Annotated in this window: 51 protein-coding genes, 1 tRNA gene and 1 pseudogene (1 of these 53 running past the window's edge); 30 read left to right on the top strand and 23 right to left on the bottom strand. The window is 64.3% G+C overall.

Annotation, left to right across the window (positions count from 1 at the left end; translation table 11 throughout):
- A partial coding sequence (locus AC0L3U_RS18355) for a methyl-accepting chemotaxis protein (protein ID WP_473362650.1) occupies nucleotides 1–798 on the top strand: 798 nt, incomplete at its 5' end.
- 194 nt (nucleotides 799–992) lie between these two features.
- On the opposite strand, the gene AC0L3U_RS18350 is transcribed toward AC0L3U_RS18355, so the two are convergent.
- Nucleotides 993–1349, bottom strand: a complete 357-nt coding sequence (locus AC0L3U_RS18350) for a DUF3175 domain-containing protein (RefSeq protein WP_473362649.1) — start codon at nucleotides 1347–1349, stop codon at nucleotides 993–995.
- A 183-nt stretch (nucleotides 1350–1532) separates the two neighbouring features.
- Between AC0L3U_RS18350 and AC0L3U_RS18345 the strand changes: the two genes are divergently transcribed.
- The 3 genes from AC0L3U_RS18345 (at nucleotide 1533) to AC0L3U_RS18335 (ending at nucleotide 5559) form a co-directional block, all read left to right on the top strand.
- Nucleotides 1533–3032, top strand: coding sequence for an MFS transporter (locus tag AC0L3U_RS18345; protein ID WP_473362648.1), 1500 nt, complete (start codon nucleotides 1533–1535; stop codon nucleotides 3030–3032).
- Nucleotides 3033–3035: 3 nt separating this feature from the next.
- Complete coding sequence (otsB, locus tag AC0L3U_RS18340; protein WP_473362647.1) at nucleotides 3036–3857, top strand: trehalose-phosphatase; 822 nt, start codon at nucleotides 3036–3038, stop codon at nucleotides 3855–3857.
- 238 nt (nucleotides 3858–4095) lie between these two features.
- Nucleotides 4096–5559, top strand: coding sequence for a trehalose-6-phosphate synthase (locus AC0L3U_RS18335; RefSeq protein WP_473362646.1), 1464 nt, complete (start codon nucleotides 4096–4098; stop codon nucleotides 5557–5559).
- A 51-nt stretch (nucleotides 5560–5610) separates the two neighbouring features.
- On the opposite strand, the gene AC0L3U_RS18330 is transcribed toward AC0L3U_RS18335, so the two are convergent.
- The gene (locus AC0L3U_RS18330) at nucleotides 5611–5952 is read right to left on the bottom strand and encodes a hypothetical protein (RefSeq protein ID WP_456766693.1); all 342 of its coding nucleotides are present in this window, start codon (nucleotides 5950–5952) and stop codon (nucleotides 5611–5613) included.
- 196 nt (nucleotides 5953–6148) lie between these two features.
- Here AC0L3U_RS18330 and AC0L3U_RS18325 point away from each other — a divergent pair.
- From AC0L3U_RS18325 to recQ, 6 genes are all read left to right on the top strand, one after another.
- A tRNA-Ser gene (locus tag AC0L3U_RS18325) sits at nucleotides 6149–6238 on the top strand.
- A 332-nt stretch (nucleotides 6239–6570) separates the two neighbouring features.
- Nucleotides 6571–8145 carry an amidase family protein gene (locus tag AC0L3U_RS18320; RefSeq protein WP_473362645.1) on the top strand — a complete coding sequence of 525 codons (1575 nt, stop codon included), beginning with the start codon at nucleotides 6571–6573 and terminating at the stop codon, nucleotides 8143–8145.
- Nucleotides 8146–8524: 379 nt separating this feature from the next.
- Complete coding sequence (locus tag AC0L3U_RS18315) at nucleotides 8525–9826, top strand: O-acetylhomoserine aminocarboxypropyltransferase/cysteine synthase family protein (RefSeq protein WP_473362644.1); 1302 nt, start codon at nucleotides 8525–8527, stop codon at nucleotides 9824–9826.
- A 12-nt stretch (nucleotides 9827–9838) separates the two neighbouring features.
- On the top strand, nucleotides 9839–10840 hold the full coding sequence (gene metA / locus AC0L3U_RS18310; RefSeq protein ID WP_473362643.1) for a homoserine O-succinyltransferase MetA: 1002 nt from the start codon (nucleotides 9839–9841) through the stop codon (nucleotides 10838–10840).
- A gap of 103 nt (nucleotides 10841–10943) precedes the next feature.
- Nucleotides 10944–11687, top strand: a complete 744-nt coding sequence (locus AC0L3U_RS18305) for a polysaccharide deacetylase family protein (RefSeq protein ID WP_473362642.1) — start codon at nucleotides 10944–10946, stop codon at nucleotides 11685–11687.
- A 230-nt stretch (nucleotides 11688–11917) separates the two neighbouring features.
- Nucleotides 11918–13783 carry a DNA helicase RecQ gene (recQ, locus tag AC0L3U_RS18300; RefSeq protein WP_473362641.1) on the top strand — a complete coding sequence of 622 codons (1866 nt, stop codon included), beginning with the start codon at nucleotides 11918–11920 and terminating at the stop codon, nucleotides 13781–13783.
- A gap of 102 nt (nucleotides 13784–13885) precedes the next feature.
- On the opposite strand, the gene AC0L3U_RS18295 is transcribed toward recQ, so the two are convergent.
- Nucleotides 13886–14899, bottom strand: a complete 1014-nt coding sequence (locus AC0L3U_RS18295) for a 1-aminocyclopropane-1-carboxylate deaminase (RefSeq protein ID WP_473362640.1) — start codon at nucleotides 14897–14899, stop codon at nucleotides 13886–13888.
- Between the two features lie 163 nt (nucleotides 14900–15062).
- Here AC0L3U_RS18295 and AC0L3U_RS18290 point away from each other — a divergent pair, with 163 nt between their 5' ends.
- Nucleotides 15063–15527, top strand: coding sequence for an Lrp/AsnC family transcriptional regulator (locus AC0L3U_RS18290; protein ID WP_007599137.1), 465 nt, complete (start codon nucleotides 15063–15065; stop codon nucleotides 15525–15527).
- Nucleotides 15528–15552: 25 nt separating this feature from the next.
- On the opposite strand, the gene AC0L3U_RS18285 is transcribed toward AC0L3U_RS18290, so the two are convergent.
- Nucleotides 15553–17115 (bottom strand): serine hydrolase domain-containing protein, encoded by a 1563-nt coding sequence (locus tag AC0L3U_RS18285; protein ID WP_456766684.1) that lies wholly within the window; start codon nucleotides 17113–17115, stop codon nucleotides 15553–15555.
- Nucleotides 17116–17320: 205 nt separating this feature from the next.
- Between AC0L3U_RS18285 and AC0L3U_RS18280 the strand changes: the two are divergent.
- From AC0L3U_RS18280 to AC0L3U_RS18270, 3 genes and pseudogenes are all read left to right on the top strand, one after another.
- Nucleotides 17321–17401 (top strand): annotated as a pseudogene (locus tag AC0L3U_RS18280) (AsnC family transcriptional regulator); the annotation flags it as partial.
- 44 nt (nucleotides 17402–17445) lie between these two features.
- A complete protein-coding gene (locus AC0L3U_RS18275; protein ID WP_473362662.1) occupies nucleotides 17446–18606 on the top strand; it encodes a PLP-dependent cysteine synthase family protein in 1161 nt (386 codons plus the stop codon).
- 111 nt (nucleotides 18607–18717) lie between these two features.
- A complete protein-coding gene (locus AC0L3U_RS18270; RefSeq protein ID WP_473362639.1) occupies nucleotides 18718–19278 on the top strand; it encodes a carboxymuconolactone decarboxylase family protein in 561 nt (186 codons plus the stop codon).
- A gap of 13 nt (nucleotides 19279–19291) precedes the next feature.
- On the opposite strand, the gene AC0L3U_RS18265 is transcribed toward AC0L3U_RS18270, so the two are convergent.
- Nucleotides 19292–20875 (bottom strand): sensor domain-containing diguanylate cyclase, encoded by a 1584-nt coding sequence (locus AC0L3U_RS18265; protein WP_473362638.1) that lies wholly within the window; start codon nucleotides 20873–20875, stop codon nucleotides 19292–19294.
- Nucleotides 20876–21192: 317 nt separating this feature from the next.
- On the opposite strand from AC0L3U_RS18265, the gene AC0L3U_RS18260 reads away from it, so the two are divergent.
- The gene (locus AC0L3U_RS18260) at nucleotides 21193–21438 is read left to right on the top strand and encodes a hypothetical protein (RefSeq protein ID WP_473362637.1); all 246 of its coding nucleotides are present in this window, start codon (nucleotides 21193–21195) and stop codon (nucleotides 21436–21438) included.
- A 48-nt stretch (nucleotides 21439–21486) separates the two neighbouring features.
- On the opposite strand, the gene AC0L3U_RS18255 is transcribed toward AC0L3U_RS18260, so the two are convergent.
- On the bottom strand, nucleotides 21487–22422 hold the full coding sequence (locus tag AC0L3U_RS18255; protein WP_473362636.1) for an alpha/beta hydrolase: 936 nt from the start codon (nucleotides 22420–22422) through the stop codon (nucleotides 21487–21489).
- A 117-nt stretch (nucleotides 22423–22539) separates the two neighbouring features.
- Between AC0L3U_RS18255 and AC0L3U_RS18250 the strand changes: the two genes are divergently transcribed.
- Complete coding sequence (locus AC0L3U_RS18250) at nucleotides 22540–23427, top strand: branched-chain amino acid aminotransferase (protein WP_473362635.1); 888 nt, start codon at nucleotides 22540–22542, stop codon at nucleotides 23425–23427.
- An 11-nt stretch (nucleotides 23428–23438) separates the two neighbouring features.
- On the opposite strand, the gene AC0L3U_RS18245 is transcribed toward AC0L3U_RS18250, so the two are convergent.
- Nucleotides 23439–24056 (bottom strand): class I SAM-dependent methyltransferase, encoded by a 618-nt coding sequence (locus AC0L3U_RS18245; protein WP_473362634.1) that lies wholly within the window; start codon nucleotides 24054–24056, stop codon nucleotides 23439–23441.
- 42 nt (nucleotides 24057–24098) lie between these two features.
- A complete protein-coding gene (phaR, locus tag AC0L3U_RS18240; RefSeq protein ID WP_007604520.1) occupies nucleotides 24099–24695 on the bottom strand; it encodes a polyhydroxyalkanoate synthesis repressor PhaR in 597 nt (198 codons plus the stop codon).
- 304 nt (nucleotides 24696–24999) lie between these two features.
- Here phaR and AC0L3U_RS18235 point away from each other — a divergent pair, with 304 nt between their 5' ends.
- The 3 genes from AC0L3U_RS18235 to yddG all read left to right on the top strand — a co-directional run bounded on the left by AC0L3U_RS18235 (nucleotide 25000) and on the right by yddG (nucleotide 28142).
- Nucleotides 25000–26178: an acetyl-CoA C-acetyltransferase gene (locus tag AC0L3U_RS18235; protein WP_473362633.1), complete on the top strand. Its 1179-nt coding sequence runs from the start codon at nucleotides 25000–25002 to the stop codon at nucleotides 26176–26178.
- A 241-nt stretch (nucleotides 26179–26419) separates the two neighbouring features.
- Complete coding sequence (phbB, locus tag AC0L3U_RS18230) at nucleotides 26420–27145, top strand: acetoacetyl-CoA reductase (RefSeq protein ID WP_473362632.1); 726 nt, start codon at nucleotides 26420–26422, stop codon at nucleotides 27143–27145.
- Nucleotides 27146–27272: 127 nt separating this feature from the next.
- Nucleotides 27273–28142 carry an aromatic amino acid exporter YddG gene (gene yddG, locus AC0L3U_RS18225; protein WP_473362631.1) on the top strand — a complete coding sequence of 290 codons (870 nt, stop codon included), beginning with the start codon at nucleotides 27273–27275 and terminating at the stop codon, nucleotides 28140–28142.
- 34 nt (nucleotides 28143–28176) lie between these two features.
- Here yddG and AC0L3U_RS18220 read toward each other — a convergent pair whose 3' ends face one another.
- Nucleotides 28177–28599 carry a cupin domain-containing protein gene (locus tag AC0L3U_RS18220; RefSeq protein WP_473362630.1) on the bottom strand — a complete coding sequence of 141 codons (423 nt, stop codon included), beginning with the start codon at nucleotides 28597–28599 and terminating at the stop codon, nucleotides 28177–28179.
- Between the two features lie 37 nt (nucleotides 28600–28636).
- The gene (gene gloB, locus AC0L3U_RS18215; protein ID WP_456766675.1) at nucleotides 28637–29404 is read right to left on the bottom strand and encodes a hydroxyacylglutathione hydrolase; all 768 of its coding nucleotides are present in this window, start codon (nucleotides 29402–29404) and stop codon (nucleotides 28637–28639) included.
- Nucleotides 29405–29513: 109 nt separating this feature from the next.
- Here gloB and AC0L3U_RS18210 point away from each other — a divergent pair, with 109 nt between their 5' ends.
- Nucleotides 29514–30260, top strand: a complete 747-nt coding sequence (locus AC0L3U_RS18210) for a methyltransferase domain-containing protein (protein ID WP_456766674.1) — start codon at nucleotides 29514–29516, stop codon at nucleotides 30258–30260.
- A gap of 71 nt (nucleotides 30261–30331) precedes the next feature.
- On the opposite strand, the gene AC0L3U_RS18205 is transcribed toward AC0L3U_RS18210, so the two are convergent.
- From AC0L3U_RS18205 to AC0L3U_RS18185, 5 genes are all read right to left on the bottom strand, one after another.
- On the bottom strand, nucleotides 30332–31129 hold the full coding sequence (locus tag AC0L3U_RS18205) for a DUF4167 domain-containing protein (protein WP_456766673.1): 798 nt from the start codon (nucleotides 31127–31129) through the stop codon (nucleotides 30332–30334).
- Between the two features lie 462 nt (nucleotides 31130–31591).
- Complete coding sequence (prmC, locus tag AC0L3U_RS18200; protein ID WP_473362629.1) at nucleotides 31592–32473, bottom strand: peptide chain release factor N(5)-glutamine methyltransferase; 882 nt, start codon at nucleotides 32471–32473, stop codon at nucleotides 31592–31594.
- Nucleotides 32474–32480: 7 nt separating this feature from the next.
- Nucleotides 32481–33566, bottom strand: a complete 1086-nt coding sequence (gene prfA / locus AC0L3U_RS18195) for a peptide chain release factor 1 (protein ID WP_473362628.1) — start codon at nucleotides 33564–33566, stop codon at nucleotides 32481–32483.
- Between the two features lie 57 nt (nucleotides 33567–33623).
- Nucleotides 33624–35891, bottom strand: a complete 2268-nt coding sequence (ptsP, locus tag AC0L3U_RS18190) for a phosphoenolpyruvate--protein phosphotransferase (protein WP_247817943.1) — start codon at nucleotides 35889–35891, stop codon at nucleotides 33624–33626.
- 269 nt (nucleotides 35892–36160) lie between these two features.
- Nucleotides 36161–37417: an aspartate kinase gene (locus AC0L3U_RS18185; RefSeq protein ID WP_473362627.1), complete on the bottom strand. Its 1257-nt coding sequence runs from the start codon at nucleotides 37415–37417 to the stop codon at nucleotides 36161–36163.
- 149 nt (nucleotides 37418–37566) lie between these two features.
- On the opposite strand from AC0L3U_RS18185, the gene AC0L3U_RS18180 reads away from it, so the two are divergent.
- From AC0L3U_RS18180 to AC0L3U_RS18170, 3 genes are all read left to right on the top strand, one after another.
- Nucleotides 37567–38034, top strand: a complete 468-nt coding sequence (locus AC0L3U_RS18180; RefSeq protein WP_473362626.1) for a PH domain-containing protein — start codon at nucleotides 37567–37569, stop codon at nucleotides 38032–38034.
- A gap of 15 nt (nucleotides 38035–38049) precedes the next feature.
- On the top strand, nucleotides 38050–38823 hold the full coding sequence (gene ubiG, locus AC0L3U_RS18175; protein ID WP_354207422.1) for a bifunctional 2-polyprenyl-6-hydroxyphenol methylase/3-demethylubiquinol 3-O-methyltransferase UbiG: 774 nt from the start codon (nucleotides 38050–38052) through the stop codon (nucleotides 38821–38823).
- Nucleotides 38824–39110: 287 nt separating this feature from the next.
- Nucleotides 39111–40010, top strand: coding sequence for an EamA family transporter (locus AC0L3U_RS18170; protein ID WP_473362625.1), 900 nt, complete (start codon nucleotides 39111–39113; stop codon nucleotides 40008–40010).
- On the opposite strand, the gene AC0L3U_RS18165 is transcribed toward AC0L3U_RS18170, so the two are convergent.
- The 4 genes from AC0L3U_RS18165 to AC0L3U_RS18150 are packed head-to-tail and all read right to left on the bottom strand — an operon-like array spanning nucleotide 40007 to nucleotide 42484.
- Complete coding sequence (locus tag AC0L3U_RS18165; protein WP_247464461.1) at nucleotides 40007–40492, bottom strand: DUF1178 family protein; 486 nt, start codon at nucleotides 40490–40492, stop codon at nucleotides 40007–40009. The two genes, AC0L3U_RS18170 and AC0L3U_RS18165, sit on opposite strands and share 4 nt — an antisense overlap.
- Nucleotides 40489–41367 carry a carbon-nitrogen hydrolase family protein gene (locus tag AC0L3U_RS18160; RefSeq protein ID WP_473362624.1) on the bottom strand — a complete coding sequence of 293 codons (879 nt, stop codon included), beginning with the start codon at nucleotides 41365–41367 and terminating at the stop codon, nucleotides 40489–40491. Before AC0L3U_RS18160 ends, AC0L3U_RS18165 begins: the two co-directional genes overlap by 4 nt.
- Nucleotides 41364–41639, bottom strand: a complete 276-nt coding sequence (gene grxC / locus AC0L3U_RS18155; RefSeq protein WP_275172801.1) for a glutaredoxin 3 — start codon at nucleotides 41637–41639, stop codon at nucleotides 41364–41366. The genes AC0L3U_RS18160 and grxC overlap by 4 nt, the downstream gene beginning before the upstream one ends.
- Before the next feature lie 47 nt (nucleotides 41640–41686).
- Complete coding sequence (locus AC0L3U_RS18150) at nucleotides 41687–42484, bottom strand: ComF family protein (RefSeq protein WP_473362623.1); 798 nt, start codon at nucleotides 42482–42484, stop codon at nucleotides 41687–41689.
- A 64-nt stretch (nucleotides 42485–42548) separates the two neighbouring features.
- On the opposite strand from AC0L3U_RS18150, the gene AC0L3U_RS18145 reads away from it, so the two are divergent.
- Nucleotides 42549–43397, top strand: coding sequence for a methyltransferase domain-containing protein (locus tag AC0L3U_RS18145; RefSeq protein ID WP_473362661.1), 849 nt, complete (start codon nucleotides 42549–42551; stop codon nucleotides 43395–43397).
- 115 nt (nucleotides 43398–43512) lie between these two features.
- On the opposite strand, the gene mutT is transcribed toward AC0L3U_RS18145, so the two are convergent.
- Complete coding sequence (mutT, locus tag AC0L3U_RS18140) at nucleotides 43513–43923, bottom strand: 8-oxo-dGTP diphosphatase MutT (protein ID WP_473362622.1); 411 nt, start codon at nucleotides 43921–43923, stop codon at nucleotides 43513–43515.
- A 139-nt stretch (nucleotides 43924–44062) separates the two neighbouring features.
- On the opposite strand from mutT, the gene AC0L3U_RS18135 reads away from it, so the two are divergent.
- A complete protein-coding gene (locus AC0L3U_RS18135; RefSeq protein WP_473362660.1) occupies nucleotides 44063–45418 on the top strand; it encodes a TadE/TadG family type IV pilus assembly protein in 1356 nt (451 codons plus the stop codon).
- Nucleotides 45419–45432: 14 nt separating this feature from the next.
- On the opposite strand, the gene argJ is transcribed toward AC0L3U_RS18135, so the two are convergent.
- Together argJ and AC0L3U_RS18125 are read right to left on the bottom strand one after the other, a co-directional pair.
- A complete protein-coding gene (gene argJ / locus AC0L3U_RS18130; RefSeq protein ID WP_473362621.1) occupies nucleotides 45433–46674 on the bottom strand; it encodes a bifunctional glutamate N-acetyltransferase/amino-acid acetyltransferase ArgJ in 1242 nt (413 codons plus the stop codon).
- A 100-nt stretch (nucleotides 46675–46774) separates the two neighbouring features.
- Entirely contained in the window at nucleotides 46775–47737 is a 963-nt protein-coding gene (locus AC0L3U_RS18125) for a peptidylprolyl isomerase (RefSeq protein WP_473362620.1), read from the bottom strand.
- 361 nt (nucleotides 47738–48098) lie between these two features.
- Between AC0L3U_RS18125 and secA the strand changes: the two genes are divergently transcribed.
- Entirely contained in the window at nucleotides 48099–50939 is a 2841-nt protein-coding gene (gene secA / locus AC0L3U_RS18120; RefSeq protein ID WP_473362619.1) for a preprotein translocase subunit SecA, read from the top strand.
- 347 nt (nucleotides 50940–51286) lie between these two features.
- On the opposite strand, the gene AC0L3U_RS18115 is transcribed toward secA, so the two are convergent.
- Nucleotides 51287–51721: a MarR family winged helix-turn-helix transcriptional regulator gene (locus tag AC0L3U_RS18115; RefSeq protein ID WP_007599198.1), complete on the bottom strand. Its 435-nt coding sequence runs from the start codon at nucleotides 51719–51721 to the stop codon at nucleotides 51287–51289.
- A gap of 178 nt (nucleotides 51722–51899) precedes the next feature.
- Between AC0L3U_RS18115 and AC0L3U_RS18110 the strand changes: the two genes are divergently transcribed.
- The 4 genes from AC0L3U_RS18110 to AC0L3U_RS18095 form a co-directional block, all read left to right on the top strand.
- Entirely contained in the window at nucleotides 51900–53087 is a 1188-nt protein-coding gene (locus AC0L3U_RS18110; protein WP_473348387.1) for a substrate-binding domain-containing protein, read from the top strand.
- A gap of 160 nt (nucleotides 53088–53247) precedes the next feature.
- Nucleotides 53248–54762 (top strand): amidase, encoded by a 1515-nt coding sequence (locus AC0L3U_RS18105; protein ID WP_473362618.1) that lies wholly within the window; start codon nucleotides 53248–53250, stop codon nucleotides 54760–54762.
- A 108-nt stretch (nucleotides 54763–54870) separates the two neighbouring features.
- Entirely contained in the window at nucleotides 54871–55728 is an 858-nt protein-coding gene (locus AC0L3U_RS18100) for a branched-chain amino acid ABC transporter permease (RefSeq protein ID WP_063992465.1), read from the top strand.
- 4 nt (nucleotides 55729–55732) lie between these two features.
- A protein-coding gene (locus AC0L3U_RS18095) for a substrate-binding protein (protein WP_007599205.1) crosses the window boundary here: on the top strand, nucleotides 55733–55767 show its 5' end (the start). It continues 1183 nt past the right edge of the window; the window shows 35 of its 1218 coding nt (coding positions 1–35); it begins with the start codon at nucleotides 55733–55735; its stop codon lies beyond the right edge, outside the window.

The following is a 55767-nucleotide window of genomic DNA, read 5'->3' as shown; positions in this document are numbered from 1 at the left end:
GCCATCGTCTCCAACGTCTCGGCTTCCGCCGTGCAGCTGGAATCGGCGGCCTCGACGCTGACCCGCACCGCCGAGACGACGCAGAGCCTGTCGAGCCAGGTCGCCGATGTCTCCGAGCAGGCCTCCAGCAACATGCAGTCGGTCGCGACTGCGACCGAAGAGCTCTCGGCCTCGGTCGAGGAGATCGGCCGCCAGGTCCGCGATTCCAGCCGCATTGCCGAAGCTGCCGTGGTGCAGGCAAAGGAGACCGATAACCGCATCGGCAAGCTCTCGCATGCCGCCCAGCAGATCGGCGAAGTGGTCAAGCTCATCACGGCGATCGCCGAGCAGACCAATCTTCTGGCGCTCAACGCGACCATCGAGGCGGCGCGCGCCGGCGAAGCCGGCCGCGGCTTTGCAGTTGTCGCCAGCGAAGTGAAGTCGCTGGCGAGCCAGACGGCGAAGGCCACCGACGAGATCTCCTCGCACATCACGGGCATGCAGGGCGCGACAGCCGAGTCGGTTGCGGCGATCAAGGAGATCGGCGCCACTATCGGCCAGATCTCGTCGATCTCGACGTCGATCGCGAGCGCAGTGGAGCAGCAAGGCGCAGCGACCCAGGAAATCGCGCGCAGCGTCCAGACCGTCGCGCAGGGTACTCAGACCGCTGCCACCGACATCGGCCAGGTCAACCGCGGCGCCGCCGAAACCGGCTCGGCCTCGGAAGAGGTGCTGCATTCGGCCAAGACGCTGTCGTCCGAAAGCACCCGCCTGCGTGCCGAGCTCGACCGCTTCATGGGCAATATCCGGGCAGCGTAAGGCTCGAAGCGCGCCACTCTCCAATGTCGTCCCGGCGAAGGCCGGGACCCATACCGCGTGATCTATCGATCGTGGGAAGGTGGACGTATCGAACCACTAATCTTCGCCAAACCGCTCTTTGTGGTTATGGGTCCCGGCCCCCGTGCGCAATTGCGCACTAGGCCGGGACGACGGCGGAGTAAGAAGCGAAAAGCTCACTCCCTCCCGAATGCCCGCTTCAGCTCCAGCTTTGCCCGCTCCAGCCGCGTGCGCTGCGTCTGCGGCAGCGTCTTGCCGGCGCGGTTGATGTAGAACGTCAGCATCGACAGCGCCGAGCGGTAGGCGCCGGTCTTGCGGCGCGCGCTGTGCTCGGCCGAGCGCTTCAACGAAGTCGCGATCTTCTTCGCGCTGGTCAGCTTGAACACGCCTTGTTTGAGGTCGAGCGCGTCGCTCTCCTTCGTCACGCGCTGCGACCAGCGCTTCGGTGCCGCGCGTTTGGTGCTCTTGCGCGCCGCTGTTTTGCGAGCATGTGTCGTCTTTCTGAAATGTGTCGTCTTTCTGACATGAGCCATGCGTCAAATCCTTGCGGCTCCAGCGAAAACCAGCGGCGCGAACGGTCGTTCCACGGGGAACCTGCCCTCGCCGCAGACGTTGTCGCAGGTGGCAGGCGGAATGCCGCACCCCCTTGATCGGATCGCCCCTCGTCCACGCCATGTGAACCGGGGCCGTGTCCATTGGTCAGATGCAACAACGCGATGGAATTGCAGCGAAGCCCAGCGCCGAACGATGGACCTGTGGTCTCCAAGGCGGTCGCGAAGGCGGCCGCAGCCGATCGCATCATCGAAACCAGCATTCCCGCACGACTTGACGCGCTGCCGTGGAGCGGATTTCACACCCGCGTCGTGCTCGCGCTCGGCATCACCTGGATACTGGATGGCCTCGAGGTGACCTTGGCCGGCGCGCTCTCCGGCGCGCTGAAACAGAGTCCCACCCTGCATTTCTCCAATCTCGATCTCGGTATTGCCAATTCCGCCTATCTCGCGGGTGCTGTGCTCGGCGCGCTCGGTTTTGGCTGGCTGACCGACCGCATCGGCCGCAAGAAGCTGTTCTTCATCACGCTCGCGCTCTATCTCTCGGCGACGGCCGCGACCGCTCTGTCATGGAATGTCGCGAGCTACGCGCTGTTTCGCTTCCTCACCGGCGCCGGCATCGGCGGCGAATATACCGCGATCAATTCGACCATCCAGGAATTGGTGCCGGCGCGCTATCGCGGCTGGACCGATCTCGTCATCAACGGCAGCTTCTGGATCGGTGCCGCGATGGGCGCCGTGGCGGCCATCGTGCTGCTCGATCCCGCGGTGATCGGGCCCGATCTCGGCTGGCGCCTCGCTTATCTCATCGGCGCGACCATCGGCCTCGTCGTGCTCTTGATGCGGATGTGGATTCCGGAGAGTCCGCGCTGGCTGATGATCCACGGCCGTCCCGACCAGGCCCACGCCATCGTCGACGAGATCGAGCGCTCGGTGATTGGACACGAGCAGGACACGAGCGAGGCGCGCTTCGCCAAGATCCGCCTGAAAATGCGGAGCCACACGCCGATCCGCGAGGTGGTGCACACGCTGTTCTCGGTCTATCGCCAGCGGGCGATGGTCGGCCTCGTGCTGATGATCGCACAGGCTTTCTTCTACAACGCCATCTTCTTCACCTTTGCGCTGGTGTTGACCGATTTTTACGGCATCAGCGCCGATCATGTCGGCTGGTATCTGCTCCCCTTCGCCGCCGGCAATTTCCTCGGTCCGCTGCTGCTCGGCCGCCTGTTCGATACGCTCGGCCGCCGGACCATGATCATGTTCACCTATGGGACGTCGGGCTTGTTGCTGGCGCTGTCGGGTTATCTGTTCTCGATCGGCGCCTTGAGCGCGCAAGGGCAGACCATTGCCTGGATGGTGATCTTCTTCTTTGCCTCGCCGGCCGCGAGCGCCGCCTATCTCACTGTCAGCGAGACCTTTCCCTTGGAAGTCCGCGCGCTCGCGATCGCCGTGTTCTACGCGGTCGGCACCGGCATCGGCGGCGTGATCGGCCCCGCGTTGTTCGGGGCGCTGATCGACACGGGGTCACGCACGAGCGTATTCGCAGGCTATTTACTGGGGGCCTTCCTGATGATCGCAGCCGCGATCGTGGCGTGGCGCTATGCCGTCTCGGCGGAACGCAGATCGCTCGAAGAAATCGCGCGGCCGCTTGCTTCCATGGAGTAGACTATGAAATCGGAATTGGCTGAATTGGATCAGAAGCGCACCATGGTCGACGATGAAGCGCCCGACGCGGTGCCGGTGCCCCACGCACTCGTGCCGCATCTCAATGAAACGGCGATCCTGCTCGACATCGACGGGACGCTGCTCGACCTGATGCCGACGCCGCGTGAGGTGTGGGTGCCGCCAGGCCTGTCGGAAACGCTGAACCGGCTGACGGAGCGCACCTCGGGCGCGCTGGCGATGGTCAGCGGCCGTTCGCTCAACGACATCGACCTGATCTTTGCGCCGGATGTCTTTCGCGCCGTCGCCGGCCACGGCGCGGAGATGCGGCTTTCGATTGACAACGAAGCCGATGCAGTCGGTGCGCCGCCGCTGGACAAGGAGTTGAAGCGGCGGCTCGCGGCGGTCGCCAAGCTCAGTCCAGGCATTCTGCTCGAAGACAAGGGCTATTCGCTGGCGCTGCATTACCGCCTTGCGCCACATGCGGAGAAGGCGATCTATGAAGCCGTTTCGCTGATCCGTGCCGACCTGCCCAACGCGCCGATCGAGGTGCTGCCCGGCAAGTTCGTTTGCGAGATCAAGCATTCCGGTTTCACAAAGGCGACCGGCGTGCGCGAGCTGATGAAGCACGAGCCTTTCAAGGGACGCCGTCCGATTTTCATCGGCGACGACGTCACCGACGAGACCGTGTTCGCGATCATGCCCGACATGAACGGGCTCGCCTTCTCGGTCGGCCGCCGCGCCATGGGTGTCAACGGGCACTTCGATGCCCCGAATGATGTACGCACGTTCCTTGCGCGGCTGCTCGACGACTCAAGGTTGGAATAAGGCGCCGACATCTCGGGGCCACATATCGCGCGCGTAATTCCCCCGCGCGTCTGCTTCATGCTGCGCATGCCACGGTTCCAAAGCCGACTTTGTGTAGCGAAATCGTCGGGTTGCCTTGAGGTAAACCGGTTCCAACGCGCGTGCCTGATTTTGGTTTCAATTGGTGCAAAGGATGATCAGGAACCATATTGATGAACGGCAGTTAAATGGGGTGGAATGAAACAGGAGGGGACGACCTGTGAACTTAGTCGTCGTTTCGAATCGCGTCGCGCGCGGCAAGCCCAACGAGCCCATGACGGGCGGTCTCGCGGCGGCCTTGTTACCCGTCGTGGAACATTCGGGTGCGATCTGGGTGGGTTCCTCGGGCCGTGTGCGTGACGGTCATCAGAAGGAGCCGTTTGCGGAGATCGAAGCACTGGGTTCGGGCGCGATCGCGACGCTGGATCTGCCGGCGGCGCACTATGGCGGCTATTACGAAGGCTTTGCCAATTCGGCGCTATGGCCGGCGCTGCACTCGCGCAGCGATCTGATCCGCGTCTCGCGTGACGACTATGTCAGCTATCGCGAGGTCAACGCCTTCATGGCGCGCGCCTTGATGCGTTTCCGGAAAGCACAAACCGCGTTCTGGGTGCAGGATTACCATTTCCTCGCGCTCGGCGCCGAGCTGCGCGAGCTCGGCGTCGACGACCCGATCGGCTTCTTCCTCCATACGCCATGGCCTGTCGCCGCGGTGATGCAGGGCGTTCCCAATCATCGCGAGCTGATCACGGCGATGCTGGCCTACGATCTGATCGGCTTCCAGACCAATGACGATTGCCAGAATTTTCTCGGCTATGTCGCGGGCGAACTCGGCCTCGCCGTCGAAGACGGCGTCGCGATCTCGCAGCATGGCCGAACGCGCTGCGAGGTCTTTCCGATCGGCATCGATGCCGAGAAGTTCGCGCAGTACGCGGCGAAATCGGCGTCGCATCCGGACGTGTCGCGGCTGCGCCGCAGCCTCAATGGCGAGCGGCTCGCGATCGGCGTCGACCGGCTCGACTATTCCAAGGGCCTCGTCAATCGCATCAGCGCGTTCGACCGGCTCTGGACCGATCATCCGCACTTTGCGCGCAGCATTTCGCTGTTGCAGATCGCAAATCCCTCACGCGGTGCCATCGAAGCCTATGGCAATTTGCAGAACGAGGTCGCGCGGCTCGTGTCCGACGTCAACGGCCGCCACGGCGAGGCCGACTGGACCCCGATCCGCTATCTCAACAAGGGCTTTAGCCAGGCCGTGCTCGCGGGTCTCTACCGCACCGCGCAGATCGGCGTGGTGACGCCGCTGCACGACGGCATGAACCTGGTCGCCAAGGAATACGTCGCCGCCCAAAACCCGGCGGATCCCGGCGTGCTGGTGCTCTCGAAATTCGCCGGAGCGGCCAACGAACTCGACGCCGCGCTGCTGGTCAATCCGCATGACATCGACGGCATGGCGCGCGCGATCGCGGTCGCGGCGGCGATGCCGCTCACCGAGCGCAAGATGCGTTGGGATGCAATGATGAAGAAGCTGCGCGGCCACACCATCCAGCAATGGTCGGCGGATTTCGTCGCTGAGCTGGAGAACTGCCGGACGGAGAAGGCCGCGGTCGCTCCGCTCGCCAACCAGCCGCCGCAGGCGCTGCGCTGGCTGAAGTCGGCGATATCAGGCGTGCGGCTGATCTAGTCTTCTTCTCCCCCGTTCTTTACGGCGAGGGCAGGGGCGAAGACGAGAGCCTCAATAGCAGTACGACACGCCCTCCAGAATCGCGCACTGCCGCTTGTTCGGCGCGTTCGGATCGTCGAGCGGCACCATGCCCTTGCCCTGGCCGACGAACACGCCGGGCCCGACATGCACCGAGCTCTTGTTGCCGATGATGACGCTTTGATGTGGCGTCGCGCTCGAGCGCGTGCCGTCCGGCCAGAGGATGGTATCGCCCGAAAGCATCCCGCGCCGTCCGTCGTCACAGCTGACGTCGACCCCTTGTCGGGTGCAGACCTGTGCGGCGGCCGGTCCGGCGAAGGCGGCGGCAAGGGCCGAAATCAGGCTCAGCGCGGCGGTGATGTTGCGGATGGTCATGGGTCCCCCGGACGTGTTTGACGGTCTTGAGTGAATCGTCGCGTTAAACCGGCCGCCGGTTCAGCCGGCGGGCGGTTCCGAGCGCTGCCGTGGCGTTCGATATTGTCTATGAAATACAACATCTTACGGAAAAATCACCCGATTTCCCCGCGATCCCTTGCAAAATCATCGGCGCCCCTTCAAGAGAGTGCGCTCCGGAGAGATGGCCGAGTGGCTTAAGGCGCACGCTTGGAAAGCGTGTGTGCGGGAAACCGTACCGTGGGTTCGAATCCCACTCTCTCCGCCAGCAGCCCCGTCCGGCCAATCCATACCTCCCGTCCCTCGCGCCCGTTCGCGACACCCTTCCATCGGTGTCGCTGCCGCCATGGCGATGCGGCTGCAGGCAGATGCTCTAGTTTGTCGCTGTCCAAACAGCCGCGTCAAAAGCTAGTCGCGATGCGGAAATCTTGGCGCTAGTTCGCTACGTCATTCAATCAACATGTGGGTCATGGGAAGACCCAAAGGTGCATGAGCGCCTCTCCCGCGCCGTCGGCCGCGACAGCGCGGCATGCAGAAACGCGCCTGTACACGGTCATGGAACCTCCATAACTTCCGCGGCGCAATTTCAGGAGATGCGACGTGGCGAAGAAGACGGCGACCAGGAAGAAAACTGCTGCGAAGAAAGCAGCGAAGACCTCCGGCAAGAAAAACGCCGTGCGCAAGGGCAAGGTTGCGAAGGCTGCAACCAAGCCGGTCAAGCAGGCAGCTCCGCGCAAATCATCAGCACCACGCCGCCCCAAAGGGCCGGCCTGGCAATGGTCGGCGGTCGAGACCGCGGCCGCGATCCGCTCCGGCGCCATCTCCGCGGTCGAGACCGTCGAGGCGCATCTCGAGCGGATGCGTGCCGTCAATCCGAGGCTGAACGCCGTCGTCGTCGATCTCTCGGAGGAGGCGCTGGCTGCGGCCCATGCGGCCGACAAGCGGCGCGCGAAGGGCGGCGAACTCGGCCTTCTGCACGGCGTCCCGATCACGATCAAAGAGAATGTCGACTACGAGGGCCGTCCGAATTTCAACGGCGTTCCCGCCAACAAGGATCTCATCGCGCCATCGGATTCGCCCGTGGTGCGCAACCTGAAGAAGGCCGGCGCGATCGTCCTCGGCCTCACCAACACGCCGGAATTCTCATTCCGCGGCTTCACCGACAATCCCCTGCACGGGCTGACGCTCAATCCCTGGGATCCGGATATCACTTGCGGCGGCTCCTCGGGCGGTGCGGGTTCGGCGGTCGCCGCCGGCATCGGCACCATCGCGCACGGCAACGACATCGGCGGCTCGCTGCGTTGGCCGGCGCATTGCAACGGCGTTGCGACCATCAAGCCGACGCAGGGACGTATTCCCGCGTTCAACGCAAGCGCAACCGCCGAGCGGCCGATGCTGGCGCATCTGATGTCGGCGCAGGGACCGCTCGCCCGCCACGTCGCCGACGTCAGGCTCGCGCTGGAGGTGATGAGCCAGCGCGATCCGCGCGATCCCTGGTGGGTGCCGGCGCCGCTGGTCGGGCCGAAGCCGAAGGGGCCGATCAAGGTCGCGCTTGCCAGGATTCCTGAAGACATGGAGGTCGATCCGCACGTCGCGGCGGCGTTGCGTCAGGCCGCCGATCATCTGGAGCGTTCCGGCTATCGCGTCAGCGAGGTCGATGTGCCCGACATCGACGGGGTCTGGCAGACCTGGTGCGACATCATCACCAACGAGACGATGGTGTTGCAGGAAGCCGGCATGCTGAAGGTGACGTCCGAAGACTTCCACAAGGCGTGGGGCGGCATGAAAGCGAAGGCCAACTTGCTCGACCTCAAGGCCTGGATGCAGGCGACCGCCGCGCGCAACGGCCATATCCGCGCCTGGCAATTGTTCTTCGAGGAGTATCCGGTGGTGCTGGCACCGACCACGGTGAAGCCGATTCCGGGGCCGCGCGAGGACACGGTCAGCCCCGAGCGCGTGCGCGAGATTTTCTGGGGCGAGATCCGTTTCATCTCCGCGATCAACGTGCTGGGGCTTCCCGGCGCCGTGGTGCCGGTGACGGTGCACGATGGCAAGCCGATCGGCGTGCAGCTCATCGCCGGGCGCTATCGCGAGGACCTCGCGCTGGATGCGGCAGCCGCGATCGAGAAGCGGGCCGGCGTGCTCGCCCATCGGCTGTGGGAACAGATGGACTGACAGGGCGCGGAGGGTGTTTCCCTCTCCCCTTGTGGGAGAGGGTGGCTCGCCGAGCAGCGGCGAGACGGGTGAGGGGTCTCTCTCCCCTAACGCAAGCTTGGCCGTATGGATAGAGACCCCTCATCCGGCGCTTCGCGCCACCTTCCCCCACAAGGGGAGAAGGGAGTGCAGCGTGGTCGCTGCCGCGAACCGCAAAATTTCATTCATCCAAATTGACTCGAATTTTAGCCAATTCCCCAATAACCGTTAGGGTTACTTCCTCGATCTCTAGACGAATTATTGTCCGCTTTACCACCCGCCTCTAACAGAGGGACGGCGGACAACGCACATGCCTCATACAGGCCAATAAGTGCGGCCCGCTCCACGCGGAGGTGGCACGATGCGCAACGAGACGATCGCTATTCACGCCGGCTACGAGCCCGAAGCCACCACGCACGCGGTTGCCGTGCCGATCTACCAGACTGCGGCCTACGCCTTCGACAGCGCCGATCACGGCGCGGCGCTCTTCAATCTCGAGACCGAAGGCTATCGCTACAGCCGCATCGCCAATCCGACCAGCGCGGTGCTGGAGAAACGTATCGCCGAGCTCGAGGGCGGCGTCGGCGCGCTTGCGGTCGCGACCGGGCAGGCCGCGCTGCATTTCGCCTTCGTCAACGTCGCCGACCACGGCGGCAACATCGTTTCCGTGCCGCAGCTCTACGGCACCACGCATACGCTGCTCTCGCACATCCTGCCGCGGCAGGGCATCACCGGCCGCTTCGCCGAGAGCGACAAGCCCGAGGCGATCGAAAAGCTGATCGACGAGAACACCCGCGCCGTGTTCGCCGAAACCATCGGCAATCCCGCCGGCAATGTCTGCGACATCGAGGCGCTGGCGAAGATCGCCCATGCGCATGGCGTGCCGCTGATCGTCGACAATACCGTTGCAACGCCCATCCTGCTCAAGCCGTTCGATTACGGCGCCGACATCGCCGTGCATTCGCTGACGAAGTTTCTGGGCGGTCACGGCACCACGCTCGGCGGCGCCATCGTCGACTCCGGAAATTTCCCCTGGGCCAAGCACGCCGATCGCTTCCCCGGCTACAACAAGCCGGACGCCTCCTATCACGGCCTCGTCTATGCCGAGCGCTTCGGCAAGACGGCCTATATCGAGCGCGCGCGCAGCATCTATCAGCGCACCATGGGTTCGGTGCTGTCGCCGTTCAACGCCTTCCTGCTGCTCCAGGGCATCGAGACCGTCGCGCTGCGCATGGAGCGCCACTGCGAGAACGCCCGCAAGGTCGCCGAATTCCTGCGCAAGGATCCGCGCGTGGCCTGGGTCAATTACACCGGTTTCCCGGACAGTCCCTATTATCCGCTGGTCCAGAAATATCTCGACGGCAACGCGTCGTCGCTGTTCACCTTCGGCATCAAGGGCGGGATGGAAGCCGGCAAGTCCTTCTACGATGCGCTGAAGCTGATCACGCGCCTCGTCAATATCGGAGATGCCAAGTCGCTGGCCTGCCATCCGGCCTCGACCACGCACCGGCAGATGTCGGCGGAGCAGCAGCGGGTCGCCGGCGTTTTGCCGGAAACGATCCGCTTGTCGATCGGTATTGAGCATTGCCAGGACATCATCGAGGACCTCGACCAAGCCCTGGAAAAGGCCTGCCCGTCCGCGTGCCTCCAGGCCGCGGAGTAGGCGGCAGCGCCGATGACGATCCTGATCGACAGGGATCAAGCCATATCGAGCCCGGCGCTGGTGCCGGGAGCGGGCGATCTGGCGCGGGAGCACGGCGGCACCGAGCTCACCATCGGGTTGATCAACAACATGCCGGATCCGGCGCTGAAGGCGACCGAGCGGCAGTTCATGAAGCTGCTGCAAGCCGCTGCAGGTCCGCGCCGTATCCGCTTTCATTGCTTCTCGCTACCCTCGGTCAAGCGCTCGCCGGAAGCGAGATGGCATGTCGAGAGCGAATATTCGGAGCTCACCGAGCTCGGGCGCCACAGGTTCGACGGCCTGATCGTGACCGGGGCCGAACCGGTTGCGCCCGAGCTCGACCAGGAACCGTACTGGCGCGATCTCACCGAGCTGATCGACTGGGCCAAGGTCAACACGCGCTCGACGATCTGGTCGTGCCTCGCTGCGCATGCCGCGGTGCTGCATCTCGACCGCATCGAACGGCGGCCGCTGCCGGCCAAATGTCACGGCATATTCGACTGCGAAGCCGTGACCAGCGATCCGCTGACGCGGGCCGCACCTGCGCCGCTCAAGGTCTCGCATTCGCGCCTCAACGAGATCGCCGAGAGCGACCTCGCGCAGGCCGGCTATCAGGTGCTGACGCGTTCGGCAAAGGCCGGCGTCGACATCTTCGTCCGGCAATATGCCAGCCGCTTCGTGTTCTTCCAGGGCCATCCGGAATACGACGCGCTGTCGCTTCAACGTGAATATCTGCGCGACATCGGCCGTTACCTTGCGCGTGAGCGCGACCATTATCCGCATTTGCCCGTGAGCTATTTTGACGCTGCGACGGAAGAGAAGCTGGCGCGCTTCGAGAAGCAGGCAAGGCACCAGCGCCACCCCGCGCTCAGCAACGAACTGCCCGCGCTGACTTTGCGCACCGATATCGCCGCGGGCAGCGCCGCGGCGGCGTTGTTTCGGAATTGGCTGCAATATCTCGGCGCGGGGACCGACGCGTCGGTGCTTGCGCGTTAGGTCGGGACGACGGGCTCGACGTTAGGACTACGAAGTGTGAAGCTTGCCTCGAGTGGCGCACGAATGCTTCAGTGAGGGGCGGGGCAGACAGGAGATGCGAGTCGTGTGGTCGGCACTCCAGGGACGCGTGAGCAATCGGCTGGCCCGGCATTTCCGCGCCGCGCCGCACCGGCTGCCCGCGCATGCGCCCATGGTGAGCTTCACCTTCGACGATGCCCCCGATAGCGCCGCAGGCGAGGGCGCCGGGCTTCTGGAGCAACATGGCGGCCGCGGCACGTTCTATCTCGCCGGCAGCCTGGTCGACCGTCCCTCAGACCATTGGCACGGCCTGTCGAACGACGCCATCGTGCGGCTTCACCGGGCCGGACACGAGATTGCCTGCCACACTTTCTCGCACCAGAGTGCGGTCAATCTCGACGAGGCCGCCATGGCCTGCGAGATCGAGCGAAACCGCAGCCATTTTCGCGGCATCGATTCCTCGATCACCCTGGAAAATTTCGCTTACCCCTATGGCATCGCGTCGGTGTGGCGCAAGCCGCAGCTCGCCAAGACCTTTCGCTCGGCGCGCGGCATCCTTCCCGGCGTCAATCGCGACGTCATCGACCTCCAGTTCCTGCGCGCCTCGCCCCTGGTCGATCGCGAGATCAATACGACGGGTGTCGATCGCTATTTCGACGAGGCGGTCGAGAGCGGCGGATGGCTGATCTTCTACGGTCATGACGTCGCCGACGCGCCGAGCCCATATGGCTGCACGCCGCACCTGATGCGCCATGCGCTGCAGGCCGCCGGGAAACGCGACATGCCGATCGTCACGGTCGCGGAAGCGCTGCGAAGGATCGGGGCGTAGCTTTTTTACCTCGCCCCGCTTGCGGGGAGAGGTCGGATCGCTTTTGCGATCCGGGTGAGGGGGTACAGGCCTAGCAACAGTCTCATCTGTGGAGACAGGCCCCTCACCCAAACCCTCTCCCCGTAAGAATGGGGAGAGGGAGAAGAAGCCCGCGCAAACAGTCTTGCCACGCCTGCGCGGTCATGCGACTGGCCTTGTGACGAATCTCACAGCCTCACCCCGACATGCCCATGTCCTCTCCTTCCACCGCTCCGCTGCCTGCGCCGGCCCAGGGCCGCGATGCGCTGTCGGTGCTGCGTTCGGTGTTCGGCCTGCCCGGGTTCCGCGGCGCGCAGGGCGAGATCATCCGGCACGTCACCGAGGGCGGCAATTGCCTGGTGCTGATGCCGACCGGCGGCGGCAAGTCGCTGTGTTATCAATTGCCGGCGCTGCTGCGCGAAGGCTGCGGTGTCGTGGTTTCGCCCTTGATTGCGCTGATGCGCGACCAGGTCGCCGCCATGCTCGAAGCAGGCGTCAACGCCGCCGCGCTGAACTCGTCGCTGACCCCGCAGGAAGCCTCCGACATCGAGCGGCGCCTGATCGCGGGTGATCTCGACCTGCTCTATGTCGCGCCGGAACGGCTGGTGACGCCGCGCTGCCTGGCGCTGCTGGCGCGGGCGAAGGTGGCGCTGTTCGCGATCGACGAGGCGCATTGCGTCTCGCAATGGGGCCATGATTTCCGTCCCGAATATGTCGGCCTGTCGATCATCGCCGAGCGCTTTCCCGACGTGCCGCGCATCGCGCTGACCGCGACTGCCGACGAATTGACCCGCAAGGAAATCGTCGAGCGGCTTGCGCTTGCAGACAGTCCGCACTTCGTCTCCAGCTTCGATCGTCCCAACATCCGTTACGAGATCGTCGACAAGCGCAATGCGGTGTCGCAGCTCAAGGATTTCATCCGGGAGCGTCACGCAGGCGATGCGGGCGTCGTCTATTGCCTGTCCCGCAAACGGGTCGAGGAGGTCGCCGCCGCGCTCGACGACGCCGGCATTGCGGCGTTGCCCTATCACGCCGGGCTCGACAGCAGCGTGCGCTCGCGCAACCAGGACCGCTTCCTCAACGAGGACGGCATCGTCATCGTCGCGACCATTGCCTTCGGCATGGGCATCGACAAGCCGGACGTGCGATTCGTCGCGCATCTCGATCTGCCCAAGAGCATCGAGGCCTATTACCAGGAGACAGGCCGCGCCGGCCGTGACGGCAAGCCGTCGGCAGCCTGGATGGCCTACGGTCTCTCGGACATCGTGCAGCAGCGCCGCATGATCGACGAGTCGAGCGGCTCCGAGGAATTCAAGCGGGTCTCGATCGGCAAGCTCGATGCGCTCGTTGGCCTTGCCGAAACGCCGCACTGCCGGCGCCGGCGGCTGCTCGCCTATTTCGGCGAGATCGTGATGGGCGAGGGCTGCGGCAATTGCGACAATTGCCTGACACCGCCGAAAATGCGCGACGGCAAGGTGCTGGCGCAAAAGCTTCTGTCCTGCGCCTATCGCACCGGGCAGCGTTTCGGCGCGATGCATCTCATCGACGTGCTGATCGGACGCCTCACCGACAAGGTGACGCAGTTCGGCCACGACAAGCTCACGGTGTTCGGCATCGGACGCGAGCTCAACGAGAAGCAGTGGCGCACGGTGTTGCGACAGCTCGTGGCGATGGGACATTTGCTGAGTGACAGCGAAGCTTTCGGCGCGCTGAAGCTGACGGATTCGTCGCGCGGCGTGCTGCGGGGCGAAACGGAAGTGTTGCTGCGCGAGGAAGCGCCCGGCGCCCGGATCCGTTCGAGCCGCGCCAAGTCCCGGCGCGGTGATCTGGCGCCGGCGGTCGACGCGCCGCAGGGCGATGTCGATCCTGAATTGCGCGCGCGGCTACGAGCGTGGCGCTCGGACATTGCCCGTGAACGTGGCGTGCCGGCCTACGTCGTGCTGCACGATGCCACCATCGACGGCATCGTTCGCGCATGGCCGACCACGCTGGACGAGCTGCGCAACGTGCCCGGCATCGGCGACAAGAAGCTCGAGCATTACGGCGACGAGCTGCTGCAGATTGTCAGGACCCGGTAGGGGTTCGGTTCGTAGCCCGGATGGAGCGCAGCGCAATCCGGGGCAGTTTCGCGGTATTGTACGCTTCCCGGATTACGCTGCGCTCCATCCGGGCTACCGACCTCAGCCGTTCCGGAACGCATACCCGTAGCCGTTCAGCGCCGGCGCGCCGCCGAGATGGGCGTAGAGAATCTTTGCGCCCTTCTCGAAATAGCCCTTCTGCGTGAGATCGATCAGGCCCTGCATCGACTTGCCCTCGTAGACGGGGTCGGTGATCATGGCTTCGAGACGCGCGGTGAGGCGGATCGCCTCCTTGGTCTCTTCCGACGGCACGCCATAGGCGGGATAAGCGTAATCCTCGATCAGCACGACGTCGTCGGCGACGAGATCCTGGCCGAGCTCGACGAGCTTGGCCGTGTTCTGCGCGATCGAGAGCACCTGCGCCTTGGTCTGCGCCGGGGTGAAGGAGGCGTCGATGCCGATCACCTTTCGCGCGCGGCCATCGGCGGCGAAGCCGACCAGCATGCCGGCATGGGTCGAGCCGGTGACGGTGCAGACCACGATGTAGTCGAACTTGAAGCCGAGCTCGGCTTCCTGCTTGCGCACTTCTTCGGCGAAGCCGACATAGCCGAGCCCGCCGTATTTGTGCACGGAGGCGCCGGCGGGAATCGCATAGGGCTTGCCGCCCGCCGCCTTCACTTCCTCGATCGCCTCCTCCCAGCTCTTGCGGATGCCGATGTCGAAGCCGTCGTCGACCAGGCGCACGTCGGCGCCCATGATGCGCGACAGCATGATGTTGCCGACGCGGTCATAGACGGCATCCTCGTGCGGCACCCAGGCTTCCTGCACCAGGCGGCACTTCATGCCGATCTTGGCCGCGACCGCCGCGATCATGCGGGTGTGGTTGGACTGCACGCCGCCGATCGAGACCAGCGTGTCGGCGTTCGAGGCGATCGCGTCGGGGATGATGTATTCGAGCTTGCGCAGCTTGTTGCCGCCATAGGCGAGCCCGGAATTGCAGTCCTCGCGCTTGGCGTAGACCTCGACATTGCCGCCGAGATGCTTTGACAGCCGCTCCAGCTTCTCGATGGGCGTCGGACCAAAGGTCAGCGGATAGCGCGCAAATTTTTCGAGCATCGTCAGGTCATCCCGATTGGCGTTAATGTCTGCAAAAACGGTAGCATCGTCGCGCAAAAAGGTGCTTTCAAATATTGCGCCCCTATTGCGGCCAATCTTGCGGTATTGAGGCCAATACGTGCTATTCCTTTCGGAATAGGTGCCAATTACGGAAGTTGCTTCCATGTCCGCCCGCCTTGACCGTATCGACCTTAAGATGTTGCGATTGCTGCAAAATAACGGCCGGCTCAGCAACGCCGAGCTGGCCGAAACCGTCGCCATCAGTCCCGCCACTTGCCATCGCCGCACCCAGCGCCTGTTCGAGCATGGCTTCATCGCCGCCGTCCGCGCCATGGTCGCGCCGAAGAAGGTGGCCAAGGGCACGCTGGTGATGGTCGGGGTCGTGCTCGACCGCTCGACGCCGGAGAGCTTTGCGATCTTCGAGCAGGCGATCACCAGGCTGAAATTCGTGCTCGACTGTCACCTCGTCGCCGGCGACTTCGACTATTTCCTCAAGATCCGCGTCGGCGACATGGAGGATTTCAACCGCATCCATGGCGAACAGCTGATCGCGCTGCCCGGCGTGCGCCAGACCCGCACCTTCTTCGTGATGAAGGAAGTCGTCGACAACGCGCCACTGGAGTTTTGATGCCAGCGGCGCGCGAAACGAATTCTCAACCGCCTGTCGCCCCTTCCGCCACCGCCTCGCGTCCGTTTCGCGCACTGCTGCGCAGTGTCGCCTTGTCGCCGTCGAAGGTGAAAGCCCAGGTTGAGGCTTCGCCGAGCCCGACGTATTGGAAATCGACTACGAAGGTGTGCTCGTTCTGCCACGCGCCCTTGGCGGCGCGAACGCCCAGAAAGCCGGGCATGCTCTTGCGGTACAAGCCGTCGAGCCCGATCGGCCCGTCAAGCTGGCGCTGCGCAGGATCGCCCGCGGCCGTCTTCACAATGTAGCGCGGGTTCTCGTCGGTCAGGAACAGTGCGACTGATTTAATGCCGAGCGAATTGTCGGAGAACTTGTAAGTCTTGCCCGAGATCGCGGCGGCGATCGCCGGCGTGGCGCCGACCCCGGTCGGCTTCTCGGTCGAAACGTCGGCGATCGCCTCGGCGAGTTGATCGGCAGCGCTGGGGTTGGCTGGCAACGCAGAATCGGATTTGACCGCTCCGGTTATGTCGTCGGCCAGTCTGCCGAATGGACAAAAATCCCGCGCCGTCATCACCGCGACGATGTCCTGTTCCGGCAATACCATGATCGTCTGGCAGTGATATCCGACCGCCATGTAGACGTGCTTGCCGGGAATCGACCAGAACTGGTTGGCGTAGCGTAGCGCGGGTTCAGATCGCGCGTTCATGTTGATGTTGGCATGGCTGACGGAATGGAGAAAGTCTGCTGGCAGCAGTTGCTTGTCCACCCACTCGCCGTTGCGCAGATAGAGATAGCCGATCTTCGCCATGTCGCGCGGCCGCATCGCGAGGCCGAAGCCGCCAATCGGAAGCCGTTGCGGATCCCGGCGCCAGAACGGAGAAGCGATCCCGAGCGGGCCGAACAGCCGCTCGTTGGCGTAGTCCGCGATGTTCTTGCCGGTGAGCTTGCTGACGATCGCCGACAGCAGATGCGAGCCTCCGCTGTTGTAATAGAAGTTCTCGCCCGGTGCATGTGCCATCGGGCGGTCGAGAATGAACTTGACCCAATCGGAACTTGCGCCCATGTCCCGCAACGACTGCTCGCGGCCGCCTTCGAACCCCTCGTCCCAGTCGAGGCCACTTGTCATGTTGAGTAGGTGCTGGATGGTGATGGCTTTCTTGCGCTCATCGACGTCGGCAACGCTGCGATCGGTAAAGAAATCTAGCACCGGATGGTCGAGACGATCCAGCAGGCCCTGCTTGTAGGCCATTGCCATCAGCGTCGCGACCACCGCCTTGGTAGAGGAGTTGATTGCGTGCGGCATGTCGGCGGTAAACGGCGCGTAGTATGCATCGAGCACGATGCGGCCGTGGCGTGTCACCAGCAGGCTGTCGAAGCTGCGCGTTGTGCCGAACGCAACCAGTTTGGCTAACGCAGCCGAATCCATGCCCTGCTCTTCCGGCGTGGAGGTCTGCCATTGAGCGGTCGGCCAGACCACCTCGGTAGCCTGTGCGCTTGCGGTGCCGGAATAGACTGACGTGAGCAGGACAAGCGCGCCAAGCAGGGCAGTGGTTCGCGATGAAAGCCTGACGACGCAATCAGCCACCTGCATGCTCCTATCTTGAGTGTTGTCATTGCGCACAGGCATATACCGCAGGCGGCATCTGCTCAATGATACAATCTTCTGGAATGCCGGCGAGGAGCGGAGGTCATAAATCAGTGTCAAGCTTAAGACATTGCGATCGCAAGAAGAATTATGGCCAGTCCGGCAATCGAAAACTGCCGAGACGAGCGCAATCAGGACGTGCCCGGATCAGATCGCGTTGCCTGGAGTGCGCCAGACCGGCACGTTCTTGGTCGTGAGAGAAGTCGTCGATAATGCGCCGCTGGAGTTTTAGCGGGCGCACTTGATGCGCGATGCGCATCATGAGAGATTCAGGTGATGCAGCCATTCCCCTTCCGCCACCTCAATCCGGCCGGACCGGCCTATCGGCGCGGCTGGGTCGACGAAGCCGTGGCCGCGATCGAGGCCGACCAGTGCCGCACGGCCGACACGCATCTGATCCGGCTGATCGTGCCGGCGCTATCAGGCATCGACATCTATCTAAAAGATGAGTCGACGCATCCGACCGGCAGCCTGAAGCACCGGCTCGCGCGCTCGCTCTTCCTTTACGCGCTCTGCAACGGCCACATCCGCGAAGGCACGCCTGTCGTCGAGGCCTCGTCGGGATCGACCGCGGTGTCGGAAGCCTATTTCGCGCAGATGATCGGCGTGCCCTTCTATGCCGTGATGCCGCGCACGACCTCGGCGGAGAAGATCGCCGCGATCGAGCATTACGGCGGCAACTGCCATCTGATCGACGACGGCCGCGCGCTGTATGCGGAGGCCGGCGCGCTGGCCGCACGGCTGGGCGGCCACTACATGGACCAGTTCACCTTCGCCGAGCGTGCCACCGACTGGCGCGGCAACAACAACATCGCCGAATCCATCTTCACGCAATTGCAGGGCGAGCCGCGCCCGCTGCCGGACTGGATCGTGATGGGCGCGGGCACCGGCGGCACCTCGGCCACGATCGGACGCTATTTGCGCTATCGCCAATATCCGACGCGGCTGTGCGTCGCTGATGTCGAGCATTCCGCTTTCTTCGACTGCTTCAGCTCGCAGGACCGCTCCCATGTTTGCGACCGCCCCTCGCTGATCGAAGGTGTCGGGCGGCCGCGCTGCGAGCCCTCCTTCGTGCCGGGCGTGGTCGACCGCATGATGAAGATCCCGGATGCGGCGACGATCGCGGCGATGAACGTGCTGTCGCGCCGGCTGCGCCGCGCGGTGGGGGGCTCTACGGGCACCAATTTCCTGGCGCTGTGCCGGCTCGCCTCGGACATGCGAAAGGCGAATCAGACGGGATCGCTGGTGACGCTGATCTGCGATTCCGGCGAGCGCTACCGGCAGACCTATTATGAGCCCGCCTGGCTGAAAGCGCGCGGACTCGATCCAGCGCCGTTCGAGGCGGCCTTGTCGTCGTTCCTCGATACAGCGCAGCCACTGGCGCTTGAGTTCGAAGACGTAACGAATCCCCAGAACTTGCGAAATCCTGAGGCCTGATAGCTGGCGCTTCCCTGCCATTTGCAAGATTGCACGGCCGTCACGGCAACTTCACTTGCCTTGCGCACGTCTGCGGGCGAGCCTCGCTGCTTCTCAACGAGGAGACCTGCCGTGCGCCTTCCCATTCTCGATCCGAAAGACCTGAGCGCCGAACAGAAACCGCTCTATGACGACATGCGAGCGGGCATCAAGGACCACTTCAAGGGCTTTGTGAACATGCGCGACGATGGCGCGCTGCTCGGGCCCTGGAATCCCTGGATCCGCGAGCCGCGCTTCGGCAAGCCGGTGTGGGAGCTGGTCAAGGCGATCGCGTCGAACCCGCTGCTGCCGGCTCCGGTGCGCGAGGTCGCGATCCTCGTCACCGGCTCGCATTTCCGCTCCGGCTACGAGCTCTATGCGCATGTGCTGGTCGCCGAGCAGCGCGGCCTCTCCGACGAGAAGCTCGCGACCATCGTCGCCGGACAGCGGCCGGTCGATCTCACCAAGCAGGAAGCCGTCGCCTACGACGTGGCGTCCGCATTGGTCAGCGGCGGCGTGCTGCCGGAACTGACTTATCGGGCCGCGGTCAAGGAATTCGGCGAGCACGGTGCGGCCGAACTGTCCTATCTCGTCGGCGTTTACTGCATGGTGTCGGTCACGCTGAACACGTTCGACGTACCGGTGCCGGACTAGATCTGCGGTGCGATCACTCCGCCGCCTTGTTCATGGGCGGCGGAGGCGACCAGGCAATACAGCGATTGCGACCTTCGGCCTTCGCCTGGTAGAGCGCGTGATCGGCCGCGCTCATCAAGGCGTCGATGCCGGACATGCTGACGCTTGCTTCCGCAATGCCGATGCTCACGGTGACGCCGAACTGAATTTGGTCGGCGGCGATCTGTGCGCTCATCACGCGTTTGCGGATTCTCTCGGCGACGATTCTTGCACGCGACAGGCTGGTTTCGGGCAGCAGAATCGCGAACTCCTCGCCACCGAAGCGGCCCACGACGTCCGATTTGCGCTTGCCATCGAGGCATGCGGCCGCCACGGCCTTGATCGCCTCGTCTCCGACCGCGTGGCCATAGCGGTCGTTGACCGACTTGAAATGGTCGATGTCGAGCATCAGGACCGAAACGGAGCGGTAGTAGCGCTGGAAGCGGCTCCATTCGGCCTCGAGCGAGCCCAGCAGATGGCGGCGGTTATAGAGACCCGTGAGAGGGTCGGTGGTGGCCAGACGCTCCAGCATGTTGGCCTTGTTGGTGAGATCGGTAATATCGACATAGGTCAGCATGCGGCCGCCGTTCGACATCGTGGTGCAGTGGGCCCTGATCCGCCGCGCATCTGGCGTCTGGAGGTCGCGCACATGATCGCCCGCCTTGACTTCGGCGACGCGCTTGACGGGAAATTTCGCCAGTTCGTTCGCCGGCAGATCGGGCGCGCTTGCACGGTGCACCCGGCTCACCAACGATGCATAGGTCGGCCGGGCGGCGGCTTCATGTTCGCTCACCTCCCAGAACCGCCGCATGCGCCGGTTCATGAAGCTGGCGTTGAGATCGCGGTCGAGCAGCAGCACGCCGTCCTCGACGTTCTCGAGGGCGTCGCGCAGCAATTTCAGCTCGTCGGAGTAGCGCACGATGTCGGTGACCGGCGTATAGGTCAGCATCCGCCCGCCGTTGGGCAGAGGCGTGCATTGCATCCGAACGACGTCGCCGCTGGTACGGCGCAGGTCGCGCGGCGACGCATCGCCCATCTGTATTTGACGGACGCGCTCGGCGACATAGGCCTCCAGCTCGGCCGGCGGAATCTCGTAGGCGAGCGTATCGCGGCCATGATGCATCAGCGTCACGAATGACGGGTTGCTGTTGGCGACTTCGTCCGGCAACAGCCACATCTGCCGGAACGCCCGATTGATCAACTGCGCGCGGAGATTGGCGTCCAGCAGCACGATGCCCAGTGGGACGAAATCAAGCGCTGCGCGGAGCGCCAGCATCTGTCCGCGTATCAGCGAATCGGTCGGCCGCTCCTGCTCGTCCACGGCCTTCGGCTCGACATGGTCTTCCGCTCCGAGCGCAACCCCGACCTGACGGTCCGACCGCCAGAGCACACGGCAGGAGAGGATCTCCTGGCCCGCGAGCCGGAGCTGGAACCGATCGGGCACGCCGAGGCTGCTCTGCACCTCCAGCGTCGCGCCGTCTTCGGACATCCGGCGCACGACGCAATCGATCGTCGACTGACCGAAGTTGAAGAAGATCTGGCCGGCGAGGAACGTTCGTTCCGATACCAAGCGGGGCATTCCCAACCTCCCAGGCGAAAGCGGCCCAGTTTGCCCGAAGCTTACTTGCAGAAGGGTAAGCTGGTGCGCGATTTTGCGAGAGGGCTAATAATTGGTTCACGCATCCGGCCGTCGTCTACCTCAGCGATGAGGGGAGCGGCCGCTGTCGTGACAATCCGACGGGTCTGATGGCGGAACTGCCTGCTGGATTGTGATCGCCCATGTGGTCAAGCGCTGTCCGCAATCGGTGGACGGTGCGAATGCACGCGGGTAGGTTGCCGTGACCGCACTGACACATCCCCGCCAGAGTGCAGGCCGGACAATGGAGAACGATAGCCATGGACACGTCACGCCGCATCCTGCTCGCCGGACTGGCGGGACTCGCCGTTGCGCCGACCATCGCCGGAGCCGCGCCCTCGGCCGCGTCCGACGACGTGACGGTCGCCGAAGAGCGCTTTGCGCGCATGATCGCGGCTGCGCATGCGCCCGACGTCACCTGCGTGCGACAGGCCGAGCGCTATGCGGACGCGCATTGGCCGAACTACGTCGCGGCGGCGCGTTCCGTCATCGAGGCGAGAGCGTGAGGCATTCTCTTTCCTCTCCCGTCGCGGGAGACGGCAACACGAAGTGCTTCACGTCCCCACGGCCCGCCTGACCTGTTCACCGATCTGCGACAGCACGAGCTGCGCCTGCGGCAGAATTGCGCCCATGGCGTGGAAATTGTGGACCATGCCGTCGTGGCAGACGTGCTCGACCGTGACGCCCGCGGCGAGCAGCTTGCGGGCATAGGCATTGCCCTCGTCGCGCATCGGGTCGTACTCGGCGGTGTGGATGATGGCGGTCGGCAGGCCTGCAAGCCGTGTCGCGCGCAAGGGCGAGATGCGGGGATCGGCAGCGTCCAAGGCTTCGGGCAAATAATCGGCGAGATCGGCTTCGATCGTGACGCGGTCGATCAGGTGCCCCTCGGCGAATGCCTGCCGCGAAGGCGAGGCCTCCTCGAAATCCAGCACCGGACAGATCAGGCATTGCGCGACGATGGAGAGCCCAGCTGTCTGCGCCGCCTCCTGGCACACGATCGCAGCGAGCGTTGCACCGGCGGAATCGCCGCCGAGCACCAGACGCCCGGCGTTGATGCCGAGCGATGCGGCCTCGCGCGCCACCCATTCCGTCGCGGCGATCGCATCGTCCACGGCGGCGGGGAATTTGTGCTCGGGTGCCAGCCGGTAATCGACCGACACGAGACGGCAGCCGGTCGCATGTGCCAACGCCGCCGCGATGCGGTCATGCGTGGCAATGCTGCCGGCGACGAGTCCGCCGCCGTGAAAGAACACGAAGCCGGGCGCGCGATCATCGGCGCCTGCGGGTGAATAGAGACGATAGGGCAGCGCGCCGCCGGGACCAGGTAGTACGCCGTCGGACGTCGTCACGTCAGGCGCATCGGCGCGCGCGAACTGCATCAGCTTTGCCAATGACTGCCGCCGCGCCTCCACGCTAGGCCGGCTCCGCGCCTGCGGCGCAGCCGCAGCCATCATGGTCAACAAACGCTTTGCGAGCGGATCGAGCGGCATGGTGCTTCCTTTCCCCTTCCTGGAGGGTAACTCACCAGTTTCCCGCAGGGAATCATTTAGAAATTGCGCCCAATAGTGGAGCTATAATGCGGCACCACGCCAAGGGAGAGGCCGGTCATGGCCGAGATCAAAAAGCCCATCGCATATTCGCCGAGCTGGACCTTCTTCGAGGGCAAATGGCATGACGGCAATGTGCCGATCATGGGTCCGCGCACGCATGCCGCCTGGCTCGGCTCCGTCGTGTTCGACGGTGCGCGGGCGTTCGAAGGCGTCGCGCCCGATCTCGACCGTCACGTCGCCCGCGCCAATCAATCCGCGATCAGCTTTGGCCTGAAGCCGCTGGTCGATACCGGCACCTGGCTGACACTTGCAAACGAGGGCATCGCACGCTTCGCGCCGAATGCCGAGCTCTACGTCCGTCCGATGTACTGGGCGCGGAACGGCTCGGGCGGCGGCGTGCTGTTCGATCCCGAGACCACCGATTGGTGCCTGTGCATCTACGAGGCGCCGATGCCAAAGCCGGTCGGCAACGCGATCACGCTGTCGCCGTTCCGTAGGCCCACCGCCGAATGCGCCCCGGTCGACGCCAAGGCCGCCTGTCTCTATCCGAACAATTCGCGCGCGCTTGCCGAAGCCGCCTCGCGCGGCTTCCAGAACGCGCTGATGCTCGACATGCTCGGCAACGTCGCGGAGTTCGGCAATTCCAACGTGTTCATGGCCAAGGACGGCGTGGTCTACACGCCGGTGCCGAACGGCACCTTCCTCAACGGCATCACCCGCCAGCGCGTCATCAGCCTGCTTCGCGCCGACGGCGTCACCGTGGTCGAGAAGACGCTGCGCTATGCCGACTTCCTCGCCGCCGACGAGATCTTTTCCACGGGCAATTTCGCAAAAGTCGCGCCGGTGATCCGCATCGACGATCGCGAGCTGCAGCCGGGCCCGCTCTACATTCGCGCGCGCAAGCTCTATTGGGACTTTGCCCACGCTGTGAAGCTGGCGGCTTGATCCGCGCTGCCCTAGCTGTGTCGCTTGAACCGGCTGAACTGAAACGCCTGCATCGAATTCCACGGCGTCTGGTGCGCCTCGTTGCGCGTTTCGACCAGCTCGAATCCCGGCCCGAGCTCCGCCGCAAGGCTCGCGCTGTCATGACGCTGCACCGGCAGGCCGCTGCATTTCTCGGGGCCGTCGAGTGCAAACGTCGCAATGATGACGTGACCGCCGGGCGCAACCGCCGACCGCAGCCGCTCGATGTATGCGGTCCTGTCGCGGGAGTCGGTCAGGAAGTGAAACGCCGCCCGATCGTGCCATAGATCGTAGGTCTTTGCCGGGCGCCATGTCGTGGCGTCGGCAACGATCCAGTCGACCGTCGAAGCGGCTGGGCCGATTCGCTTCTTTGCAGCGTCAAGCGCATTGGCAGAGAGATCCAGCACGGCGACGTCGCGATATCCGTCCAGCAGGAGAGCATCGACAAGTCGCGATGCGCCGCCGCCGACGTCGAGGATGGCAGCCTCGCGGCCTAGATTAGCCGCTCTGATCATCGCGAGCGAAGTCGCTGGACTGTTCTGAAACCAGCTGACCTCGGCTTCGCCCTTGGTGGCGTAAACATTGTCCCAATGGGTGCTTCGGTCGGACATGCGCGTCCTCCGGCTTGCCGGGAGCCGGCGCAGAGGGACGATCTACTCGTCCTTCTTCGACATCCGCTCGAGGCGTTCCTGCATGTCCTTCATCTGCTGGCGCAGATCGTCGATGTTGCTGTCCTTCGGGGCTTCTGCGGTCGCCTCGGGCGCCGGCTCCGCGGAGCCCGCGGGGCGGCCTGCGCCGGGCGCGAAAGGCTTGAACATCGAGAAGGTCTGCTGGAACAGCTCCATGTTGCGGCGGACCTGTTCCTCCAGCGGCGCAAACGGGGTTCCGGACAACGAGGTGGCGATCTGCTTGCGGAACTTCTCCTGCTCCTGCGTGAGCGACGCGATGGCCTGCTCCAGATATTTCGGAACCACCATCTGCATGCTGTCGCCGTAGAAGCGGATGAGCTGGCGCAGGAAGGTGGTCGGAAGCAGGTTCTGGCCGGCCTTGTTCTCCTGCTCGAAGATGATCTGGGCAAGCACGGAGCGGGTGATGTCGTCGCCGGTCTTGGCGTCGTAGACCAGGAAATCTTCGCCGTCCTTGACCATGGAGGCGAGGTCTTCCAGCGTCACGTAAGTGCTCGTCCCGGTGTTATAGAGCCGGCGGTTCGCGTATTTCTTGATGGTGGTGGGTTGGTCTGATTTCGCCATGGGCTCTCACTTGCAAGACGCGGAGAACGGGAACCTGACGGGCTATGCCGCAGGGCGGGAAGAGTACGCAACGCAACAAAATAAGCATTTTCAAAGGGGTCACGCTACCGTTTTGTGCGCCACGGTTAATCGGGCAGCAAAAACGTGCTTGCGAAAGCGCCAAGAACGCTATTTTGAATGCGCTGCGGGATGAATTCGGCCGCCGGCCGATTGACATGCCTCAACGACGTTAACAGGATGCCGTCCGAGACTGGCGAGCCGTTTCCCCAGCCCCGTCTGCCCCCATACAACCCAGGAGATGCCCATGTCAGACGATGTCGTCATCGTCAGCGCCGCCCGCACCCCGGTCGGAAGCTTCAACGGAGCGTTCGCAACCCTTCCCGCCCATGATCTCGGCGCCATCGCCATCAAGGCCGCGCTGGAGCGCGGCGGCATCGAGCCCGGCCGGGTCTCCGAAGTCATCATGGGCCAGATCCTGACCGCCGCCCAAGGCCAGAACCCTGCCCGCCAGGCTTCGATCAATGCCGGCATTCCGGTCGAGAGCCCGGCCTGGGGCGTCAACCAGCTCTGCGGCTCGGGTCTGCGCACCGTTGCGCTCGGCTATCAGGCACTGCTCAACGGCGATTCCGAGATCGTGGTCGCCGGCGGCCAGGAATCCATGAGCATGGCTCCGCACGCCCAGTACCTGCGTGGCGGCGTCAAGATGGGTGCAGTCGAATTCATCGACACCATGATCAAGGACGGCCTGTGGGATGCCTTCAACGGCTATCACATGGGCAACACCGCCGAGAACGTCGCGCGGCAGTGGCAGATCACCCGCGCCCAGCAGGACGAGTTCGCAGTCGCCTCGCAGCAGAAGGCCGAAGCCGCGCAGAAGGCCGGTAGATTCAACGACGAAATCGTTCCCGTCACCATCAAGGGACGCAAGGGCGATGTCGTCGTCAGCGCCGACGAATATCCGCGCCATGGCGCAACGGTCGACGCGATGGCGAAGCTCCGTCCCGCCTTCGAGAAGGACGGCACGGTCACCGCGGGCTCTGCGTCGGGTATCAATGACGGCGCTGCCGTCGTGGTGCTGATGACCGCCAAGCAGGCCGCCAGGGAAGGCAAGAAGCCGCTCGCGCGCATCGTGTCCTGGGCGCAGGCGGGCGTCGATCCGAAGATCATGGGCTCGGGCCCGATCCCGGCCTCGCGTGCCGCGCTGAAGAAGGCCGGCTGGAATGTCGGCGATCTCGACCTGATCGAGGCCAACGAAGCCTTCGCGGCGCAGGCCTGTGCCGTCAACAAGGATCTCGGCTGGGATACTTCGAAGGTCAACGTCAATGGCGGCGCGATCGCGATCGGCCATCCGGTCGGTGCCTCCGGCGCGCGCGTGCTGGTGACGCTGCTCCACGAAATGCAGAAGCGGGATTCGAAGAAGGGTCTCGCCACGCTGTGCATCGGCGGCGGCATGGGTATCGCGATGTGTGTGGCGCGCGACTGAAGATAGTTGCCGCGTCATTTGCGCGTGCGCTGCACACGTGACTGAGTGCGTTGCACGCGATTAAAAAGGCGGCGGTTGCAAATCAAATATTCTTCGCAACCGTACAAGCCTCGACTAAAGAGAAACGCCCGGCTCGACGCCGGGCGTTTTGTTCTTGATGTCCGTCAAACGTCCCCCATAATCCGCACTTAAAAACGATCACTCAGAAACGTCCGAAGAGTCCAAGGGAAGGAAATACGATATGGCACGTGTTGCATTGGTGACGGGTGGTACGCGGGGCATCGGAGCTGCGATCAGCAAGGCGCTGAAGGCGGCCGGCTACAAGGTTGCGGCGAGCTATGCCGGCAACGACGCGGCGGCGGAGAAGTTCAAGGCCGAGACCGGCATCGCCGTCTACAAATGGGACGTCAGCAGTTTCGATGCCTGCGCCGAGGGCGTGAAGAAGGTGGAGGCCGAGGTCGGCCCGATCGACGTGCTCGTCAACAATGCCGGCATCACCCGCGACACCGCCTTCCACAAGATGACGCTTGAGCAGTGGAATGCCGTCATCAATACCAACCTCGGTTCGCTGTTCAACATGACGCGTCCAGTCATTGAAGGCATGCGTGCGCGCAAGTTCGGTCGCATCATCTCGATCTCGTCGATCAACGGCCAGAAGGGACAGTTCGGCCAGGTCAACTATTCCGCGGCGAAGGCCGGTGACATCGGCTTCACCAAGGCGCTCGCACTCGAGAACGCCAAGGGCGGCATCACCGTCAACGCGATCTGCCCGGGCTACATCAACACCGAAATGGTGCAGGCAGTGCCAAAGGACGTCCTGGAAAAGAACGTGATCCCGCAGATCCCGGTCAACCGGCTCGGCGAACCGGAAGAGATCGCGCGCGCGGTCGTGTTCCTGGCGGCCGACGAGGCCGGCTTCATGACCGGCTCGACGCTGACCATCAATGGCGGCCAATACCAGGCCTGATGACGCCAATTCTCTCCGCTGGACGTCGCTGAGCCAAATGCCTGTAGCTTCAGGCGCGACAAGGCGATAGTGAAGACGAAATGCCCGGCCTCGTGCCGGGCATAAACGTACTCAGAGCCTTTGATCGATGACTCCCCGCACTGCGACGCTGATTGGATTGACCGCGATCCTGATGTGGTCGCTGCTGTCGGTGATGACGGTGGCGACCGGAAAGATCCCGGCGTTCCAGCTGGCCGCGATGACGTTCGCGATCGGCGGTCTCGTCGGCCTGCTCACCTGGATCGGCCGCGGCGAGGCGGCGAAAAGTCTGCGTCAGCCGCTTGCCGTGTGGACCGTCGGTGTCGGCGGACTGTTCGGCTATCACGCGCTGTATTTCCTCGCGCTACGCTTTGCGCCGCCGGCTGAAGCCGGCCTGCTGAATTATCTGTGGCCGCTCCTGATCGTGCTGTTCTCATCGTTTCTGCCGGGCGAGCGGCTTGCCGTGCATCACGTCGTCGGCGCCGTCCTCGGCCTCGTCGGCACCGTGCTGCTGTTCGCCGGGAACACCTCCGGGTTCACGCAGGGGCAATTGCCGGGACTGGCCGCGGCCTTCATCGCAGCGTTCGTGTGGGCGACCTATTCGGTGTTGTCGCGGCGATTGAAGGCGGTGCCGACCGATGCGGTCGCGGGATTCTGTCTTGCCACCGCGGTGCTCGCCGCGCTGATGCATGGTCTGCTCGAAACCACGGTGTGGCCGGACACGACCTTGCAATGGCTCTCCGTGATCGCGCTCGGCATCGGTCCCGTCGGTGCTGCGTTCTACGCCTGGGACATCGGCATGAAGCGCGGCGACATCCGCGTGCTCGGCGCCGCGTCCTACGCGACGCCGCTGCTCTCGACCGGCTTCCTGATCGCCGCCGGGTTCGCCAATGCCAGCGCCAACATCGCGATCGCCGCGATCCTGATCGCCGGCGGCGGCCTGATCGCGGCCAAGGACATGGTGCTTCAGAAGCGATAGCCTCATTGCCGGCGCAAACTGGAACGACGGTGCCCTAAGGCTCCCAGCCCTTCGGCGCGAGCTCGAACTTCGCGAACTCGAATGCTGGCGCCACGGTGCAGCCGACCAAGGTCCACTCTCCGGTGGTCTCCGCCATCTGCCAGGCGTTCGCCGGCACGATTCCCTGCGGTCGTTCGCCGCTCACGAGATCCGTACCGAGCCGCACCTCGTGCTGGGAGCAGCCGTCATGGGCGATGCGCAGCGTCAGCGGGCTGCCGGCGTAATAGTGCCAGCTCTCGACGGCATCGATGCGATGCCAGTGCGAGCGCTCGCCGCGCGCCAGCAGGAAGTAGATCAGGGTCGAACGTGACCGGCCGTTGACGTCGGTGGTCTGGTCGCGAAACGTCTCGCGATAGTGCCCGCCTTCGGGATGCGGTCGGAGTTCGAGGCGCGCGATGATCTCGGCTGCGGTTGGCATCGATTCCCGTCAGGATTTGGTCTTCAGGACTTGCTCTTCAAGATTTATTCTTGCGCTCGCGCAGCTCGCCGAACACCGCGGTGGCATCCGCGCCCTTCATGTGCAGCCTGGCTGCGATCGACGGTTCATCGGCGCGCAGGAACACGTTTGTCCGCTTCTCGTCACCAAGCAGCGAGGGAATGGTCGGCTTGTTCTCGGCCCGCAGCCTCGCCACCTCCGCCGCGCGCGCCTGCAGCGCCACGTTGTCGGGGTCGACGGTCAGCGCGAATTTGACGTTGGACGCCGTGTATTCATGGCCGCAATAGAGCTTGAAGTCGTCGGGCAGGGCACGCAGCTTCAGAAGCGAATCCCACATCATCGGATAGGTGCCCTCGAACACGCGGCCGCAGCCGATCGAGAACAGCGTGTCGGCGGCGAACAGCGCTTTCTCGGTGTCGAACACGTAGGAGATGTGGTCGAGCGTGTGGCCGGGCGTCTCCAGTACGCGCCCCAGCAAGCTGCCGACCTTGACGATTTCGGCATTGGCGACGCGCAGGTCGACGTCAGCGATCTTAGTGGTCTTGTCGTGCGGCGCGACGACGCGGCAATTGTATTTCTGCTTGAGTTCGGCGACCCCGCCGACATGATCGCCATGATGATGGGTGATCAGGATGTCGGTGAGCTGCCAGCCCTCGCGCTCGAGCGCCTTCAGGATGGGGCCGGCCTCCGGCGCGTCGATCGACGCCGTCGCCTTGGTTTCCACATCGTGGATCAGGTAACCGAAATTGTCGTTTAAACAGGTGAAAGTACGAATTTCGGCGGCCATGTCATCTCCGATCGCGCTCAGCTCCGTCAGACAAATATGGCGTTAACGTTGCGCAGGCAATGCAATATTCCGCGCGCGGGGGCCGCCTCGTGCATGTTACATTGCGATCATGACCATTGATGTCGTCGACCTCCGCGAGTTCTATTCCCGTCGCCTCGGGATTGTGGCGCGGCAAATGATCAATCGCGGCATTCGGGAGCGCTGGCCGCGCGTCGACGGCCAGCGGGTGCTCGGCTTCGGCTATCCCACGCCCTATCTCGGGTTGTTCCGCGAGGACGCGGAGCGCTGCCTCGCCTTCATGCCGTCGGCCCAGGGCGTCCTGAAATGGCCGACGGGACGGCCGGCGCTCGCCTCGCTGGTGGACGAGTTCTCGCTGCCGCTTCCCGACGCCGCGGTCGATCGCATCCTGCTGGTCCACGCACTGGAAATGTCGGACGATCCGGCCGCGCTGCTGCGCGAGGCATGGCGGGTGCTGTCGCCGTCCGGTCGCGTGATTGCGGTGATCCCGAACCGGCGCGGGGTGTGGACCCGCACCGACAGCACGCCGTTCGGTCACGGCCGGCCCTATTCGCGCTCGCAGATCACTGACCTGTTGCGCCAGACCTGGTTCACGCCGACCGCTTGGGGCGAGGCGCTGTTCATGCCGCCCTATGCCGGCGGTTGGGTGCTGAAATCCGCACAGATGTGGGAGCGCGCCGGCGCGGCGCTGTCGCTGCCCTTTGCCGGCGTGCACATCGTCGAGGCGACCAAGCAGGTCTACCGCGCGATCCCCGCCAAGCGCGAGCGGGCGCGGCTGATTCCCTCACTGGCGAAGCCGGTGCTGGTACCATCCTCGACGACGGCGACGCGTAGCTAAAAACAAATCGTCCCGGACAGGCCGGGACGATTCAGGTCAGGGTATCTGGCGCACGATGTCCGGCGAAAGGCTTACTCGCCGGGGGCCACTTCGTCGCTCGAGGCGGCCGGAGCGGCTTCGCGCTCGGGGCGCGGGCCATTCGGCCGGCGGCGGCGCCGTGGAAAGCGCTCGCCACCACCAGCACCTTCGAAGCCGGCCTGGCCCGGCGCGCCACTGCTCACCTGCGGCTGCGGGCCGGTGATGAAGGAGGGCAGACGATCGACGCTGACGGCGTCGGCGACGACGGGCTGCGGCTGGTTCAGCGGCAGCGGTTGCGGCTGGGGTTGATATTGCGGCTGCGGACGATGGTCGCGTTCGCGATGTTCGCGCGGCTGCTGGTTGTCGCGCTGATAGTGGTTGTCGCGGGGCTGATGATCACGCGGCTGGTGATCGCGCGGGCCGTCGCGGTCGCGCGTGAAGGGCTGCGGTGGCGGCTGTGGGACAAAACCCGGCTCCTGGCCGAAATTCGAGAAATTTTCGCCGTCGTCCTCGCCGTCGTCGCCGCTGCTATTGCTGATGGGCTCGTCGCCGCGTGGCTGCTGGTTCTGCCGGAACTGTTCCTGAGCCGTCGCGATCAGGCGAAAATAATGCTCGGCATGCTGGTAGTAATTCTCGGCCGCAACGGGGTCTCCGGAGGAGCGCGCGTCGCGCGCGAGCTGGAGATATTTTTCAGCAATATGCGAAGCCGTGCCGCGGATCTTGATGTCGGGTCCGTTGGACTCGTAGACCCGGGTCATCGGGTTCTGGCCGCGCCGGTTATTATTGTTGTTATTGTTATTATTATTATTGTTGCGGTTGCGCATCCGCTGCTTGTTCTGACCGTTTCTCATGTCCTGCCTTTAATTCCAGCCCTAAAGGTTGCACGCATTACTGATTGCCGAGAGTGACCTGATGACAGCGGTTCACATCGCTTGCGCGCAACCGCACGCAAGAGCGGATTGATCCCTGCCGATGTTCGTCGACCGTCGCGTTCAACAAAAGACGCGTTCCCCACCGCCAGCATCCATCGCCAGCGAACCCATTCATATCGCCTGCCGAAACAAGCCCTGCTTTGTTGCGTAAGTCTTCAAGCGCAATATCAGGCTTTCGTTCACGTTGCGGTCGGTAAGCAGCGCAGCTCAAATGGCCATCGCGCTCAACAGGACCTGCGGCTTGGAACCTTTATCAGTAAGCTCTCGCCCGAGAGCCCGGCTTTCGCCCGTAAGTCTACGGGGCCGGCACCGATGTGTTGATCGGAAGGTAGTCGTTCCCAAGGGATATTCCAAGAGGTTTTTTGCAGCCCAATCCGGCTTTTATGGGGGCATTTTCCGGGCCGAAACCGCCCGCGGGATGCCCGCCAGATCGGCCTTGGGCGGCCTGTCCACCACCAACGCGGCAGCCGTCATCAAGGTTTCAATGTTTCCGGCCTGGCCCCGTCCGGCCTCGACGATCAGTGCTCCGCCGGGGGCGAGACGTTCAGCCGCCTGCGGGATCAGGGCGCGATAGGCGTCGTAACCGTCATTGCCGCCGTCGAGCGCCAGATGCGGATCGTGCTCGCGCACCTCGATGCTCAGTTTCGGAATTTCTGCCGACGGGATGTAGGGCGGGTTCGACACGACAAGGTCGAACGGGCCGCGGAGCGCCGTTGCGTAGGAGCAGGCGACGAAGCTGGCGCGGTCGGCGAGGCCCAGAACCGCGGCGTTGTCTCGGGCGGTGTTGAGTGCGGTCAGACTGAGATCGGTGCCGACGCCGACGGCGCCGGGAATTTCGTGCAGCAATGCGAGCAGGATGGCGCCGGAGCCGGTACCGATATCCGCGATGCGTATCTGATGGGAGGCTTGCCGCTCGCGAAAGAGTTCGAGCGCGCGTTCGACCACGGTCTCGGTATCGGGGCGCGGCACCAGCGTCGCTTCCGACAGACGAAACGGCAGGCCCCAGAATTCACGTGTGCCGAGAATGCGGGCGACCGGCTCGCCGGCGATGCGGCGCCCGGCATATTGCGCGAGCCGCGACGTCTCGGCTTCCGCGAGCAGGCGGGCGGCCTGCGCAACGAGGCCTGTGAGATCAAGCCCGAGTGCCGCGCCGAGCAGGATACGCGCGTCGAGCTCGGCTTCTTCGAGCTGCGCCGATCTCAGTTGCGCGGCCAGCGCGCGCCGCGCGCTCTCAACGGATAATCCGGTGAAGGGATTGCTCACGCGCCGGTCACGCCGCCGCGCCCTGGGCGGCGAGCTGTGCGGCCTGGTGCTCGGTGGTCAGCGCGTCGGTCAGTTCGCCCAGCGCTTCGCCCGCGATCACCTGCGGCAGCTTGTAGAGCGTCAAATTGATGCGGTGATCGGTGACGCGTCCTTGCGGGAAATTATAGGTGCGGATGCGCTCGCTGCGGTCGCCGGAGCCGACCTTCTCCTTGCGCTCGGCGGAGCGCGCCGCGTCGAGGCGTTGCTGCTCGGCGTCGTAGATGCGCGAACGCAGGATGTTCATGGCGGAAGCGCGATTCTTGTGCTGCGAGCGGCTGTCCTGCATCATCACCACGATGCCGGTCGGGATGTGGGTGATGCGGATCGCCGATTCGGTCTTGTTGACGTGCTGGCCGCCGGCGCCTCCGGCGCGCATGGTCTCGATGCGCAAATCATCGTTCCGGATCTCGACATCGACCTCCTCGACCTCGGGCATCACGGCGACGGTGGCGGCGGATGTGTGGATGCGCCCCTGCGTCTCGGTGTCCGGCACGCGCTGCACCCGGTGCACGCCGGACTCGAACTTCAGCTTCGAGAACGCGCCGCGGCCCTGCACCTCCGCGATAATTTCTTTATAACCGCCGACGCTGCCCTCGCTGGCCGAGATCACCTCGACCTTCCAGCCCTGCAGGGCCGCGAAGCGTTCGTACATCCGGAACAAATCGCCGGCGAACAGCGACGCCTCGTCGCCGCCGGTGCCGGCGCGGATTTCCAGCACCACGTTGCGATCGTCCATCGCATCCTTCGGCAGCAGCGCGACGCGGATCTTCTGGACCAGCTCCTCGATCCTTGGCGTCAGCTCGTCGCGCTCGGCTTCCGCCATGGCGCGCATCTCCGCATCGGTCGCGGGATCGGCGATCAGTGCCTCGGTGTCGGCGAGCTCCTTGACGGCCGATCGATAGGTCTTGACCGCTTCGATCAATGGCGTGAGCTCGGCGAGTTCACGTGTGATCTGCACATAGCGTTCGGAAGCGAGCTGACCGAGCGATTCGGCCTCCAGCGAGGCGTGATGCGCGAGCAGGACGTCCAGTTTGGCTTCGGGGAGTGACGACATCGGTTCAGTCTCAAAATGCGGAAAAGGGCGAGGCGGCGGGAAGGGGCGACAGGCCCGCTACAACGCCAGGCCTTCGGCCTCGGCAAATTCCGTCAGCTTCTGCCGGATCGAGACGCTGCCGGCGGGCGCGTCCAGCAACGGGCCGAGCATCGCTTCGGCCTTCTTGGCGTCGAGATCGATCACCATCGCCTTGACCGGGCCGAGCGCGGTCGCGGAAAGCGACAGCGAGCGATAGCCCATCGCGATCAGGGCCAGAGCGCCGATCGGCTTCGACGCCATCTCGCCGCAGAGCGACAGCGATTTCTTCGCGGCTTGCGTCTTGCGTGCGATGTCGCGAAGCGCGCGCAGGATCGGCGCCGACATGGTGTCGAAGCGCTCGGAGACCTTTGCGTTGCCGCGGTCGACCGCGAACAGGAACTGGAACAGATCGTTGGAGCCGACCGAGATGAAGTCGACCTTCTTGAGGAGCTCGTCGAGCTGATAGAGCAGCGCCGGCACCTCGACCATGGTGCCGATGTCGATTCTTTCAGGCAGCGTGTGGCCGTGCTGGCGCAGATAGGTCAGCTCGCGCTCGACCAGCGCCTTCGCCGAATCGAATTCGGCGACCTCCGAGATCATCGGGAACATGATGCGCAGCGCGCGTCCGCCGCCGGCGCGCAGCAGTGCGCGGATCTGGCCGCGCAACAGGCCGGGCCGGTCGAGCCCGAGCCGGATCGCGCGCCATCCGAGCGCTGGATTCTCCTCGATCACCGCTTCCATGTAAGGCAGCGCCTTGTCGCCGCCGATGTCGAGGGTGCGGAAGGTGACGGGCTTGGTGCCGGCGGCATCCAGCACGGTGCGATAGAGCGCGAGCTGGTCGCTGGTGCGCGGCAGGCTCTGGCCGACCATGAATTGCAGCTCGGTGCGGAACAGGCCGATGCCGGCGCTGCCGGTGTCTTCGATATGCGGCAGGTCGATCGCGAGACCCGCATTGATCATCAGCTCGACCTTCTGGCCGTCTTTGGTGACGCAGGGCAGGTCGCGCAACGCCAGATACTGCGCCTGGCGGCGAGCGCGGAAGCGCACGCGCTCCGCGAAGGCCGCTTCGACCTCCTGCGATGGGCGCACATAGATCATGCCGGAGGTGCCGTCGACGATGACGGCGTCGCCGGGATCGGCGATACCAGGCGCGTTCGGCACTTCGCCGACCGCGGGAATGCCGAGCGCGCGCGCCACGATCGAGACGTGGGAATTGGCGGTGCCTTCCTCCAAGATGATGCCGCGCAGGCGCTTGCGGTCGTAGTCGAGCAGCGCCGCCGGCCCCATCGCGCGCGCGATGACGATGGCATTGTCGGGCAATTGTTCGCGTGACGGCGCGTGATCCTGGCCGACCAGCTGCCGCATCAGGCGATAGCCGAGATCCTCGAGATCATGCAGCCGGTCACGCAAATAGGGATCGGTCGAGCGCAGCATGCGCGCGCGGGTGTCGGATTGCACACGCTCGACGGCGGCTTCCGCCGTGAGGCCGGTGGCGACCGCCTCGTGCAGCTTGTGCGACCAGCCCTGGTCGTTGGCAAACATGCGGTAGGCTTCCAGCACCTCGCGATGCTCGCCGCCCTCGGCGACGTCGCCGCGCTCCAGCATGCGGTCGAGATCGGCGCGCAGCTTGGCGAGTGCGGTGTCGAGCCGCTTGATCTCCTTCGGCAGGTCCTCGGCGATGTAGTCCTTGATGACGACGCGCGGCTCGTGCAGCACGACATGGCCGAGTGCGATGCCTTCCGACAGGATGGCGCCAACCTTCTGCGACGAATGGCGCGCCGCGGGCTCATGGCCCGGCTGGGCCAGCGCAGACAGCTCGCCGGAGGCGATCAGCTCCGCCAGCACCATCGCGGTGGTCTGAAGCGCCTCGAGCTCCTCCTCGACATAGTTGCGCTTGGCGCGGTTCTGCACCACCAGCACGCCGAGGGTGTTGCCGGCCCGCAGGATCGGCACGCCGAGGAAGGAGTGGTAGATCTCTTCGCCGGTCTCCGGGCGGAACGAGAAGGCCGGATGGCTCTGCGCATCGCTCAGGTTGAGAGGGGTTGCCTCGCTGGCGACCAGGCCGACAAGACCCTCATGGGCGCTGAGCACGGTGTGGTGCACCGCCTCGCGGTTGAGGCCTTCGGTGGCATAGAGCTCGAGCGTGTTGTCGACGCGCAGCACATAGACCGAGCACACCTCCGCCACCATGTTGGCGGCGATCAGCACCACGATCTTGTCCAGCCGCTCCTGGGCCGAGACCTGCTCCGCCATGGTTTCGCGGAGCCGTCTCAACAAGACGCGGGGACCTCCCGACGCGCTCCGCATGAACCGTCAATCTCCTCCGTCTGCCGGGGCCGAAAGGGCCCACGGCGGCTCGCCCAGAAATCCAGAAAAACAACAAATTTGCTCGTCCGGCACCGGCCCCGGCGGTTGCCTGGGCCGAATCAGCACCGCCTCAACTGGGGCACAGTTTCCGGCAGCCCACCCTGTTCGCCGTATAGCGAATTGGGGCTTGTTTTGCCAAGCAAAACGCCTGCCAAACGCGAAAGTGTGGAGACCTCAGCGTTTGCTGCGACCGCTAAGAGAAAATTAGCCTAAGCCTGATCGAGACCGTAGAGCGTGTGCAGCGTGCGCACCGCAAGCTCGGTATAGGCGGTGTCGATCAGGACCGAGAATTTGATCTCGGAGGTTGTAATGGCCCGGATGTTGATATTCCGTCCTGCGAGGGCCGAGAACGCCTGGGCGGCGACGCCGGCATGGCTGCGCATGCCGCTGCCGATCACGGAGATCTTGGCGACGTCGGTCGCGGTGTCGAGCCGGGCATAATTGATCTGGCTCTTGGCCGCGGTGATCGTCTCCTTGGCCCTGGTGTAGTCGGCGGCCGGAACCGTGAAGGTGAGGTCGGTGGTCTTGCCGTCCTCGGAGACGTTCTGCACGATCATGTCGACGTTGATGTTGGCCTCCGCGAGCGGGCCGAAGATCGACGCCGCCACGCCGGGCTTGTCCTCGATCTGGCGGACCGAGATCTGGGCCTCATCCTTTGAAAAGGCGATGCCGGTGACGACGTGGCTTTCCATGATCTCCTCCTCGCTGCAGATCAGCGTGCCGGGCGGCTGGTTGGCATGCGGGTCGACATCCTCGGGCTTGTCGAAGCTCGAGCGGACGAAAATCGGCATGTTGTGGACCATGCCGAGTTCCACCGAGCGGACCTGGAGCACCTTGGCGCCTTGGGAGGCCAGCTCCAGCATGTCTTCGAACGCGATCTTGTCGAGCCGGCGCGCCTTCGGCACGATTCGCGGATCTGTTGTGTAGACACCGTCGACGTCGGTGTAGATGTCGCAGCGGTCCGCCTTGACGGCTGCGGCGATTGCCACGGCCGAGGTGTCGGAGCCGCCGCGGCCAAGCGTCGTGATGCGGTTGGTCTCGGGGTAGATGCCCTGGAAGCCGGCGATCACGGCGACTTCCTTGCGCTCCCTGAAGCGCTTGATGATCTCGCTGCCGTCGATGCCCTCGATCCGGGCCGAGGCATGGGCGTCGCTGGTCGTGATCGGGATCTGCCAGCCCTGCCAGGAGCGGGCCTGGATACCCATGCCCTGAAGCACGATGGCAAGCAGGCCGGACGTCACCTGTTCGCCCGAGGCGACCACGGCGTCATATTCGCGCGCGTCGTGCATCGGCGAGGCCTCGGTGCACCATGCCACCAGCTCGTTGGTTTTACCGGACATCGCCGAGACGACCACGGCCACTTCATGGCCGGCGTCGACCTCACGCTTCACATGGCGTGCGACGTTGCGGATACGTTCGATGTTGGCGACGGATGTGCCGCCGAATTTCATCACGAGGCGGCTCATGACGACGCGTGCATTCCCTCATAAGGATAAGTATGGTGACCCGCGCTGGACGGGTGCCTGCGATACCGACCGCGCGTATACAGAGGGGCGGGGCCGGGGGCAAGCGGGTTCCTGCGTGGACCAATCCGGGCAATGGGTTAATCGAGGTCATGGCGCGTTATATCGACGAGATCCTGCAACCGGGCGAGCGGGTGCTGTATTCGACCAATGCGCACTGGATCTTCTATTTTCCGGCGATCCTGGCCTGGATCGTGGCGCTGGCCCTGTTCGTTCTGTCCCGGCAAACCATCGTCGAGGGGCTCGTCCTGCTCTGTCTCGTCGCGTCCGGGCTGGTGGCTCTGGCGGCGCTGTACTGGACCGTGAAGGGCTGGTTCCATCGCTTTACCACCGAGACGGACGTCACCAATTTGCGGGTCGTGCACAAGACCGGCTTCATCAAGCGCCGCACCTTCGAAATGGCGCTGGACAAGGTCGAGAGCGTCGATGTCGATCAGACCATTCTTGGACGAATTCTCAACTACGGCGACGTGACGATTCGCGGCGTCGGCGAGGGGATCGAGACCATCCGGACCATCGCCTCGCCGCTCGCCTTCCGCAGTTCGATCACCACGCGGTAGGACCGCGCGCAACCCATGAGCATGCAGCAAAATACTTCCGCAACCGCAAGCCCGCAGCCGGGCTCGACCGTCGACGCCGCCGAGATCGCGAAATTCTCAAAACTTTCGGCCGAGTGGTGGGACCCCAACGGCAAGATGGCGCCGCTGCACCGGATCAACCCGCTGCGGCTCGGCTACATCCGCGATGCCGCCTGCCGTAAGTTCGAGCGTAATGTGCGCAGCCTCAACTGCCTTGGCGGTCTGCGCGTGCTCGACATCGGCTGCGGTGCCGGCCTGCTCTGCGAGCCGCTGTCGCGCCTGGGCGCGCAGGTTATCGGCGTCGACCCGTCGGTCAGCAACATCGCGGCCGCGAAGCTGCATGCCGACAAGGCGCATCTCGCGATCGACTATCGCTGCACGACGGTCGAGGAGATCGACCCGCGCGAGCGCTTCGACATCGTGCTGGCGATGGAGGTGGTCGAGCACGTCGTCGACGTCGGCGTTTTCCTGAAGCGCTGCGCCGCGATGCTGAAGCCGAACGGCCTGATGGTGGTCTCGACGCTGAACAGGAACTGGAAGAGCTTTGCGCTCGCCATCGTCGGCGCCGAATACGTCCTGCGCTGGCTGCCGCGCGGCACCCACGAGTGGAACAAGTTCGTCACCCCCGACGAGCTGACGAAATACCTGCTCGATAACCGCCTGGTCATCACCGAGCAGACCGGCGTCGTCTACTCACCCTTCGCCGACAAATGGACCCTCTCGTCAGACATGGACGTGAACTACATGGTGGTGGCGGAAGGCATGGTGTGAGGCGTTGCTGCTCGTGGCGGCCTAGCTGTCTCCGCAAATATAGGTGTCGTCCCGGCGAAGGCCGGGACCCATTACCCCAGGGTCTAGTTAGGCGAAGGCTGATAACCACGAATCTTCGCCAAATCACTCCCTGGGGTAATGGGTCCTGGATCTGCGCTTTGCTTGTCCAGGACGACACCGAGTTTGTCAGGCAAGCATCGCACCCATGACATCGGCGTGATTGACCTGCTTGAGCGCGAGCGGCACGTTGACCTCAACGTCCTCTTCCTCCCACCGCCATCCCACCCATGTTCACCATCGCCAGCCTCTGGATTCCCTTTACCGTCATTGCCGCGCTCGGCCAGGTCGCGCGCAATGCGATGCAGCGGTCGCTGACGAAGCCGCTGGGGACCTGGGGCGCAACCAATATCCGCTTCCTGTTCGGCTTTCCGTTCTCGCTGCTGTTCCTGGCGGTGGTGCTGGTCGCCACCGGTGATCATCTCGGTATGCCGCCCGGCGTGTTCTGGCCGTGGCTCCTGCTCGGCGCGCTTAGCCAGATCGTCGCGACCGGCCTGATGCTGCTCGCCATGAACGACCGCTCCTTCGTGGTGACGACGGCCTATCTGAAAACCGAGGCGATCCAGACCGCCATCTTCGGCTTCGTCTTCCTCGGCGATCATCTGACATGGCTGAAGGTGCTGGCGATCGTGATCGCGACAATCGGCGTCGTCATCACCGCGCTGCGGCCCGGCGGCGAGAAGAGCTTTGCCGAATTGAAGCCGACCATCACCGGCCTCGTCGCGGCCGCCGCCTTCGCGCTCTCTGCGGTCGGCTTCCGCGGCGCCATCATCAACGTGCCTGATGTCTCGTTCGTGACGGCGGCATCCTTCACGCTGGTGCTCGGGCTGTTCGTGCAGACGCTGATCCTGACGATCTATCTGCTCTGGCGCGCGCCGAACGTGCTTCAGGCGATCCTGGGGCTTTGGAAGCCATCGCTGCTCGCCGGCTTCATGGGCGCGTTCGCCTCGCAGTTCTGGTTCCTGGCGTTCGCGCTGACGGCCGCCGCCAATGTCCGCACCCTCGCTTTGATCGAGGTGCTGTTCGCGCAAGGCGTGGCGTATTATTCGTTCAAGCAGCCGATCGCGCCGCGCGAGGTTATTGGCATCGCGCTGATCGTGATCGGCGTGGCGGTGCTGGTGGGAGTTTAATTCCGATCTTCCGGCAGCGTCGGCAGCGGCGACACCTCGATGCCTTCGTCGATCAGCGACTTGGCCTCGTCGGGCGAGGCCTCGCCGTAGATCGGACGATGCTCCTTGTCGCCGTAATGCATCGCGCGGGCTTCGGTGGCGAATCGCTCACCGACATTGTCGGCGTTCTTCACGATGTGATCGCGCAGCTCCTTGAGCTTGGCACGCAGCTCGCGCTCCTGCGCCATCAACAGCGAGGTCGGTGCGGATTGCGCAGCCTCGGGCGCGGGCGTCGTGGCGGTGGGCTCGGGCGGCGGCGTGGCGCGTCCGCGGCCCTTCTTGCCGACGATGCGCGGCGCCATGATCGCCTTGTCGACCTTGGCCGAGCCGCAGATCGGACAGGTCACGAGCTTGCGCTTCACCTGAGAATCGTACGCGGCCGAGCTCTGGAACCAACTCTCGAAGTCGTGGCTCCGGTCGCAGCGGAGCGCGTAGCGGATCATGCCGATCCCCGCACCAGGTGCAGATGGTCCGGCCCCGCCTTGGGGTCGGCGACGCCGAAGCGGCGGCCGTGCTGGAGCGAGGGGATGGCGCGGCGCGCGGTCTCGACCTTGGCCGGGTCGATTTTTGCCATGATGATGCCGGGCTCGACATCGCCCTCGGCGAGAATCTCGCCCCAGGGATCGATGATCAGCGAATGGCCATAGGTCTCGCGCTTGTTCTCGTGCAGGCCTGCCTGCGCCGCGGCGAAGATGAAGCACTCGGTCTCGATCGCGCGCGCACGCAACAGCACATGCCAATGCGCCTCGCCGGTCTTGCGGGTGAAGGCCGAGGGTACCGTGATGAAGTATGCGCCGCTTTCGGCCAGCGCGCGGTAGAGCGCGGGGAAGCGCACGTCATAACAAATCGTCAGGCCGACGCGGCCCCAGGGCAGGTCGGAGATCACCGCCGTCTCGCCCGGCTGGTAATTGGCGGATTCGCGATAGCTCTCGCCGTCCGGTAGCTCGATGTCGAACATGTGGATCTTGTCGTAGCTCGCGAGCACATTGCCCTCGGGCCCGATCAGGAAGGAGCGGTTGACCGCTTTTTCGTCCGAAAAGCGCAGCGCCAGCGAGCCGACATGGATGTGGATCTTCAGTTCGGCCGCGAGCGCCCGGTATGCCCTCAGCGAGTTGTCATCGTCCTGGCTCTGGAGGTGCTCGAACAGTGCCTTGCGGTTGAGCTGCATCATGTTGCTGACTTCGGGCGTCTGCACGTAGTCGGCGCCATTGGCCGCCGCCTGGCGGATTAGCCTGGTGGCCTGCGCGAGGCTCGGCTCGGGCATCAGGCCGGTGCGCATCTGCACCATCGCCGCCGTGAAGGTCCTGGTGTCGCTCATGACTCCGCCTTGACGCTTTCGAGCATGCCGTCGAGCTTGCCTTCGCGATCGAGCGCGTAGAGCTCGTCGCAGCCGCCGACATGGGTTCCGCCGATCCAGATCTGCGGGAAGGTCGAGCCCTCGCCGGCGCGATCGTACATCTCCTGGCGCCAGGACGGGTTCTTGGCGATATCGAACTCCGTGAAGGTCGCCTTCTTGCGGGTCAGCAGCGACTTGGCGGCGGAACAATAGCCGCAGCCCGGCCTCGTGTAGATCTCGACAGCAGCGGTCATCTTGCCTGGCGCTTTCATGTCATGAATTCATTGAATTATATGGGACTTCACCGGGTCTCGACAACCCGGGCAAACACCAGCACGTCCACTTGCGCCGCTTTGGCCCGGAGCAGGGCCCGCGCACAGGCATCCAGCGTCGCCCCGGACGTCAGGACGTCGTCGATGAGGACAATGCGCCGACCCTGGATGTCCGCCTGACGGTCCGGGGATACCTGGAATGCGCCCTGCACATTGGTGGCGCGCTGGGCTCGCGACAGGCCGATCTGCTGCTCGGTCGCGCGGACCCGGCGCAGCACCTCAGCCTTCGCTTTCACGCCGCTCTGCCGCTCGATGATCCGTGCCAGCGCCCCGGATTGGTTGTAACGGCGGCGCCAGGCCCTTCGCCAGTGCAGGGGAACGGGCACCAGCATGTCGGCCTCGGCGAGCAGCTCGCCGCCCGCGCGCGCCATCCAGCGGCCCATGGCGGGCGCCAAATCCGCGCGGTCCTGGTATTTCAGCGCATGCACCAGGGTGCGCGCGACGTCGTCATAACGCACCGCGGCGCGCGCCCGCTGGTAGGCCGGCGGGCTCGCGATCGCCTCCATCGACAGCATGTCGGGGCCGGGATCGTACACAAAAGGAATGCCGAGCCGCGGGCAGTAGGGCCGTTCGATGAACGACAGCCGCGCCCAGCACGCCGCGCACACGCCCTCGCCGTCGACCGGCTCGCGGCAGGACACGCACAGCGTCGGCAGCGCGATGTCGAGCGCAAGCCGTGCCGCACGTGACAGCACGTGGCGGCCAGCCGTCCATGCGGCACGCAGGGGGGCGGCGATGGAGCTGAAGGGGGCGGCGTCGGATGCCATGGCCGAAAGCTAGCGCCGCACGCACCGGATTGCCAGAACCAGCGTGATCGGCGTAACCAGCGGCATGGCTCAAGACCCGCAAACCCCGCCCGCTTTGTTCGACCGTACTTTGCTGCACGCGCGACAGCGCCGCGCGCAGGCGCAAGGGGCCGTGAGCTTCCTGCTGGATCGGGTCGCCGAGGACATGTCCGACCGGCTGGCCGCGGTGATGCGGGAGTTTCACACAGCGGCCGATCTCTGGACGCCCGGCGAGGGTCTCGCGGTGCTGCACGCGCGACTGCCCTCGATCGAGCGCATCGAGCTCGATGCGTCGGGTGCGGAGAAGCTGCCTTTTGCGCCCGAAAGCCTCGATCTCGTGGTCTCGGCGCTGGCGCTGCAATTCGTCAACGATCTGCCGGGTGTGCTCGCGCAAATCCGTCGCGCGCTGAGGCCGGACGGGCTGCTGCTGGCGGCGATGATCGGCGGCGACAGCCTGACCGAGCTGCGCCAGGCTTTTGCCGCCGCCGAGGCCGAATGCGAGGGCGGCGTGTCGCCGCGCGTCGCACCGTTTGCCGATCTGCGCGACATTGGTGCGCTGTTGCAGCGAGCAGGATTTGCGCTGCCGGTCACCGATGTCGACCGCGTCGTGGTGCGCTATGGCAACGCGTTCGCGCTGATGCAGGATATCAGGCGCATGGGCGCCGCCAATGTGCTGATCGAGCGGCGGCGCACGCCGAGCCGGCGATCGACGCTGCTGCGGATGGCCGAAATCTACGCGGAACGCTTTGCCGATGCCGACGGCCGCATCCGTGCGACCTTCGATATCATCTGGCTCTCCGGCTGGGCCCCGGATGCGAGCCAGCAGCAGCCGCTCAAGCCCGGCTCAGCCAAAGCGAGCCTGGCGGAGGCGGTGAAGAAGGCGGGAGGGACGTAACTCCTCATGGTGAGGAGGCGCGTCAGCGCCGTCTCGAACCATGCAGGCCCGGCTCTCATCCGCAGCCATCCTTCGAGACGACCGCTGCGCGGTCTCCTCAGGATGAGGTCTGGGCTCACATCAGCAAATCGATCAAATGCGGGATCAGCGGAACATCCGCGGGCGGCATGGGATAGTCGCGCAGCTTGTTGGCGCGGACCCAGGCCAGGGTCTGGCCTTCGCGTGGCGCGACCTGTCCCTCCCAGCGCCGGCAGATGTAGAGCGGCATCAGGAGGTGGAAGGTCTCGTAGCCGTAGCTTGCGAATGTCAGCGGCGCCAGGCAGGGCTCCGCGACGGTGATGCCGAGTTCCTCGTGGAGTTCGCGGATCAGGCTCTGTTCCGGCCGCTCGCCGGGCTCACACTTGCCGCCGGGAAATTCCCAGAGGCCGGCCAGCGTCTTGCCCTCGGGGCGCTGCGCGATCAGGACGCGGTTGTCGGCGTCGACCAGCGCGCAGGCCACCACCAGCGTCAGTTTGAGATCAGCCATGCCTGGAATGTCGCTCGCTGAAGGTCATTCGCAACGGTTCGTTAACCCTGTTAAGGCCCGTGTTTCCGAGGTCTCCATAAGTCATATTTAATCCACGGTTCCTAGAGTGGAAACGCCGAAACCAATCCGGGCCAGATCCATGCGCGCTGAGTGTCGTACCATCTTCCGCCGGTTCCTCCGCGACCGGCGCGGCAATGTGGCGGTGATCTTCGCAATCTGCTGCGTGCCTCTGATCACGTTCGTCGGCAGTGCGATCGACTACTCGCGCGCGACGCAGGTCCGGGCGAAACTTCAGGGCGCGGCCGACGCGGCCAGCGTCGGTGCGCTCGCCAAGACATCGCCGGGGTTCGTCGCGGCGGGCTCGATGACCACGGACGGCACGATCACGGTCGGCGTCACCGACGCCCAGAAAATCTTCGATGCCAATCGCGCCAACCTGACCGGCTATACGCTCAACAGTGTCACCCCGACCGTCGTCAAGACCGGCTCGACCATCAACTCGACCGTCTCGTTCACCGCCACCATCAATACCATGTTTCTCGGCCTGATCGGCAAGACCACGCTGACCATGAGCGGCACGTCGGCGTCGACGGCCAATATGCCGCTCTATGTCGACTTCTATCTCCTGCTGGACAATTCTCCGTCGATGGGCGTCGCAGCGACACCGGCCGACATCACGAAATTGCAGGGAAAGACGGGTGGATGTGCATTCGCCTGTCACGACACCACCAAGGCGGCCGGCACAAGCAACTACGACATCGCCAAAGCAAATGGCATCACGACCCGAATTGACGTGGTGCGCCAAGCGAGCGCGAACTTAATGGACACGGCCCAGAGCACGCAGACCTACGCGAACCAGTTCAGAATGGCGATCTACGATTTTGGGGCTTCGTCAGCGACGATCGGATTGAGAAATCTGTTCGCGCTTTCTTCGAGCCTGAGCTCCGCCAAGACGGCGGCGGGAAACATCGACCTGATGGCGGTTGCCGGTCAGAATGACGTGTATACTATCGACAAAGATACTCCCCTCACCACTATTTTTCCCGCAATCAATAGCGCAATCGCCTCGCCTGGAGCAGGGACGTCCGCGTCACCAATGAAGTATCTGTTTTTTGTATCCGATGGGGTCGCTGACGAAGCCAACTCGGGCATGACGATGTGTAGTGTCTCGTCTTCTTCGTATCCTCTCGCGTCATCGAACCGCTGTCAGTCGCCGCTCAATCCGGCGCTCTGCACGACCATCAAGAACCGCGGGATCAAGATCGCGGTGCTGTACACGACATACCAACCGCCTACTGACGGCTGGTACAACACATGGATATCGCCCTTTAACCCCGGGCCGTGGGGGCCGTCTCCGAACAGCAAGATCGCGCAGAACATGGAGAGCTGCGCTTCGCCGGGATTCTATTTCGAGGTTAGCCCCACCCAGGGCATTTCGGAAGCGATGAACGCGCTGTTCAAGAAGGCGCTCGCGGATGCGCGGATCTCGGGGTGAGGCAGCCGTAAACTCTATGACCTGTAATCCCCGTTGATCGCGACATACTCCTTGGTGAGGTCGCAGGTCAGCACGCGGTCGCGGCCCTTGCCGAGGCCGAGCGAGACCTTGATCGCGATCTCCGGCGCCTTCATCGCTTCCGACACCTGCGCCTCGTCGTAGGACGGATCGCGCGCGCCGCTCTTGGCGACGCGGATGCCGTTGAAGGAGATCGAGAGCTTGTCGCGGTCCGCCGGCTCTCCTGCCTTGCCGACCGCCATCACCACCCGGCCCCAATTGGCGTCCTCACCGGCGATAGCGGTCTTCACCAGCGGCGAGTTCGCGATCGACATCGCGATCTTACGCGCTGAGGCCTTGGTCTTGGCGCCCTCGACGGTGATCTCGACCAGCTTGCGCGCGCCTTCGCCGTCGCGGGCCACCTGCTCGGAAAGATTGGCGAGCACCTGGTTGAAGGCCTTGACGAAGGCTTTCAGGCGCGGGTCGCTGGCCCGGCTGATCTTCGGCGCGCCGTGTTCTGCAGCAGCACCGGTGGCAAAGGCCAGCAGCGTGTCCGAGGTCGAGGTGTCGCCGTCGATCGTGACCGCGTTGAACGTGTCTTCGACGCCACTCTTGAGCAGCGCCTGCAGCGCGGCAGGCGCGATCGGTGCGTCGGTGAAGATGAAGGACAGCATCGTCGCCATATCGGGCGCGATCATGCCGGCGCCCTTGGCCATGCCGTTGATGGTGACCTTGGCCTTGCCGAGCTTCACGGTCGCGGTCGCGACCTTCGGGAAGGTGTCGGTGGTCATGATCGCCTTGGCGGCGGCGAGATAATCGCCGGCCTCGGCGGTTTCAGCGAGCCGACCAAGCACGCCGTCGAACTTGGACGCATCCAGCGGCTCGCCGATCACGCCGGTCGAGGCCAGGAAGATTTCTCCCTCGGTGCAGCCGACGGCCTTGGCCGCGATCTTGGCGGTCAGTGCGGTGGAGCTGCGACCGGTCTTGCCGGTGAAGGCGTTGGCGTTGCCGGAATTGACCACCAGCGCGCGCGCCTTGCCGCCCTTCAGCTTGGCGCGGCACCATTCCACCGGCGCGGACGGGCATTTCGACTTGGTGAAGACGCCTGCGACCGCGGTGCCCTTGTCCATCACCGCGAGCAGAACGTCGGTGCGGTTCTTGTAGCGGATGCCGGCCTCGGCGGTCGCGAGACGGACCCCCGCGATCACGGGCATGTTCGGAACGTTCTTCGGGGCGAGGGGAGAGACGGAGGAGGACATCACGGGCGCCTTGATGGGGTCTGGATATGCAGATGGCCGGGCGATGCCCGGCCATTGCGACGTTAGATACCCTCGGCGTCACCGAAGTGACAGCGAATTCTTACTTCTTCGCGGGCGGCGCCATCTTGCTGTCGGACGGCTTCGCATCGGCAGGCTTGGCATCGGTAGACTTGGCATCGGCAGGCTTGGCCGCATCAGCCGGCTTGGCGTCCTTGGCCGCATCCGCCGGCTGGTCCAGCCGCTCGACCTTGGCTTCCGCGCGCAGCTTGGCGACGTAGTCGGCCTGGGCCTTGCGGGTGACATACTGCTCGATCTGCGCCTTGACCTGCTCGAAATCAGGCGCCTTGCGGCTGCGCTTTTCCTCGACCTTGATGACGTGCCAGCCGAACTGCGACTTCACGGGGTCGGAGATCTTGCCCGGCTCGAGCGCGAAGGCGATTGCCGAGAATTCCGGCACCATCTGCTCCTTGGTGAAGAAGCCGAGGTCGCCGCCGTCGGCCGAGCCCGGATCCTTGGACTTCTTCTTGGCGAGTTCGGCGAAGTCGGCGCCCTTGTCGAGCTCGGCCTTCACCGCCTTGGCCTCGTCCTCGGTCTCGACCAGGATGTGGCGGGCGTGCACTTCCTGCTCGCCGGTGATCTGCTTGGAGGCCTCCTCATAGACCTTCTTCATGGCATCCGGGGTGGTGGCGGCCTTGCCCTCGCCGGCGAGCAGGCTGTCCATCAGCAGGCGGTTGCGGGCGAACGCGAGGCGCTTCTTGAACTCCTCGCCGTCGGCGAGCTTCTTGTCCTCGGCGGCCTTGCCGACGATCTTCATGTCGATCAGGAAGGACAGGACGTTCTCGTCCTTGGTTGCCGGATCCATCTGGGCGAGGCTCGGCCCGAGTTCCTCCTCGGCCATGGCAACGTCGCTCTTCTTGATTTCAGCGCCATTGACCTTCGCCAGCACCGGATCGTCGGCAGCCCGGCCGGGACCCGCGATCAGCGCCAGCGCAAGGCAGCCCACGAGGGCGGTGGCGAGGCCGAAGCGCAGGCCGGTTTTGGTTACCGGGAACGAGGTGGTCATGGAAAATCCTTTTGTTGAAGCAGGGGGCTGCTCGAGCGGGGCGGACACTCGCCCAATTCAGGGGGCCTTGGCAACGCGAAAAGTCTGTCAAAATGATGAATTAGCCGCAATGCACCCGCCGTTGACAAGGCCCTGACCGGGCCATATCTCTGCCCGGTCGCGTCCATGCGATGGCGTTTATTTTGCTGCGTTTTTGGCCGTTGAACCCAGACTTGCCCAACTCCCACCCATATGGCGGATGGACCCCCCGCAGTCCGGGCTCCGGCGCCCGGCAGGCGTCACGGTGAGTTGATAGGCAGGCGGGTGACAACCTCTTGGCTGCAACGCGAACGCGGTTGAATCGCGAACACAGGAACTAAGCATGATCGGCGCGCTCGCCCGCAAGTTTTTCGGCTCCGCCAACGACCGGCGGGTGAAGGGATATCAGTCCCGCGTCAACGCGATCAACGCGCTGGAGCCCGAGGTCTCGAAACTCTCCGACGAGGCTCTCAAGGCCCGCACCGTCGAGTTCAGGCAGCAGCTCGCCGAGGGCAAGACCCTGGACGACCTGCTGGTCCCCGCTTTCGCCACCGTCCGCGAAGCCGCCAAGCGCACGCTCGGCCAGCGCCATTTCGATGTCCAGCTGATCGGCGGCATGGTTCTGCACGAGGGCGACATCGCCGAGATGAAGACCGGCGAAGGCAAGACGCTGGTCGCGACGCTCGCGGTCTACCTCAATGCGCTCGCCGGCAAGGGCGTCCACGTCGTCACCGTCAACGACTACCTTGCCCGCCGCGACTCCGCCTGGATGGGACAGATCTACGGCTTCCTCGGCCTGACCACCGGCGTGATCGTGCACGGCCTCGACGATTCCGAGCGCAAGACGGCCTATGCCTGCGACATCACCTACGGCACCAACAACGAATACGGCTTCGACTATCTGCGCGACAACATGAAGTACCGGCTCGAGGACATGGTCCAGCGGCCACACTTCTACGCCATCGTCGACGAAGTCGACTCCATCCTGATCGACGAAGCGCGCACGCCGCTGATCATCTCCGGCCCGCTCGACGACCGCTCCGACTTCTACAACACCATCGACGGCTTCCTGCCCGAGCTCGACAAGTCCGATTACGACGTCGACGAGAAGCAGCGCACGGTGACGCTGACCGAAGCCGGCATGGAGAAGATCGAGACGCTGCTGCGCGATGCCGGCCAGCTCAAGGGCGAGTCGCTCTACGACGTCGAGAACGTTTCTGTCGTGCACCACATCAACCAGGCACTGCGCGCCCACACGCTGTTCACGCGCGACAAGGACTACATCGTCCGCGACGACGAGGTCGTCATCATCGACGAATTCACCGGCCGCATGATGCAGGGCCGCCGCTATTCCGAAGGCCTGCATCAGGCGCTGGAAGCCAAGGAGCACGTGCAGGTCCAGCCGGAAAACCAGACGCTGGCCTCGATCACCTTCCAGAACTATTTCCGGATGTACGAAAAGCTCGCCGGCATGACCGGCACGGCGCTGACCGAAGCCGACGAACTGTTCGACATCTACAAGCTCGAGGTCGTGGAAATCCCGACCAATTTGCCGGTCGCCCGTCTCGACGAGGACGATGAGGTCTATCGCACCCAGAACGAGAAATACGCCGCGATCCTCGCCGAGATCGAGCGCGCCAATGCGCGGCTGCAGCCGGTGCTGGTCGGCACCGCCTCGATCGAAAAATCGGAAGTGATCGCCGAATATCTGAAGAAGCACGGCTATCGGCAGATCGATTTCGGCAACGAAAATTCGATGCAGAAGCTGTACGCCGCGGCCCGCGCCGGCAAACCGGCAAAGCTGTTCGCGGTGCTGAACGCGCGCTTCCACGAGCAGGAAGCCTACATCGTCGCGGAAGCCGGCGTGCCCGGCGCGATCACGATCGCGACCAACATGGCCGGCCGCGGCACCGACATCAAGCTCGGCGGCTCGCTGGAAATGCGCATCCAGCAGGAGGCCGCTTCGATCGAGGACGAGGCCGAGAAGGCCTTGAAGATCGAGCAGATCAAGGCCGACATCGAGCACTTCCGCGAGATCGTTCTGAAGGCCGAGGAAGAGGTCGAGATCGAGCCGGCGAAGGGTTCGAAGCCGGCCAAGACCGTGAAGAAGCCCGGCGGCCTCTACATCATGGGCTCCGAACGCCACGAATCCCGCCGCATCGACAACCAGCTTCGCGGCCGTTCCGGCCGTCAGGGCGACCCCGGCCGCTCGAAATTCTTCCTGTCGCTGGAAGACGATCTGATGCGCATCTTCGGCTCGGATCGCCTCGACAGCATGCTGCAGCGTCTCGGCCTGCAAGAGGGCGAGGCCATCATCCATCCCTGGATCAACAAGGCGCTCGAGAAGGCGCAGCAGAAGGTCGAGGCCCGCAACTTCGACATCCGCAAGAATTTGCTCAAGTTCGACAACGTCCAGAACGACCAACGCAAGGTGATCTTCGACCAGCGCGTCGACCTGATGAAGGACGACAGCGTCGCCGAGACCGTCGCCGACATGCGCCACGCCTTCATCGACGACCTCGTCGCCAAGCACGTGCCCGAGCATGCCTATGCCGAGCAGTGGGACGTCGCGGGCCTGAAGGAAGAGCTCAAGCGCGTGCTCGATCTCGACCTGCCGGTCGATGACTGGGCCAAGGAAGAGGGCATCGCCGACGAGGAGCTGCTCACGCGCATCGAGACCCGCGCCGACGAGCACATGGCCGCAAAGGTCGGGCAATGGGGCCCCGATGTGATGCGTTACGTCGAGAAGACCATTCTGCTGCAGACGCTCGACCATCTCTGGCGCGAGCATCTGATCATGCTCGACCATCTGCGCCAGGTCATCGGCCTGCGCGGCTACGGCCAGCGCGATCCGTTGCAGGAGTACAAGACCGAAGCGTTCAACCTCTTCCAGGAGATGAGCGCGCATCTGCGCGAGGCCGTCACGGCGCAGCTGATGCGGGTCGAGATCGTGCCGCCGGAGCAGGAAGCCCCGGTGCTGCCGCCGATGGAAGCGCACAAGTTCGACCCGAACACCGGCGAGGACGAAATGGCACTCGCCAGCGTCACGCTCGGAGCACAGGCCACCGACGCCGCGTTGCGTGATCCCAAGAACCCGGCAAGCTGGGGCAAGATCGGCCGCAACGAGGATTGCCCGTGCGGCTCAGGCAAGAAGTACAAGCATTGCCACGGGCGGTACGGCTAGCGATGAGCTGTGAGGTGCGACGTCAGTGCCTCACGCTCCACTGTCGTCGCCCGGTTTAGCCGGGCGACCCAGTACGCCGCGGCTTCTCGGTTCAAATCACATCAGTCTCTGGAATACTGGATCGCCCGATTAAATCGGGCGATGACAGCGACTATGTGGCGCGCAGCTCCATCGTCGTCCTGGCGAAAGCCAGGACCCATTACCCCGGCAACAGGTTAGAGCGCGAGCTGCTAACCCGCGCGAGTTTTCGCCAAACTACGTTCTGGGGTAATGGGTCCTGGATCGGCGCTCCGCTTCGCTGCGCTTGTCCAGGACGACCCGTCGAGAGAGCTGGCTAAACGTACCGCTCAATTCGAGCTGTCGATCAAGCTCTCCAGCAGCCGCTTCAATTCGCTCGTCGATTTGTCGCCGTAGCTCTCTAGGATGTGCTCCTCCTGGTCGACCGCGAGCGAGTTGAGCTTCTTGCTCAGCACCTTGCCGCGATCGGAGATGAACATCAGGACCTTGCGGCGATCGTTCGGGTCCTGCACGCGATAGACCAGCGTGTCGGAGACCATGCGGTCGATCATCTTGGTCAGCGTCGGATGGTTGAGCAGCACGGCATCCGCAAGCTCGCCCATCGAATGGCCGTTGCCATCCGACAGGACTTTCAGGATGCGCCACTGCTCGACGGGCACGCCTTCCTTGCTCAACCGCAGTTCGAGCTGCCGGTTGATCTCCCGGTTGGCTTGCGCGAGCAGGTAGGCGAGGTGTTCGGTGATTGGGGTGTTCGGTTTTGCCACGGCTAAGACTTTGTCTTGACCCAAATGAGTGAATGTCTTGCAATCGATGCTGCATCTATATGCACTTCAATTCTTGAATATTCAATATTTTCAAAATAGGATATTGCCCAACAATAGGGCGGGTGCCGCGGCCGCCTCTCGAATGAGCTTTCAAGCCTGGTGTCAGACAGGAGTTGGCGTGCGCGCGACGGTAAACTTCCCGGCTCACGGCGGTCCGGCGTTACCGCCGTCCTTGCTGTTCAGGAATCTGTCGTCCGCGGCAGCGGATTTCGACCTGTCGCCGGCTGACGCGCATTTCATGAAGCGCCGCGGTGCACACAACAAGCTGCGCATCGGTGGCTTCATGTGCTGCACCGGCTCGCCCGGCGTTTGGGGTCCGTGTGCGACAAGCAGCGCGCAGCTCGCGGTCGCCGAGATCAACAAGCGCGGCGGCATTCTCGGGCGCGAGATCGAGCTTTCGATCTACGACGCCGGCGGCCCGCTCGACGAGATTCTGAGCCGCGCCGAGCAGGCGATCGCGTCCGATGAGATCGACCTCATCGTCGGACTGCATACCAGCGCGGTGCGTGTGGCGCTGCGCAAGGTCACCACCCGCCACCGCATCCCCTACATCTACACGCCCGTTTACGAAGGCGGCGAGCAGACGCCGGGGGTCATGGCGATCGGCGAGACGCCGCGCTGGCAGAGCCGCCCCTCGATTCACTGGCTCGCCGACGTCAAGAAGGCGGCGCGCTGGTACCTGATCGGCAGCGACTATGTCTGGCCCTGGCAGTCGCACCGCGCGGTGAAGCGCTACATCAAGGAGGCCGGCGGCCATGTCGTCGGCGAAGAGTTCGTTCCCCTCGGCGAAGATAATCACGAGCCGCATCTGGAGCGCATCCGAGCCGCGAGGCCGGACGTCGTCCTGATCTCGTTGATCGGCACCGACAGCATCACGTTCAATCGCGCGTTCGGCGAATGCGGCCTCGGCGCCACGACGCTGCGGCTGGCCGGGGCGATGGACGAGACTGTGCTGCTCGGAATCGGCGCCGACAACAGCGAGAACCTGTTCTGCGCCTCAGGCTATTTCCCCGGCATCGGATCGCGGGCCAATGACGACTTCCAGAGCCGCTATCGCGCGATGTTCGGACCGAACGGCCCCCCGATCGGCTCGCTCGGTCAATCCAGCTATGAGGGACTGCGCTTCCTCGAGGCCGTGGCGAACAAGGCGGGCACGTTGGCGATGGGACCCATGCTCGCGGCCGGCCGCAACATCGTCTATGGCGGCGCGCGCGGCCCCGTCACCGTCAGGAACGGACACACCCGGATGCAAATGTATCTCGCCGGGGCGGATGGCCTCGATTTCAAGCTGATCAAACCGATCTGATGCGGGCCCAGTGACGCGCACAGGCGGAAATCCAAAATAATACTTGAAAAGGAAAATATTTCCGTCTGTAGTATCGAAGCGAAGCCGCCCGACCGGTGCCATGCAGGCGCAGGACGGCTTCCGTCCAATGCCAGGGATCAAGAAACTTCAGGAGAGCGCCGTGACAGTTGTCCTTCCCACGCCAGCCCAATTGCGCAGTGTCGCCGACCAGTGCGGCCTTTCGCTGTCCGATGACGATGTCGCCTCGTTCCGCGGCCTGATGCAGGGCTCGATCGAAGCCTACAACCTCGTCGGAGCCATGCCCGACGAGGTGCCGGAGGTCAAATATCCGCGCACGCCGGGCTATCGGCCCTCGCCGGAAGAGAACCCGCGCAACGCCTGGTATCGCAAGTCGACCGTGAAGGGTGCGGCGAGCGGCAAGCTCAAGGGCAAGACGGTCGCACTGAAAGACAACATCATGCTCGCCGGCGTTCCCATGATGAACGGCTCGGCGACGCTCGAGGGTTATGTCCCCGATTTCGACGCCACCATCGTCACGCGCATGCTCGATGCCGGCGCCGAGATCGCCGGAAAAGTTCATTGCGAATCCTTCTGCATGTCCGGCGGCAGCCACACCAATGCGGTCGGCGCAGTCCACAATCCGCACAAGATGGGCTATTCGGCCGGCGGCTCGTCGTCAGGCTCCGGCGTCGTCGTCGCGCTCGGCGAGGTCGACATGGCGATCGGTGGCGACCAGGGCGGTTCGATCCGCATGCCGTCCTCGTTCTGCGGCACCTATGGCATGAAGCCGACCTGGGGCCTCGTGCCCTACACCGGCATCATGCCGATCGAGGTGTTCGTCGATCATACCGGCCCGATGACGGCGACCGTCGCCGACAACGCGCTGCTGCTCGAAGTGCTGGCCGGCGACGACGGCTACGATCCCCGCATCAAGGCGCCCAAGGTCGAGGAGTACACCAAGGCGCTCGGCCAGGGCGTCAAGGGCATGAAGATCGGCATCCTCAAGGAAGGCTTTGAGCAGGCGAATGCTGAAGCCGCCGTGAACGAGAGCGTGCGGGAGGCCGCAAAGCGTTTTAGGGATCTCGGCGCCACGGTCGAGACCGTTTCGATTCCGATGCATCTCATGGGCCCCGCGATCTGGACGCCGATCGGCACCGAGGGCATGACCCAGACCATGATGTATGGCGACGGCTATGGCCTGTCCCGCTCCGACCTCTATTCGACCACGCTGATGGACTTCCATCGCGGCTGGCGGCGGCAGGCGGATTCCCTGTCCGAGACCACAAAGCTGTTCCTGCTGCTCGGCACCTACATCAACAATACTTTTGGTCCGCGCTATTACGGCAAGGCGCTCAACATCTCCCGACGCCTGACTGCGGCCTACGACAAGGCCTTCAAAGACTACGATTTGCTATTGCTGCCGACCACGCCGATGAAGGCGACGAAGCTGCCGGAACCCACGGCCAGCCGCGAGGACTATGTCGCGCGTGCGCTGGAGATGATCTCCAACACCGCGCCGTTCGACATCACCCATCATCCGGCGATGTCGCTGCCCTGCGGCATGGTCGACGGCCTGCCCGTCGGCCTGATGCTGGTCGGCCGCATGTTCGAGGAATCCACCATCTACCGTGCCGCGCATGCTTTCGAGCAGATCGGCGACTGGAAGAAGATGTGAGCGAGGCATTGATGCGGGCCAACGGAACAGGGAAGCGTTTTCGGACGCGTCAAGACATCAAGCCGGAGCCCCGTTCCGATTCCTTCGGAACGGGAAAGGCTCCGGCGCATGGCTAACGCGTTCGTCGCGGCGTTCGAGATCCTGAGCTTTGGCGCGATCATCGTCCTGATCGTGCTGGGGCTCGGGATCATCGCCAGCATGATGGGCATCTTCAACTTCGCGCAGGGCGAGTTCGTCCTGCTCGGGGCCTACATTACCTATCTCGCCTACGCCAAGGGCCTGCCCATCTGGGCCGGCATGGTCGCCGCGCCCTTCGTCGTCGGCGCGCTCGGCTTCGTGCTGGAGGCGCTGATCATCCGACGCTTCTACGCAGCCCCCATCGTCGCCATGCTCGGCACCTATGCGCTCGGCTTGATCATCCGCGAATCCGTGCGCGGCCTGATCGGCGGCTTCTATCTCACCGTGCCCGAGCCGATCGGCGGCTCGATCGACATCGGCGCCATGCATATCTCGGCCTGGCGCTTCACCATCATCGTCATCACGGCGCTGGTGATGGGTGGCTGCTATCTGCTGCTGGCGCGCACCAGCTTCGGCCTGCGCGTGCGCGCTACCCTGGAAAATCCGTCGCTGGCACGCGCCTCGGGAATCTCCACGCCGCTGATCTACGGCGCCACCTTTGCGTTCGGCGCGGCACTTGCCGGCCTTGCCGGCGCGCTGATCGTGCCGGTGTTCAGCCTGTTCGCCGATCTCGGCCTGCGCTTCCTGATCCAGGGCTTCGTCGCGGTCATGGTCGGCGGCGTCGGCTCCTTCATCGGGCCGGTCGCGGGCGCCGGCGTCATCGGCACGCTCAGTGCCGCGCTGCCCTGGGTGATGGCGCCCGTCGTGGCCGATGTCCTCGTTTTCGTTCTCGCCATCGTCTTCATCAAATTCCGGCCGCAGGGCCTCATCGCTGGAAAAGGGGTTTAGTCACATGTCCGATCGCACTCAGCTCTCCCGCCGCCGCTT

The sequence above is a fragment of the Bradyrhizobium sp. Kon69 genome (assembly GCF_055807515.1).
Note: the sequence above shows the minus strand (reverse complement) of the source record. Positions and strands in the feature narration are given on the sequence as shown.

What these genes read in the sequence shown, in the direction of transcription:
- ptsP (WP_247817943.1), bottom strand. Translation starts at nt 35,891, where the DNA reads ATGCGGAGCGCGTCGGGAGGTCCCCGCGTCTTGTTGAGACGGCTCCGC.
- AC0L3U_RS18250 (WP_473362635.1), top strand. Translation starts at nt 22,540, where the DNA reads ATGGCCGAGATCAAAAAGCCCATCGCATATTCGCCGAGCTGGACCTTC.
- AC0L3U_RS18165 (WP_247464461.1), bottom strand. Translation starts at nt 40,492, where the DNA reads ATGATCCGCTACGCGCTCCGCTGCGACCGGAGCCACGACTTCGAGAGT.
- AC0L3U_RS18145 (WP_473362661.1), top strand. Translation starts at nt 42,549, where the DNA reads ATGGCTCAAGACCCGCAAACCCCGCCCGCTTTGTTCGACCGTACTTTG.
- AC0L3U_RS18205 (WP_456766673.1), bottom strand. Translation starts at nt 31,129, where the DNA reads ATGAGAAACGGTCAGAACAAGCAGCGGATGCGCAACCGCAACAATAAT.
- AC0L3U_RS18290 (WP_007599137.1), top strand. Translation starts at nt 15,063, where the DNA reads ATGTCCGCCCGCCTTGACCGTATCGACCTTAAGATGTTGCGATTGCTG.
- AC0L3U_RS18350 (WP_473362649.1), bottom strand. Translation starts at nt 1,349, where the DNA reads ATGGCTCATGTCAGAAAGACGACACATTTCAGAAAGACGACACATGCT.
- yddG (WP_473362631.1), top strand. Translation starts at nt 27,273, where the DNA reads ATGACTCCCCGCACTGCGACGCTGATTGGATTGACCGCGATCCTGATG.
- AC0L3U_RS18315 (WP_473362644.1), top strand. Translation starts at nt 8,525, where the DNA reads ATGCGCAACGAGACGATCGCTATTCACGCCGGCTACGAGCCCGAAGCC.
- AC0L3U_RS18210 (WP_456766674.1), top strand. Translation starts at nt 29,514, where the DNA reads ATGACCATTGATGTCGTCGACCTCCGCGAGTTCTATTCCCGTCGCCTC.
- recQ (WP_473362641.1), top strand. Translation starts at nt 11,918, where the DNA reads ATGTCCTCTCCTTCCACCGCTCCGCTGCCTGCGCCGGCCCAGGGCCGC.
- ubiG (WP_354207422.1), top strand. Translation starts at nt 38,050, where the DNA reads ATGAGCATGCAGCAAAATACTTCCGCAACCGCAAGCCCGCAGCCGGGC.
- AC0L3U_RS18220 (WP_473362630.1), bottom strand. Translation starts at nt 28,599, where the DNA reads ATGCCAACCGCAGCCGAGATCATCGCGCGCCTCGAACTCCGACCGCAT.
- argJ (WP_473362621.1), bottom strand. Translation starts at nt 46,674, where the DNA reads ATGTCCTCCTCCGTCTCTCCCCTCGCCCCGAAGAACGTTCCGAACATG.
- AC0L3U_RS18245 (WP_473362634.1), bottom strand. Translation starts at nt 24,056, where the DNA reads ATGTCCGACCGAAGCACCCATTGGGACAATGTTTACGCCACCAAGGGC.
- mutT (WP_473362622.1), bottom strand. Translation starts at nt 43,923, where the DNA reads ATGGCTGATCTCAAACTGACGCTGGTGGTGGCCTGCGCGCTGGTCGAC.
- metA (WP_473362643.1), top strand. Translation starts at nt 9,839, where the DNA reads ATGACGATCCTGATCGACAGGGATCAAGCCATATCGAGCCCGGCGCTG.
- AC0L3U_RS18180 (WP_473362626.1), top strand. Translation starts at nt 37,567, where the DNA reads ATGGCGCGTTATATCGACGAGATCCTGCAACCGGGCGAGCGGGTGCTG.
- AC0L3U_RS18160 (WP_473362624.1), bottom strand. Translation starts at nt 41,367, where the DNA reads ATGAGCGACACCAGGACCTTCACGGCGGCGATGGTGCAGATGCGCACC.
- AC0L3U_RS18330 (WP_456766693.1), bottom strand. Translation starts at nt 5,952, where the DNA reads ATGACCATCCGCAACATCACCGCCGCGCTGAGCCTGATTTCGGCCCTT.
- AC0L3U_RS18135 (WP_473362660.1), top strand. Translation starts at nt 44,063, where the DNA reads ATGCGCGCTGAGTGTCGTACCATCTTCCGCCGGTTCCTCCGCGACCGG.
- gloB (WP_456766675.1), bottom strand. Translation starts at nt 29,404, where the DNA reads ATGGCCGCCGAAATTCGTACTTTCACCTGTTTAAACGACAATTTCGGT.
- AC0L3U_RS18170 (WP_473362625.1), top strand. Translation starts at nt 39,111, where the DNA reads ATGTTCACCATCGCCAGCCTCTGGATTCCCTTTACCGTCATTGCCGCG.
- otsB (WP_473362647.1), top strand. Translation starts at nt 3,036, where the DNA reads ATGAAATCGGAATTGGCTGAATTGGATCAGAAGCGCACCATGGTCGAC.
- AC0L3U_RS18285 (WP_456766684.1), bottom strand. Translation starts at nt 17,115, where the DNA reads ATGCAGGTGGCTGATTGCGTCGTCAGGCTTTCATCGCGAACCACTGCC.
- AC0L3U_RS18235 (WP_473362633.1), top strand. Translation starts at nt 25,000, where the DNA reads ATGTCAGACGATGTCGTCATCGTCAGCGCCGCCCGCACCCCGGTCGGA.
- phbB (WP_473362632.1), top strand. Translation starts at nt 26,420, where the DNA reads ATGGCACGTGTTGCATTGGTGACGGGTGGTACGCGGGGCATCGGAGCT.
- grxC (WP_275172801.1), bottom strand. Translation starts at nt 41,639, where the DNA reads ATGACCGCTGCTGTCGAGATCTACACGAGGCCGGGCTGCGGCTATTGT.
- AC0L3U_RS18345 (WP_473362648.1), top strand. Translation starts at nt 1,533, where the DNA reads ATGGAATTGCAGCGAAGCCCAGCGCCGAACGATGGACCTGTGGTCTCC.
- AC0L3U_RS18185 (WP_473362627.1), bottom strand. Translation starts at nt 37,417, where the DNA reads ATGAGCCGCCTCGTGATGAAATTCGGCGGCACATCCGTCGCCAACATC.
- AC0L3U_RS18150 (WP_473362623.1), bottom strand. Translation starts at nt 42,484, where the DNA reads ATGGCATCCGACGCCGCCCCCTTCAGCTCCATCGCCGCCCCCCTGCGT.
- secA (WP_473362619.1), top strand. Translation starts at nt 48,099, where the DNA reads ATGATCGGCGCGCTCGCCCGCAAGTTTTTCGGCTCCGCCAACGACCGG.
- AC0L3U_RS18125 (WP_473362620.1), bottom strand. Translation starts at nt 47,737, where the DNA reads ATGACCACCTCGTTCCCGGTAACCAAAACCGGCCTGCGCTTCGGCCTC.
- AC0L3U_RS18260 (WP_473362637.1), top strand. Translation starts at nt 21,193, where the DNA reads ATGGACACGTCACGCCGCATCCTGCTCGCCGGACTGGCGGGACTCGCC.
- AC0L3U_RS18275 (WP_473362662.1), top strand. Translation starts at nt 17,446, where the DNA reads ATGCAGCCATTCCCCTTCCGCCACCTCAATCCGGCCGGACCGGCCTAT.
- prfA (WP_473362628.1), bottom strand. Translation starts at nt 33,566, where the DNA reads ATGTCGTCACTCCCCGAAGCCAAACTGGACGTCCTGCTCGCGCATCAC.
- AC0L3U_RS18265 (WP_473362638.1), bottom strand. Translation starts at nt 20,875, where the DNA reads ATGCCCCGCTTGGTATCGGAACGAACGTTCCTCGCCGGCCAGATCTTC.
- AC0L3U_RS18295 (WP_473362640.1), bottom strand. Translation starts at nt 14,899, where the DNA reads ATGCTCGAAAAATTTGCGCGCTATCCGCTGACCTTTGGTCCGACGCCC.
- phaR (WP_007604520.1), bottom strand. Translation starts at nt 24,695, where the DNA reads ATGGCGAAATCAGACCAACCCACCACCATCAAGAAATACGCGAACCGC.
- AC0L3U_RS18255 (WP_473362636.1), bottom strand. Translation starts at nt 22,422, where the DNA reads ATGCCGCTCGATCCGCTCGCAAAGCGTTTGTTGACCATGATGGCTGCG.
- AC0L3U_RS18100 (WP_063992465.1), top strand. Translation starts at nt 54,871, where the DNA reads ATGGCTAACGCGTTCGTCGCGGCGTTCGAGATCCTGAGCTTTGGCGCG.